The organism is Variovorax boronicumulans, from assembly GCF_029892485.1.
In the GTDB taxonomy this organism is placed as follows: Bacteria; Pseudomonadota; Gammaproteobacteria; order Burkholderiales; family Burkholderiaceae_C; genus Variovorax; species Variovorax boronicumulans_B.
This window is the reverse complement of the sequence record NZ_JARXVG010000011.1, coordinates 1-57,671: the sequence shown is the minus strand read 5'-3', so window position 1 is coordinate 57,671 and position 57,671 is coordinate 1. Positions and strand designations below refer to the sequence as shown.

The window sequence follows — 57,671 nt, the reverse complement described above, 5'->3', positions numbered from 1 at the left end:
CGAAGGCGGCCACGAACAGCGTCGAGAGACCGTACTGCGGCAGCGCCAGCAGTGCCATGAGGGAGTCGAGCCAGGCTTGCATAAGGTCGGCGGAGTATAGGCAGCGCCGGCATCGCGCCAGCGTCGGAGAAAGCCCCGCCGTGTACTGGTGTTTACGCGTGTGCCGAAGGCGCAAATCGTTTCAGTCGCCGAAATCGCAGGTGGCTACAATCGTGCCTCATTTTTCAGCAGCCGAACGCGCACCGCTCCCCTCCAAATGACCTTGCAGATCGGCAACCACACGCTGGAAAACCGCCTGTTCGTCGCGCCCATGGCCGGCGTGACGGACCGGCCCTTCCGCATGCTGTGCCGCGAACTCGGTGCGGGTTATGCGGTCAGCGAGATGGTCACTTCGCGCAAGGAACTCTGGGGCACGCTCAAGACATCGCGCCGCGCGAATCACGACGGCGAGCCGGGCCCCATTGCGGTGCAGATCGCCGGCACCGATGCGGCCATGATGGCCGAGGCCACGGTCTACAACATCGAGCGCGGCGCGCAGATCATCGACATCAACATGGGCTGCCCGGCCAAGAAGGTCTGCAACAAGTGGGCCGGCTCGGCGCTGATGCGCGACGAGCCGCTGGCACTTGAAATCGTGCAGGCCGTGGTCGATGCGGCGCAACCGCACAACGTGCCGGTCACGCTCAAGATGCGCACCGGCTGGAGCGAAGACAACCGCAACGCAGTGAAGCTCGCGCGCGATTTCGAATCGGCCGGCGTGCAGATGCTCACCGTGCATGGCCGCACGCGCGAGCAAGGCTACAAGGGCCACGCCGAGTACGACACCATTGCCGCCGTCAAGGCCGCGGTGCGCGTGCCGGTGGTGGCCAACGGCGACATAACCTCGCCCGAGAAGGCGCGCGACGTGCTCGCGGCCACCGGTGCCGATGCGGTGATGATCGGCCGCGCCGCGCAGGGCCGGCCCTGGATCTTTCGCGAGATCGCGCATTTCCTGGAGACCGGCACCTACCTCGCACCGCCGCTGGTCGCCGAGGTGCGCCGCCTGCTGCTCGATCATCTGGTGGAGCACTACGCGCTCTACGGCGACTTCAGCGGCGTGCGCACCGCGCGCAAGCACATCGGCTGGTATGTGCGTACGCTGCCCGACGGCGAAGCGTTCCGCGGCCGGATGAACACCATCGAGGACTGCGCGGAACAGCTTCGCGCGGTCTGCGACTATTTCGACGGGCTTGCGGACCGGATGGACCGCATGCCCGCACACCAGGCGGCCGAAGACCTGTCCGGTGAAGAGGAGGCGGCTTGCGCCGTCGATTGAGGAGAAGAGAACAGGCAATGAGCAAGAAACACATCGAGGACTGCGTGCGCACCAGTCTGGACAGCTACTTTCGCGATCTGCGCGGCACCGAACCCGACGGCATGTACGAGATGCTCGTGCGCGTGGTCGAGAAGCCCCTGCTCGACGTCGTGATGACGCGCGCAGAAGGCAACCAGTCCAAGGCCGCGCAATGGCTCGGACTGAACCGAAACACGCTCCGCAAGAAATTGGTCGAGCACAAACTTTTGAAATAACTTCACGGCATACCCATGGCTCAGACCGCACTCATCTCCGTTTCCGACAAGACCGGCATCCTCGAATTCGCACAGGCGCTGCATGCGCTGGGCATCAAGCTGCTGTCCACCGGCGGCACCGCCAAGCTGCTGGCCGACGCCGGCCTTCCGGTGACCGAGGTCGCCGACCACACCGGCTTTCCCGAAATGCTCGACGGTCGCGTGAAGACGCTGCATCCCAAGATCCACGGTGGCCTGCTCGCGCGGCGCGACCTGCCGGCGCACGTGGCGGCGATCAAGGAACACGGCATCGACACCATCGACCTGTTGATCGTCAACCTCTACCCCTTCGAATCGACCGTGGCCAAGGCCGGTTGCACGCTCGAGGACGCGATCGAGAACATCGACATCGGCGGCCCGGCCATGGTGCGCAGCGCGGCCAAGAACTGGAAAGACGTGGGCGTGCTCACCGACGCCGCCCAGTACCCCGTGGCGCTCGCCGAGCTCAAGGCAGCCGGCAAGCTCAGCGACAAGACCAGGTTCGCGTTCTCGGTGGCAGCGTTCAACCGCATTGCCGACTACGACGGCGCGATCAGCGACTACCTCTCGGCCATCGACTTCGACGCCAGCATCGGCCAGCCCGCGCCCACGCGTTCGATGTTCCCCGCGCAAAGCAACGGCCGATTCGTGAAAGTGCAGGACCTGCGCTATGGCGAGAACCCGCACCAGCAGGCCGCGTTCTACCGCGACCTCTATCCGGCGCCCGGCTCGCTCGTGTCCGCGAAACAGCTGCAGGGCAAGGAGCTCAGCTACAACAACATCGCCGATGCAGACGCGGCATGGGAATGCGTCAAGAGCTTCGACGTGCCGGCCTGCGTGATCGTCAAGCACGCCAACCCCTGCGGCGTGGCCGTGGGCAAGGATGCGAACGAGGCCTACGCCAAGGCCTTCAAGACCGATCCGACCTCGGCTTTCGGCGGCATCATCGCGTTCAACCGCCCGGTCGACGGCGCCACCGCGCAAGAGATCGCGAAGCAGTTTGTCGAGGTGCTGATGGCACCGGGCTACACGCCCGAGGCGCTCGAAGTGTTCCAGGCCACGAAGGCCAAGCTCAACGTGCGCGTGCTCGAAATTGCGTTGCCCAAGGGCGGTGCCACCGACTGGGACAACGGCCGCAACGCGATGGACGTCAAGCGCGTCGGCTCGGGCCTGTTGATCCAGACAGCCGACAACCATGAACTCGCCGCCAGCGACCTCAAGGTGGTGAGCAAGAAGCAACCCACGCCGCAGCAACTGCAGGACCTGCTGTTCGCCTGGAAGGTCGCGAAGTACGTCAAGAGCAACGCCATCGTGTTCTGCGCCAACGGCATGACCATGGGCGTCGGCGCGGGCCAGATGAGCCGCCTCGACTCGGCCCGCATCGCGAGCATCAAGGCCGAGCACGCGGGCCTGTCGCTGAAAGACACGGCAGTGGCGAGCGATGCCTTCTTCCCGTTCCGCGACGGCCTCGATGTGGTGGTGGATGCGGGCGCGAGCTGCGTCATCCAGCCGGGCGGTTCGATGCGCGACCAGGAAGTGATCGATGCGGCCGACGAGCGCGGCGTGGTGATGGTGCTCTCGGGCGTGCGCCACTTCCGTCATTGAACGGAAGCGCGGTTCGGGGCCTGCTTATTCGTGGGTACCGAACCGGTATTTGAGCTGGAAGGTGATCGCGCCGTAGAGGCGGTTCTTGATCGTCGGCACGTAGGCGATGTTCAGGCCCCAGTTCTTGCCTTCGATGGCGGCCGTCGGAAGGATCGCCGGGAACCAGTTGCCGTTGCGGTAGTTGGGGTAGCCGTCGAAGCCGCCCACCACCGCGCCGAACTTCACGCCGTAGAACTCGAAGGGCAGCACGTACAGCCCGATGTAGTGCGACTGGCGCCGGTCGCTGTTGTGGAACGCACCCGCAGTGACGCGGTAGGTGTCGCTCAGCGGGTACTCGAAGCCCAGGCCGAAGTTGGAATTTTCCAGGCCTTTGCCGCTGTCGAAGTGCGCCGAATAGAAGCCCGGATTGACCCAGATGTTCTTCGGATCGAACGAGGACTGCGCTTGCGCCAGGCCGGGTAGAAGAAGAGCAAGAGCAACACTCGATACCGGCAGCAGGCGCAGGGCGTTCATGGACTAGGGCGTTCGGAAAATCTCTCGTGCCGCTTCTATGGTGGCTGCGATGTCTTCCTCCCCGTGCGCTGCGCTCACGAAGCCTGCTTCGTAAAGCGCGGGGGCAATATACACGCCGCGATCGAGCAAACCGTGAAACAACGCATTGAACTTGGCGTTGTCGGTTGTCATCACGGTGGCATAGTTTTGCGGCAGGTCCTTCATGAGGAAAAAGCCGAACATGCCGCCTTCGCTGTCGGCATTGAAGGGCCGGCCCTCGGCGGCTGCCGCGGCCTTCAGGCCGTCGACCAACGAGCGCGTCTTCTTGCCGAGCGCTTCGTAGAAACCGGGCTTGGCGATCTCCTTGAGCGTGGCCAAGCCACAAGCCGTGGCCACCGGGTTGCCCGAGAGCGTGCCTGCCTGATAGACCGGCCCCTGCGGCGCGAGTTGTTCCATGATCGCGCGCGGGCCGCCGAAGGCCGCCAGCGGCATGCCGCCACCGATGACCTTGCCCAGCACCGTAAGGTCGGGCTTGATGCCCAGCACGCCCTGCGCGCCGTGCAGTCCCACGCGAAAGCCGGTCATCACCTCGTCGAAGATCAGGAGCGCGCCGTGCTGCGTGCACAGGTCGCGGCAGCGCTGGGCGAATTCGGGCGTGGCGCGCACGAAGTTCATGTTGCCGGCGATGGCCTCGATCATCAGGCAGGCGATGTCGTTGCCATGCAGCGAGAAGGCCTCTACGAGTTGCTGCAGGTTGTTGTACTCGAGCACGATCGTGTGCTGCACCACCTCGGGCGGCACGCCGGCCGAGGTCGGGTTGCCGAAGGTGGCGAGGCCCGAGCCCGCCTTCACGAGCAGCGCGTCGGCATGGCCGTGGTAGCAGCCCTCGAACTTGATGATGCTCTTGCGGCCGGTGGCGCCGCGCGCCAGGCGCAGGGCGCTCATCGCGGCCTCGGTGCCGGAGCTCACGAGCCGCACCATTTCCATGGAGGGCACCAGCGCGAGGATCGCCTCGGCCAGTTCGATCTCGCGCTCGGTCGGCGCGCCGTAGGAGAAGCCTTCGAGCACGGCCTTCTGCACCGCCTCGACGACGGCGGGATGGCCATGGCCCAGGATCATCGGACCCCAGGAGCCGATGTAGTCGATGTAGCGCTTGCCGTTGGCGTCCCAGAAATAGGCGCCTTCGGCACGCTGGATGAAGCGCGGCGTGCCGCCGACGGCCTTGAAGGCGCGCACGGGCGAGTTCACGCCGCCGGGGATCACGGCGCGGGCGCGCTCGAAAAGAATGTCGTTTTTGTCAGTGGTAGGCATTGCAGCGAAGGGAGGGTTTTCAGGGAAGGGCCGCCGCGCACGGCCGCCCGAAGCGGCCGGCCCGCCCCTGGTAGGGGGTTGGCGAACCGACACGAAGTGCGGGCAGCCTGGGGGCGAGCAACATTTCAGTGTCGGGTGTCGTGAGGGGGGAGGGCAAAGTCCTGGGGGGCGTCGGGGTCGTCGTCTTCGTCGTCGTCCTCGGGTTCGGCCCAGAACAGGCGGTCGGGCAGCACATGGCCCATGCCGGGGCGGAAACCCGCGTCCAGGCACCGGTCCATGTAGGCGAGGGCTTCGCTCGTCGCGGCCACCAGGTCGGTGCCGCTCGCGAGCAGGGCGGCCAGCGCGGCCGAGAGCGTGTCGCCCGCGCCGGCGAAGACGGCTTCGAGCCGCTCGTACTTCTCGTTGACGAGGACCGACTGCGGCGAGGCCAGCACGTTGTCGATGAACTGGTCGGGCAGCACCATGCCGGTCACCAGCGTGTAGGGCACGCCGAACTCGCCGGCGGCCTTGGCGATGTCGCGCGCACCGGGCGGACGCTCGCCGCTCCAGTCCGGAAGCAGCCATCGCCACAGCGTACTGTGGTTTCCAACCAACACCGTCGTCTGGGGCAAAACGAGCTCGCGAAACGCGTCCAGATAGGCCTCGATCTGGTTCTCGTCCCACCAGGAAAGGTTGGGCATGTAGGCCACCACGGGCACTTCGGGGTAGTCGGAGGCGGTCTCGGCGATCGTGCTCAGGGCATCGGGCGTGCCCACGAAACCCACCTTGATCAGCTGGACTTCCACGTCCTCCAGGATGGCCCGCGCCTGCTCGGCGATGGCCTCCTCGTCGAAGGCGAAATGGTCGAAGATTTCGGCCGTGTCGCGGGCGTAGGCCCCTGTGACAACCGGCAGAATGTGTGCGCCCACCGACGCCATGGCGAGGGCATCGGCACCCAGGCCGCCCGCGCCGCTCGGATCGCTCGCATTGAACACCAGCACGCAGGGCGGATTGAGGTCGCGCTCGGCGATCGATTCTTCGTCCTGCGAGGGGTCGTTAAGATCGCCCGGTTTGCGTGGGCTGTCTGCGGAATGTAAGTAGATGGTCATACGCCGGGCGGAATCCGCTGGATGGTGGCATGGGCGCGACGTTTAGGCCCCGCCAGTGAGATACGCATAGATACACTCGTTGCATTTAATGAACAAGGACTTTAAGCTCCGATGAATACGAAAACTTGGATGTGCCTGATTTGTGGGTGGATCTATGACGAAGCGGTGGGTGTTCCGGAAGACGGGATCGCGGCAGGCACGGCCTGGGCCGATGTTCCGATGAACTGGACCTGTCCTGAGTGCGGTGCACGCAAGGAAGACTTCGAAATGGTTGAAATCTGAAGATTGGCATAGGGCTACGCGATCTGCGTCGATGTACGGCGCGGCGGGCATCCAAGTCTCATGAGCAGGAGCGTTTGCAATGGGCCCGAATGGATCAGGTTACAAGGTGCTGGTCATCGATGACAGCAACACCATCCGGCGCAGTGCCGAGATTTTTCTGAAGCAGGGTGGGCACGAGGTTCTTCTGGCGGAAGACGGTTTCGATGCGCTCTCCAAGGTTAACGACCACAAGCCCCACCTGATTTTCTGCGACATCCTCATGCCGCGTCTCGACGGCTACCAGACCTGCGCCATCATCAAGCGCAACGCGCATTTCTCCAAGGTTCCGGTCGTCATGCTGTCGTCGAAAGACGGTGTATTCGACAAGGCCCGCGGCCGCATGGTCGGATCGCAAGACTACCTGACCAAGCCATTCACCAAAGACCAGTTGCTGCAGGCCGTGCAGCAGTTTGGCATCGTTCAACAGGAAGTGCAGTAATGCCTATTCGAAAAATCCTCGTCGTCGACGACTCCAAGACTGAATTGGTGTTCCTGACCGACCTCCTCCAGAAGAACGGCTTTGCCGTGAAGACGGCCGAAAACGCCGACGACGCGATGCGCCGCCTGGAAGAAGAGCAGCCCGACCTGATCCTCATGGACGTCGTCATGCCCGGCCAGAACGGCTTCCAGCTCACGCGCGCCATCGCCCGCGACCCGAAGTACGCGGCCATCCCGATCATCCTGTGCACCAGCAAGAACCAGGAAACCGATCGTGTCTGGGGCATGCGCCAGGGCGCACGCGACTACATCGTGAAGCCGGTCAATGCGGCGGATCTGATGTCCAAGATCAGCGCGCTCGCCTGAGCAGGAGCCGGTTGAGTCCATGGCGAATCGCGACGCACTGAGAGCCTTCCAGTCCCGGCTTGCAAGCCGTCTGCAGGCTGCGCGCACGACCGGCGTGGCCGCGACGTGGCTGGCCGTCGAGGCCGGCGAGGGCAAGTACCTCTTTCCGCTGGGACATGCCGGCGAAATCTTTCCCTGGACGCCGCCACAGCCCGTGCCCTACACGGAGCCGTGGTTCCTCGGCGTCGCCAACCTGCGCGGCGGCCTCTACGGCGTCGTCCAGCTGTCGGGCTTCGCCGCGGGCGGGCTTGGCGCACAGCCCGCCACCGAGGCGGCGCGCATGCAATCGCGGCTCGTTGCATTCAACGAGCTGCTCGAAGTCAACTGCGCATTGCTGGTCGACCGACTGGCGGGGTTGCGGGGCGCGGAGGCCTTCACGGCCTCGGAGGCTCCGGGCGCAGAAGCACCTGCGTGGCACGGGCATCTGTACACCGACGCAGCAGGAGAGCGCTGGCAGGAAGTCAACCTGCAAGCGCTTTCGCAGCAACCCCAGTTTTTGAGTATTGGTGCGTAGTGCCTCGGCACGAAGTACTGGCAACCACCTGAAGGACCGACCGTGAGCTCGATCGCCGACAAGTTCAAGAAATTTCTCCCCGTGAATGGGAACGACAAGGCCCGCGTCGACGGCTCCGGTTCGATATCGCTCGACGATGTCGATACGGTTCAGGTTCCGGACGAAAAAACCGTGCGCCTGACCAGGAAGAGCGACAGCGCCTCCCTGTCTTCCCCCATCGCGGCTGCGCCCAGCGGCTTCGCCGATGTCGGCGGCGAGACGCCCGAAGCGCTCGACCAGGCGGCCCTCGACGCCGTCCCGGCCGCCGGCCGCGCCGGCTCCAACCCCGCGAAGCAGCAGCGGATCCTGGCGATCATGCTGGCGGTCGTGGTGCTGCTGCTGCTCCTGGTGGCCGGCTCCGCGATTCTTCGCTCGGAACGCCTGGCGCAACAGGTGGCGGCCACCGGCCAGTCGCTGATGCAGTCGCAGCGCCTGGCCAAGTCGATCTCCCAGGCCCTCGTCGGCAGCGCTTCGGCGTTCGTCGAAGTGAAGGACAGCGCCGACGACCTCTCGCGTCGCGTCGCGGGCCTCACCAACGGCGACGATTCCCTGCGGCTCGAACGCGTGGGCAACCAGTACGACGAGGAGATGACCAAGATCAATCCTCTGGTCACCCGTGCCGACACCAGCGCGAAGGCCGTGCTGGCCCAGCGCCAGATCCTGACCCAGGTGGGTACCGCCTTGCGCGACATCAACCAGCAGTCGTCCACGCTGCTCGAAATGACGGAAACCGTCGCTTCGCTGAAGATGCAGCAGAACGCCACGCTGCCCGAGATTTCCGCCGCCGGCCAGCTCGTGATGCTGACGCAGCGCATCGGCAAGTCGACCAACGAATTCTTCACGGTCGAGGGTGTGAACCCCGACGCCGTGTTCCTGCTGGGCAAAGACCTGAACACCTTCCAGGAAACCACCCGCGGGCTGCTCGACGGCAATGCGCAGCAGCGTTTCCCGGGCTCGAAGGACCCGCAGACGCGCCAGCAGCTCGAAGCCATCCTGAAGACCTACGAGCAGATGCGCACGCAGGCCTCCGCCATTCTGGGCAACCTGCAGGGTCTGGTGGCAGCGCGCGAAGCGCAGGCATCCATCCTGACCGACAGCGAGCCGCTGCGTAAGTCGCTCGGCGACCTGCAGGACAAGCTCTCGGCCCGCACGGGCCTGGGCGCCGGAACGATCGTGCTGCTGTTCGTGCTGTCGCTGGCCGCCCTGGCGCTGGCCGGCGCCATCGGTTTCGTGCAGGTGCGCGAAGGCCGCGAACGTGCCGCCAACGCCGAACGCGAACGTCTGGCTGCCGAGCAGACTTCGGAAGAAGCCGGCCGCATCAACAACGCCAACCAGGCCGCCATTCTTCGGCTGATGAACGAACTGCAGACAGTGGCCGAAGGCGACCTGACGCAGGAAGCGACCGTGACCGAGGACATCACCGGCGCCATCGCCGACTCGGTGAACTACACGGTGGAAGAACTGCGCCTGCTGGTGGGCAACGTGCAGAACACGGCCACCCGCGTGGCGCAGACGACGTCGCAGGTGGAAAACACCTCGACCGAACTGCTTGCCGCCTCGACCGAACAGCTGCGCGAGATTCGCGAAACCGGCCAGTCGGTGCTGACCATGGCCGAGCGAATCAACGGCGTGTCCTCGCAAGCGCAAGAGTCCGCCACGGTGGCGCGCCAGTCGCTGCAAGCCGCATCGTCGGGCCTGCAGGCCGTGCAGAACGCCATCGGCGGCATGAACTCCATCCGCGACCAGATCCAGGAAACCTCCAAGCGGATCAAGCGCCTGGGCGAGTCGTCGCAGGAAATTGGCGAAATCACCGAGCTGATCTCGGACATTACCGAACAGACGAACGTGCTGGCGCTGAACGCCGCCATTCAGGCGGCATCGGCCGGTGAAGCCGGCCGGGGCTTCTCGGTGGTGGCGGAAGAAGTTCAGCGACTGGCCGAACGCTCCGCAGACGCCACGCGCCAGATTTCGGCACTGGTGAAGGCGATTCAGACCGACACGCAGGATGCGGTGGGCGCCATGGAGCGTTCCACGCAGGGTGTGGTCGAAGGGGCCAAGCTGTCTGACAACGCGGGTACCGCGCTGACCGAGATTGACCGCGTGTCGCGCCGCCTTGCCGAGCTGATCGAGCAGATTTCGCAGTCCGCCTCCCGCGAAGCCGATTCGGCCAACGTGGTGGCAGCCAACATCCAGCACATTTTCGCGGTGACCGAGCAGACCGGAGAAGGTACGCGTACCACGGCCCAGCAGGTGCGCGAACTGTCGCAGATGGCGGAAGAACTGCGCCGCTCTGTCGCCCGTTTCAAGATTGCCTGATGAAGCTCTCCCCCAGCCTTCGCGCACTTCATGTCGCTTCGGCAGCCCCCTTCCGGGGGCGACACCAGCGGCCCGGCAAAACCGGTTCCGCGGTGTCCCTCGAAGTGGCTGCGACGGCTGAATGTATTCAGGGCGCGTGGCGCCCATTGAAAAACTGATAGATCAAGAACGGCGAGCAACCAACGTGTCGATTCAAAACCCTGCCACGGCCCCCATCGCCGGCAACATGCCGGCCACCGAAGACCTCGGGCCGCTGGCCTGGGTGCTGGGAGAAATCCAGAAATCCCTCGATGGTGTGGGCAAGTCGTTGCGGCGCTATGTGCGCGACGTGGGCAATGCAACCGAGCCCGAGAGCGGGCCGCTGCAAATGGCTCGCCAGCAACTGCACCAGGCCGTCGGCGCGCTGCAGATGGTGGGGCATTCCTCGCCCGCGCTGGTGCTCGGCGCCATCGAATTCGCGGTGCAGGGCTTCATTGCCGAACCGCAGCGCTGCACCGACAGCGCCGTCCTGAAGATCGAGCGTGCCGGCTTCGCCGTCACCGATTTCCTCAGCGCACTGCTGGCCGGCAAGGCCGTGTCGTCGGTCGCGCTGTTCCCGCAATACCGCGACGTGCTGGAACTGGGCGGCAACGAACGCGTCCATCCGGCCGATCTCTGGAGCACCGCCTGGCGCTGGGTCGAGGTCAAGCCTGCGCTCACGCAGGCTGCTGTCGCCTATGACCCTTCCGTGCGCTCGCGGCTCGACCGCGAGGTGCTGCAACTGGTCAAGGCCGGCGACATGCAGGCCGCACAGCGCCTGCAGGGCCTGTGCCTGGGGCTCGGACGCGGCGCGCTGCTGCCCCGCGTCGCCAGCTTCTGGACCCTGGCCGCGGGCTTCTTCGAGGCCCTGTCGCTCGGCCTGATTCCCGCCGACTCGTACGTCAAGCGCGCCGCCACGCGCGTGCTGCTGCAATACGCCACCCTGGCGCGCGGCGACAGCGTGGTCTCCGATCGCCTGGGCCAGGACCTGCTGTTCTTCTGCGCGCAGGCCGTGCCCACCGCCCGCGACGAAGCCGCCACGCTGCGCACCGTGCGCAGCGCCTGGGGCGTGGCCCACGAGCAGCACATCGACTACACCGTCGAGCAGTTCGGCCGCTTCGATCCGCTGGTGCTCACGCAGGCCCGCAAGCGCATCGAGACCGCCAAGGAAATGTGGTCGGCCCTCTCGGGCGGCGACATCACCCGCACGCGCCAGGTGGCCGACACCTTCGCCCAGCTGGGCGAATCGCTGCAGAAGCTGCATCCGCCGAGCCTGCCGATGGTCCAGGCGCTGACGCATGCCGTCGAGGCCTCCGTCAGGTCGGGCCAGCCGCCCGACACCGAACTGGCGATGGAAGTCGCCACCTCGGTGCTGTACCTGGAAGCCGCGCTCGAAGACCTCGATCCGAGCGATCCGCAGCTCACCTCCCGCACCCTGCAGCTGGCAGGCCGCATCGAACGCGTGCGCGCGGGCGGCCATTCCGAGCCGCTCGAGCCGTGGATGGAAGACCTGTACCGCCGCGTGAGCGATCGCCAGACCATGGGCACCGTGGTCGACGAGCTGCGCAGCCACCTGAGCGAGCTCGAGAAATCGCTCGACCAGTACTTCCGCCGCCCCGCCGAAAAGGGCCTGCTGCGCACCGTGCCGACCCAGCTCATGCAGATGCGCGGCGTGTTCTCCGTGCTCGGCCTCGAACAGGCCGCGCTCACCGTGCAGCGCATGCGCGACGACGTCGAGGCCATGCTGGTCAGCGCCTCGCCGGCCGAGGAAATGGCCGGCTTCGATGCGCTGGGCAACAACCTCGGCGCGCTGGGTTTCCTCATCGACATGCTGGGCTACCAGCCTGCGCTGGCCAAGCGCCTGTTCGTGTTCGACACCGAAGCCGGCGAACTCAAGCCGCTGATGGGCCGCCAGGCCACGGACAGCGCCCCCGAAGGCGAAGTCGCGGCACCCGTGGCCGAGCCTGTGCTCAGCATCGAGGAGGTCGACGCCCAGATCGCCTCGAAGCTCGCCGCACTCGCCACGCCGGCCAGGAAGACCAAGCCGACGCCGCTCGAGGAATTCAGCCGCAAGGCCGAGAGCTGGACTTCCAAGATCACTGGTCCGGGCGCGCTGCCCGACACCGAAGTCACCGAGCTCGAGGAAGACGATCTCCAGAACATCTTCCTGGACGAAGCCCGCGAGGTGGTGCACAACGGCCTGGCCGCCATCACCGAACTGGGCAGCCACCCGGACGACACCGAAGAGCTCACCATCCTGCGCCGCGCGTTCCACACGCTCAAGGGCAGCTCGCGCATGGTCGGCCTCACCGACTTCGGCGATGCCGCCTGGTCGCTCGAGCAGGTGCTCAACACCTGGCTGGCCGACCAGCGTCCCGCCACGCCGGAGATGCTGTCCGCCACCGAACGCACGCTGCGCGACTTCGGCCAGTGGGTCGAAGCCATCGCCTCGGGCGAATCCCACACCTGGCAGGCCGGCCCGTTCAGCCGGGTGGCCGATGCGCTGATGGCCGGCGAGCCCGTGCCGCCGCCGGTGCGCGTGGCCGACGCCGGGCAACTGGCCGTGGCCGCCCGCCACATCGCCGCCGAACCCGAGCTGCCGCCGCTGCCCGACCTGTCGTTCCTGCCGGACACACCGGTCGCGCCGGTGCAGGCCGTACCCGAGCCGCTGCCCGAGCTGCCCGCCTTCGACGAGCCGCAGAAGCCAGGGTCCGCCGATGCGGACGACGATTTCACGTCCACCGACTTCATCGATTTCGAGACGAAGCAGCCCACGTCGCCCGCGCCGCTGGAGGCACTGTCCAGCGTCGACGACTTCGATTTCCTGGCGCCCGCCAAGACGCAGGCCCCCGTGGAGTCCCCAGCGCCTGTCGCCGCGCAGCCCGCGGCCGAGGAGGTCATCGAGGCCACCGTGCCGACAGCCGCTCCCCTGCCGGACTTCGCCTGGGACCTGGACCCGCTGCCCGTTCCCGCGAACGAGCCCAAGGCCAACGACATGGCCCTGCCTCCGCTGGAAGAGCCGGCCGCGCTGCCCGAACTGGAATTGGAACTGGCGTCCGAGCCGGAGCCGGAAGCCGAGGTCGAACCCGTGGCGGCCGTCGCCGTGCCCGTCGAGACGCCTGCCGAACCGGAGGTCGTCGCCGCCGAAGAAGAAACGCCGGAGCCCGTCGCCGCACAGGAAACTGTGGAAGTGGTGGAGTCCGTGGAAATTGTGGAAGCCGTGGAGGTCGTCGAAGAGGACGCCACCGCCTCCAGCGCCGAAGACCAGGTCAAGGTGATCGGCCCGCTGCGCATCGGCATCGCGCTCTACAACGTCTACCTCAACGAAGCCGACGAATGGTCCAGGCAACTGGCCACCGACGTGGGCGAATGGGCGCTGGAATCGCACGAACGCCTGCCCGACTCGACCGTTGCGCTCGCGCATTCGCTGGCCGGCAGCTCCGCCACCGTCGGCTTCCACAGCCTCTCGGGCATGGCGCGCCTGCTCGAATCGGCGCTGCAGCACCTGCAGATGCAGGGCAGCGGCACGCGTGAACAGGGCGTGGTGCTGGTTGCCGCGGCCGACGAGCTGCGCCGCCTGCTGCACCAGTTCGCCGTGGGGTTCCTGCGCGATCCGGCCGAAGGCACGCTGCAGGCACTGCGCGACATCGCGGCGGCACCCATGCCGCTCGAAGCCGCCGTGCGCAGCGAAGTCCGGCCGTTCCAGCAAATCGTGTCCAACGACGGCATGGCCGACGTGGCGCTGGACGATTCCGAAGACGCCATCGACCTGGCCGATGCGGTCGACGTCGACCTGTTCCCGATCTTCGAGGAAGAGGCCGCCGACCTGCTGCCCCAGCTGGGCGAAGCGCTTCGCCAGTGGTCGCACCACCCCGACGACAGCGCGCCGCGCGCCTCCGTGCTGCGCACGCTGCACACGCTCAAGGGCAGTGCGCGCCTGGCCGGCGCCATGCGCCTGGGCGAACGCGCGCACCGCATGGAGTCCGAGATCGAAATCCTGGGTTCCCAGGGCGCAGAGCGGGCCGACATCGAAAAGCTGCTGGTCCGTCTGGACACCCTGCAGGCCACCTTCGACGCGCTGCGCGCGGCCGATGACGCCACCCAGGTCGAAATGGCCCAGCTGGTGGCCGCGGCCACCGCGAACGCGGCTTCCGTGGCCCAGGTGGCGGCAGCCGATGTCGGCGTCCCCGCGAACGACGAGGACGCCGCGCCCGTCGAGCCGGGCGAAGCCGATGCCGCCTCCCAGCCGGCTCTCACGATGCTGCAGCCGCGCCCGGCGCCTGCGCTGCTCGCCCCGCTGCGCGCCGCGTCGAGCCAGGCCGTTCGCATCCGCACCCAGCTGCTCGACCGCCTGGTCGCGCAGACCGGCGAGGTCATCATCACGCGCTCGCGCCTGGAAGCCGAACTCGGCCAGCTGCGCGGCTCGCTGTCCGACCTCACGGGCAACCTGGACCGCCTGCGCCAGCAACTGCGCGACATCGAGGTGCAGGCCGAAAGCCAGATGCAGTCGCGCTTGGCGCAAGCCAAGGACTCGCAGCAGAGCTTCGACCCGCTGGAATTCGACCGCTTCACCCGCGTGCAGGAACTCACCCGCATGATGGCCGAGTCGGTGAACGACGTGGCCACCGTGCAGCGCACGCTGCAAAAGACGGTGCAGGCGACGGAAGACGACCTGAGCGTGCAGGCACGCCAGACCCGTGAACTGCAGCGCGGCCTGCTGCGCACGCGCATGGTGGAGTTCGAAGGCATCTCCGACCGCCTCTACCGCGTGGTGCGCCAGGCGTCGAAAGACACCGGCAAGCAGGTGCGCCTGGACATCGTCGGCGGCTCCATCGAAATGGACCGTGGCGTGCTCGACCGGATGACGCCCGCCTTCGAACACTTGCTGCGCAACTGCGTGGCGCACGGCATCGAAGACGCCGCGGTGCGCGAGGAGGCCGGCAAGGACGCCAGCGGCCTCATCGTCATCGACCTGCACCATGAAGGCAACGACGTCTCGGTGAGCTTCCGCGACGACGGCGCCGGCCTCGACCAGAAGCGCATCGCCGAGCGCGCCCGCGCCCTCGGCCTCCTGGCCGACGACAAGGAACTCACGCCAGAAGAAGCCACCGAGCTGATCTTCAAGCCCGGCTTCTCGACGGCCGGACAGGTCTCCGAGCTGTCCGGACGCGGCATCGGCATGGACGTGGTGCGCGCGCAGATCGCGGCGCTCGGCGGCCGCATCGAAACGCACAGCACCCCGGGCCAGGGCACCACCTTCAAGCTGGTGCTGCCGCTGACCACCGCGGTGACGCACGTGGTGATGCTGCGTGCCGGCGATGTGTCGATCGGCGTGCCGTCGAACCTGGTGGAACTGGTGCAGCGCGTGAGCGGTACCGACCTGGAGGCCGCTTACCTGCACGCCAGCCATCCGTTCGGCGCCGAACAGGTGCCGTTCTACTGGGCCGGCGCGCTGCTGCAGGCCTCTACGCGCAGCGCGCATGCCGGTGCGAAGAACAACACCCTCGTGATCGTGCGAAGCGCGGCACAGCGCGTCGCGCTGCACGTGGACGAAGTGCTGGGCAACCAGGAAGTCGTGGTGAAGAACCTCGGCCCGCAGCTCGTGCGGCTGCCGGGTCTTGCCGGCATCTCGGTGCTGGCTTCGGGTGCGGTGGCGCTGATCTACAACCCGGTCGCGCTGGCCGCGGTGCACGGCGAACAGGCGCGCCAGCGCCAGGCCGCTGCGCTCGTGGTGCCGGCATCGAACGCTGCCGGGACCACGGCCGGCAACGACGCGCCGCAGACGCCGCTGCCGGTGCTGGCCCCCGTGGCGCCGCTGGTGCCGCTGGTGCTGGTGGTGGACGACTCCATCACCGTGCGCCGCGTCACGCAGCGCCTGCTGCAGCGCGAAGGCTATCGCGTGTCGCTCGCGGCCGACGGCCTGCAGGCGCTCGAACGGCTGCAGCAGGAGCGTCCGTCGGTGGTGCTGTCGGACATCGAAATGCCGCGCATGGACGGCTTCGACCTGGCCCGCAACATCCGCGCCGACGCCGCATTGGCCGAGCTGCCGATCATCATGATCACCTCGCGCATCGCCGAGAAGCACCGCGACTACGCACGCACGCTGGGCGTGAACCACTACCTGGGCAAGCCCTACTCGGAAGAGGAACTGCTGCGCCTGGTCCGTGCGTACACCAGCGAGCCAACATTGGCAGCCGCCGCCTGAAGCGCTCCGGCGTGCATCCAGCAAAAAGGCCCCTCGGGGCCTTTTTCATTTCTGCAGCGCCTTGGCCCGCGCCACGCCGTAGCGCTGCAGCGTCTTCTCGCGCGCCTCGGCATGGTCCACCACGGGGTGCGGATAGGTCTCGCCGAGCTTGATGCCTGCGGCCTCCAGCTCCACCGGCGACGCCGTCCAAGGCGCATGGATCGCCGCGTTCGACAGGCCTGCCAGCTGCGGCAGGTAGCGGCGGATGAACTTGCCCTCGGGGTCGAAGCGCTCGCTCTGCGTCACCGGGTTGAAGATGCGGAAGTAGGGCTGCGCATCGCAGCCGCTGGAGCTGGCCCACTGCCAGCCGCCGTTGTTGGAGGCCAGTTCGAAATCGTTCAGGTGCAGCGCGAAGTAGGCCTCGCCGCGGCGCCAGTCCAGGCCCAGGTCCTTGCAGAGAAAGCTCGCCACCACCATGCGCAGCCGGTTGTGCATGTAGCCGCTCTGGTTGATCTGCAGCATGGCCGCATCGACCAGCGGATAGCCGGTGCGGCCTTCGCACCAGGCGTCGAAGAGCTGGTCGGCATGCTTGCCGTGGTGCCACTGGATCTTGTCGTACTCGGGGCGGAAGCTCTTCGATTCGCCGTTCGTGTGCACATGCGGGAAGTGCATGAGGATCTGGAAGTAGAAGTCGCGCCAGATCAGCTCGCTCAGCCACGTCGCCGCGCCCGCATTGCCCTGCAGCGAGAGCTGGTGCGCCACGCTCGCCACCTGCCGGATCGACACCGTGCCGAAGCGCAGGTGCACGCCCATGTAGCTGGGGCCGCGCACGGCGGGGAAGTTGCGCGCCTCGTCGTAGCGGTCGATGCGCTCGAAGAAGTCCTCGAACAGCACGCCGGCGCCGAGCGAGCCGGTCGGGATCTCCAGCGTGGACAGGTTGCTCTTCTCGAAGCCGAGTTCGCCCAGCGACGGCATCGGCTCCCGGTAGGCCTGCGGCGGCGGCGCCAGCGCCTCGGCGTGGCTGCGCACCGGATACGGCTTGAGGAAGAACGAATCCACCTTCGCCAGCCATGCCCGCTTGTACGGCGTGAACACCGTGTAGGGCTGGCCGGTCTTGGTCATGACCTCGTCGCGGTCGAAGACGGTCGAGTCCTTGTAGGTGTGGAAGGCGATGCCCGCATTGGCCAGCGCGCCGAGCACCTTGGCGTCGCGCTCCAGCGCATCGGGCTCGTCGTCGCGGTTGGCGAACACGGCCTGCACGCCCAGGTCGCTGGCCAGCGCGGGGATTTCCTGCACCGCGTGGGAGTGCCGCACGATCAGCCCGCCGCTCAGCGCACCCAGTTCCGTCTGCAGCTCCAGCAGCGATTCGCGGATGAATTCGACCCGCCGGTCGATGGCCGGCAGCGGGTCCAGGATCGCCTTGTCGAACACGAAAACGCAGACCACCTGGCGGCAGGCCCGAAGCGCCCGGTAGAGCGCGGCGTTGTCGTCCACCCGGAGGTCGCGGCGGAACCACATGAGTCCCTTGGGATAGGTCTTGTCGACGGCCAGTAAAATAGGTGGCATATGGCTGCCGATTCTGCCCCGATGAACCTCACGCATCACTTTTTGATAGCGATGCCCGGGATGGAAGACAAAACTTTCAACCGCAGCGTCGTGTACCTCTGCGAACACAGCGAGCGCGGCGCGCTCGGCCTGGTGATCAACAAACCCAGCGACATCAACCTCAAGGTGCTGTTCGAGAAGATCGAGCTCCACCTGAGCCGCCCCGAACTGGGCGAGTCCCCCGTCTTCCAGGGCGGCCCGGTGCAGACCGAGCGCGGCTTCGTGCTGCACGAGCCCGTCTTCACCCATGCCGAGAAGCCCGAGGAGTCGGTCTACGCCTCGACCATGACCATCCCCGGCGGACTCGAAATGACCACCTCGAAAGACGTGCTGGAGGCCCTGGCCACCGGTGCGGGCCCGCGCAAGGTGCTGGTCTCGCTGGGCTACTCGGCCTGGGGCGAAGGCCAGCTCGAGTCCGAACTGGCCGAGAACAGCTGGCTCACCGTGCTGGCCGACCCGGCCGTGATCTTCGACACCCCGATCGAGCAGCGCTACGACAAGGCGCTGCTGCTGCTGGGCCTGGAGGCCTGGAAGCTGTCGCCAGACGCCGGCCACGCGTGAGCGCCGTCATGCCAGACGCTTCCGCTCCCGCCGACTCTTCCGTTCCCGTTCCCGTCCCCTCCCATTTCCAGACCTTCCTGGCCTTCGATTTCGGCCTGAAGCGCACCGGCGTGGCCAGCGGCAACCGGCTGCTTCAAAGCGCCACCCCGCAAGCCACCATCAAGGCCGAGGGCGATGCCCGCTTCGCGCAGGTCGAGGCGCGCATCAAGGAATGGCAGCCCGACGCGCTGGTAATCGGCGTGCCGTATCACCCCGACGGCGCCCCCCACGAGAACACCCGCCGCGCGCAGAAGTTCGCGCGCCAGTTGCGGGGCCGGTTCAACCTTCAGGTGTTCGAGGTGGACGAGCGCTACAGCACCACCGAGGCGCTGTCGTCCGGTGCAAAAGATGCCGATGCCGCCTCCGCCTGCATCATCCTGGAGCAATTTTTGAGGAGTCTCTCGTGAGTTCAATCCCTGATGCCGAAGCGCTCTACACAGGCCTTCTGGCCGGTGTGAAGGCGCTGCTGCGCCCTGAAACCAAACTGGTCGGCATCACCTCCGGCGGCGCCTGGCTGGTCGAGCGGCTGCAGAAAGACCTGGGCCTGGCCGGCGCGCCCGGCATCATTTCGTCGGCCATGCACCGCGACGACTTCGCACGCCGGGGCCTCTCGGCGAGCGCGCAGACCTCGCTGCCTTTCGACGTGAACGGCACCGACGTGCTGCTGCTGGACGACGTGCTCTACACCGGCCGCACCATTCGCGCGGTGCTCAACGAGCTGTTCGACTTCGGCCGCCCCGCCTGCGTGCGCCTGGCCGTGCTGGTCGACCGCGGTGGGCGCGAGCTGCCGGTGGCCGCCGATTTCGCGGCCGCGAAGTTCACGCTGCCCGACACGCAACTGCTGGCCCTGGCTCGCGCCGACGACGGCGCCTTCAGCCTCAAGGTGGAGGAAAACCGCTGATGCTCTACAAGCGAAATCCGCAGCTCAACAAGAACGGCGAGCTCATCCACCTGCTGTCGATCGAGGGCCTGCCAAAGGACATCGTCACGCACATCCTGGACACCGCCGCCAACTTCACCAGCGTGAGCGACCGCGAGGTGAAGAAGGTGCCGCTCTTGCGCGGCAAGAGCGTGTTCAACCTGTTCTTCGAGAACAGCACCCGCACCCGCACCACCTTCGAGATCGCGGCCAAGCGCCTCAGTGCCGACGTCATCAACCTGGACATCGCGCGCTCCTCAGCCACCAAGGGCGAATCGCTGCTGGACACCATCGCCAACCTGAGCGCCATGGCCGCCGACCTGTTCGTGGTGCGCCACAGCGAGTCGGGCGCGCCGTACCTGATCGCGCAGCACGTGGCACCCCACGTGCACGTGGTGAACGCCGGCGACGGCCGCCACGCGCACCCCACCCAGGGGCTGCTCGACATGTACACGATCCGTCACTACAAGAAAGACTTCGCGAACCTCACGGTCGCCATCGTCGGCGACGTGCTGCATTCGCGCGTGGCGCGCTCCGACATCCACGCGCTCACCACGCTGGGCTGCGCCGAAGTGCGCGTGGTCGGCCCCAAGACGCTGGTGCCCACCGACATGGCCGGCATGGGCGTGCGCGTGTGCCACACGCTCGAAGAAGGCATCAAGGACTGCGACGTGATCATCATGCTGCGGCTGCAGAACGAGCGCATGAGCGGCGCGCTGCTGCCCTCGTCGCAGGAGTTCTTCAAGACCTACGGGCTCACGCCCGAGAAGCTGCAATTGGCGAAGTCGGATGCCATCGTGATGCACCCGGGGCCGATCAACCGCGGCGTGGAGATCGACTCCGCAGTGGTCGATGGCAGGCAGAGCGTGATCCTTCCACAGGTCACTTTCGGCATCGCGGTCCGCATGGCCGTCATGAGCATCGTGGCAGGAAACGAAGCATAGACATGTTGCTCGCCCCCAGTCTTCGCGCACTTCGTGTCGCTTCGCCAACCCCCTACCGGGGGCAACACCAGTGGCCCGGCGAAGCCGGTTCCACGGTGTTCCCCGAAAAGGCCCTGACGGCCACCGGAAGTACAGACGCATGAACATCCTCATCACCAACGGCCGCGTCGTCGATCCCGCCTCGGGCACCGACAGGAAGACCGACATCGCCATCGCCGACGGCAAGATCGCCGGCATCGGCAACGTGCCCGCTGGCTTCAAGGCCGATCGCACCATCGACGCCACGGGCTGCATCGTCGCCCCCGGTCTCGTCGACCTCGCCGCGCGCCTGCGCGAACCGGGCTACGAACACGAAGGCATGCTGGAGAGCGAAATGGCCGCGGCCATCGCGGGCGGCGTGACCAGCCTCGTGTGCCCGCCCGACACCGACCCCGTGCTCGACGAGCCCGGCCTGGTCGAGATGCTCAAGTTTCGCGCCGAGAAGCTGCAGCGCGCGCGCCTCTTTCCGCTCGGCGCGCTCACGCGCAGCCTGGCGGGCGGCGTGCTCACCGAGATGGCCGAGCTCACCGAGGCCGGTTGCATCGGCTTCAGCCAGGCCGACGTGCCGCTCGCCGACACGCAGGTGCTGCAGCGCGCGCTGCTCTATGCGAGCACCTTCGGCTACACCGTGTGGCTGCGTCCGCAGGACCGCGACCTTGGCAAGGGCGTGGCCGCCAGCGGCCCGCTCGCCACGCGGCTGGGCCTCTCGGGCGTGCCCGTGTCGGCCGAGACCATCGCCATCTTCACCATCGTCGAATTGATGAAGAGCACCGGCGCCCGCGTGCACCTGTGCCGCATCTCCAGCGCGCGCGGCGTGGCGCTCGTGCGCGAAGCCAAGGCGCTGGGGCTGCCGCTGACCTGCGACGTCAGCATCAACTCGCTGCACCTGGCCGACACCGACATCGGCTACTTCGACAGCCGCGCGCGCCTGAACCCGCCGCTGCGCCAGCAGGGAGACCGCGCCGCGCTCTCGGCCGGCCTGGCCGACGGCACCATCGATGCCTTGGTGTCCGACCACACGCCCGTCGAGGCCGATGCCAAGACGCTGCCCTTTGCCGAAGCCGAACCCGGCGCCACCGGGCTCGAGCTGCTGCTGCCGCTCGCGCTGCAATGGGGCGAGCGCAGCGGCGCGGGGCTTGCGCGTGCCATCGAGGTCATCACCTCCGCGCCGGCCCGCCTGCTGACCGCGGCGGATGCGCAAACGGGCATCGGCCGCCTCACCGAAGGCGGCGTGGCCGACCTCTGCATCTTCGACCCCACGCTCGAATGGCAGGTGGAGCCCGACGCGCTCAAGAGCCAGGGCAAGCACACGCCGTTCGGCGGCTATCCGGTGCAGGGCCGCGCGCGCCACACGCTGGTGGCGGGCCGCGTCGTCCACGGATAAAGAAGAAAGAGAACGCGCGCCCATGGTTCATTCGCTGAAGGCCTGCTGGCGCTTGCTGCACGCGGTGGGGCATGCGCTGGGCGGCTGGTGGACGATCCGCTTCGCCTTTCCGAAGATGTCGCAGGCCGACCGCAACGCGCGCGTGCAGGAATGGTCACGCCGCATGCTAGAGATCATGGGCATCACGCTCAAGGTGCAGGGCACGGCGCCGACCCAAGGGCCGGTGCTGATCATCAGCAACCACCTCTCGTGGCTCGACATCACCGCCATCCATGCGGCGCGCCATGTGCGCTTCGTGTCGAAGTCGGGCGTCAAGCACTGGCCGCTGATCGGCACGCTCTCCACCGGCGCGGGCTCGCTCTACATCGAGCGCGAACGCCGCCGCGATGCGCTGCGCGTGGTGCACCACATGACCGAGGCGCTGCGCGAGGGCGACATGATCGGCGTGTTCCCCGAGGGCACCACGAGCGATGGCCGCGGGCTGCTGCCCTTCCACGCCAACCTGCTGCAGGCCGCCATTTCCTCGGGCGCCCCCGTGCTGCCCGCCGCGCTGCGCTTTGCCGATGCCGCCACCGGCGAGACCAGCCAGGCGCCGCGCTACATCGACGACGACAGCCTGCTCGCCTCGCTGTGGAACACGCTGCGCGCGCCGCCGCTGCTGGCCATCGTGCGCTTCGGTGAGCCGCAGGACTCGCACGGCCGCGAGCGCCGCACCTGGGCGCAGTCGCTGCATGAAGACGTGCAGCAGCTGCGCCGCGAGACGCACTGACGCTTTCAAAAAAAAGCGCCCCGCAAGGGGCGCTTGAACGACGCAAGAATGCGCCGTGAGGAGGAAGCGGGAATCAGGAAGCGGCGTGGGCTCAGAGGATGCCGAAGATCTTCAGACCGATGATCACGATGAGCGGCACACCGCAGAGCCAAAGGATGATGCTTTTCATGATCGAGGTCTCCGTGAGGTAAGAAGGCCTCTACATTGGCCGCGTGTCGGGCCGGTGCATGCGGGAGAAGGCAAATCGTGCGCGTGGGCGTCTGCCTACAAGCCGGCCGCGGCGCCAGGGCGCGGGCGCCTTCGATCAGCCCCGCGCACTGCCGGCACAGCTCATTCTCCAAACCAGAAGACGAGCCACGAACCCAGCGAAGCCAGCACGGCGATCAAGGCAACGATGTTGCTTTGGCGGAGGAAGGCGCGACTGCTCTGAAGGCGAGGACCGGTCGGCATGTCTGCTTCCTTTTTTCGAACGGATGTGCTCCGCGCGAAGGATGCGCCTTCACCTGCCCTCGGTCAATCCGAAGATAGTTCTCCCGATACCGGGGGGAAGATCAGTCGCGGTCTTCGTAATAGCGGCGATGCTGCTCGCGCTCCCACTGCCGGCGGCGCCATTCGCGGCGCTCCGCACGGCGTTCTTCCCAACGCTCTGCACGACGCTCTTCCCAGCGTGAGCCCGGCTCGTAATAGACGGGCGCGGGGGCCGAATACACGGGCGCCGGGGGCTGGTAGTAGGTCGGGGCCGGCCGTGAGTAAACGGGCGCTGGCTCGTAGTAGACCGGTGCGGGCTGGCCGATCACCACGCCGGGCAGGTTGACGCCAACGGACCAGCGGGTCTCTGCATTGGCCGATGCGCCGGCGAACAAGGCACCTGCGGCGACAGCGCCTGCAATGGCCAGCTTGAGAACGGTTCGGGGAATAGACATTTCATCTCCTGAAGCGGGCGAAAAACTGCCCTGATGCGGTGTCCAACGCCCGGCCGCACGAAGCCGCTCACATCGCTTCGGTGAAGTACCGTACCCAAATGTCACTGCGAAACGCCGGCAGTTCCAGGTTCGGAACGCTCTTCCCGCCCCATTGAAGGGGCATGCCCGAATTTGCCCGGCAGCGCGCGTTGCTCAATGATGGAGGCCATGAAGCAGATTCGCCTGGGCTGGTCGCTCGATGTCAGCCACCTCAAGCACCAGATCCAGGCGGCCGCCAGCTGGAGGCCCGAGACGGCCGCGCTGCGCCGTGACCTGGAAATCATGGCCGAGGTGGGCAACGAGGTCTTCGGCGAAGGGACGCACTGGATCGAAGAGCGGACGATGCCTGATCCGCATGAATGAATCGGCGGGCCGCGCCGACGGGCTCATCCTCTCTGCAACCGCGCGCCTCTGCGAACGATGACAGCGTGCGTGGCCTCGGCGAGCACCAGGGCCGCCAGGATCATCGCGGCGCCGATCAGGCTCAGGTAGTGCCTGTCGATGAACAGCAGCACCAGCCCGCCCAGCATGCTCGAGCAGGCGAGGCCGCCGTAGGTGGCCGTGTTGTTCAGCGCCAGCAACAGCGGTGCGACCTGGGGTGCGATCTTCACCAGCCGGTGCTGCTGCGGCACGATCACCGCCCAGCCGCAGAAGCCCCACAGGGCCAGCGAGACCACGGTGCCCGCCATCGACGCCGAAGCCCGCGGCAGCGCACAGAACACGGCGATGGCGACGGCCAGGGACGCGTTCATCACGCTGCGGCTGCCGAAGCGGTCCACCAGCCGGCCGGCGAACAGGTTGCCCACGGTGGCGCACACACCCCACACCAGCAGCACCGTCGCAAGGGCCTGCTCGTTGCCGCCCGTTGCCCGGTCGAGCACGAGGCCCGCGTAGGTGTAGACCATCAGCAAGCCGCCGTTCGCGAACACGTTGGTCAACAGCGCCAGCGCCACGCGCATATCGCCAACCGGTGCAAAGCGTTCGCGCAGCGTGATGCGCTCGGGCGGGCGCACCGCGTTCAGCAGCCACCACACGGCCAGCATCGCAATGAGCCCTAGCAGCGCAACGAACCACAGCGTCATCCGCCAGCCGCCGAGTCCGCCGATGAAGGTGCCCAGCGGCGAGCCGAGCGCCGTGGCCCCGGCAAGGCCCGCGGTCACGATCGACAGCGCATGGCCCCTTCGCTCCGGCGGTGCGATGGCAGACGCGACTCCGAGCGCCGTCGGCGAGAACATCGCCGCGCCCAGCCCCGCCAGCGCGCGGCTGAGCAGCACGGTGTTCAGGTCGGTGGCCATCGCGGTGATGGCATTGCCCACCACGAAGATGCCGAGCGCGACGACGAGCATCGGCTTGCGCGGCCAGCCGCCGCCTACCGCGGCCATCACCGGCGCGAGGATGGCGAACGAGAGCGCATACACGGCCACCATCTGCCCGGCCAGGCTGACCGAAGTGCCGAGCGAAGAAGCCACGCTGGGCAGGATGCCGGCAACGACGAAGTTGTCGGTGCCCATGGCAAACATGCCGAGGGCCAGAACGATCAGACGAGGATCCATGATCTTGTGCAGTGCAAGTGGATGACGTGCCGTTCGAAAGCGGTTCCACATCATCGCCGGGCCAAATTGCAATGCTCGGCGAACCGCGGATCGAAGGGAACTGATGGTTCTGCAAAAGGAAAGTGCACGGCGTGCAATGTCCTTGCGAAGGGCTCGCTGCGCACCGGAAGACGGCCCTTGAACGCCGTGCAATATGGAACTGCAGAACCATCAGTTCCATTCATTCGAAGCCGTGCCCATGATCGCCTCCAGTCCAATTTGCAGGAGACGAGACGATGACAACCGAGGCTCTCGCCCCAGCGCCTGAAGCCACCCAATGGTCGCAAGAGGCGATTGCAGGATGCGTTGCCACCGTCGTGCGCTCGCGCCGCGCAACCCGTGCCTTCAGGGCCGAGCCGCTGCCCCGCGAGCTCGTCGAAGAAATTCTGGAAGACGCAGACACCTGCCCGCAGGTCGCGTTCGCGCAGTTCCATGAGCCGATCGCGGCGCACCTGCACATGTCGCCGGACGAGGTGACCGCCTTCGGCATGTCGATGGGCTACGGCGACCCGGAGGCCGAGGTCAACCAGACAAGGATGCCGCGCGAGCGCGTGCAGGACTTCGCCCGGCTTCTGGGCTTTGCGGCCTGAGCCTTTCGCCCGTTTCACCAAGGAGATCACCCATGAAGAACACCTCATGGCTCGCCGCCGCTGTGGCGGCCGGCGCCATCGGAGTTACCGGCGCCATCGGCGCCCTCGCGCCCATCGCGGCCAGTGCGCATGCATCGGCGGAACGCGTCACGCCCGCACTCGAGCAGGCGATTCCCAACATCCCCGGCAAGTCGCTGGTCGCCGTGGTGGTCGACTATCCGCCGGGCGGCGCATCGCCGGCCCACGAGCACGCGAAGTCGGCGTTCATCTATGGCTACGTGGTCTCGGGTGCCATCGAATCGCAGGTGAACGATGGCCCCCGGCAAGTCCTGCGCGCAGGCCAGAGCTTCTACGAGCCGCCCGGCGCGAAACACTCCGTGAGCCGCAACGCGAGCAAGACACGGCCCGCGAAGCTGCTGGCCGTGTTCGTGGTGGACACCGACGACACGGCGCTCACCACCCCCACCCACTGACTCCACTGACCTATCCGACCTCCAAGAGCACGACCATGAGCAAACGCCTCGACTACAACCAGATCGCCCCGGCCGGCATCAAGGCCTTGGGCACCGTGTACGGCTACATCGCGCAGAGCGGCCTGTCGCCGGTCTTGGTCGACCTCGTGTACTTGCGTGTCTCGCAGATCAACAACTGCGCGTACTGCCTGGACATGCACACGCGCGACCTGCTGAAGAAAGGGCAGGCCATCGACAAGCTCGCACTGCTGCAGGCGTGGAGGGAGGCGGGGGCGCTCTTCGATGCGCGGGAGCGTGCTGCGCTGGCGTGGGCGGAATCGGTGACGCGCGTGGCAGAGACGGCTGTGCCCGATGAGGCGTACGAGGCGGCGCGTGCTGTCTTCGAGGAGCGCGAGCTGGTGGACCTGACCATCGCGATCGGGCTCATGAATGCCTACAACCGGATGGCGATCAGTTTCAGGAATACGCCGAAGGCGGTCGCTGTGGGGTAAGTCCACGCCGTCCCGGCAGAGCAGTCGCTGCTGGTGCCCGCGGGACTTGCGCTGGCGCTCCGAGAAAATCTTCTACACGAGTGGCGACATCGGCTCAGCGGCGAGCTACACCTGCTCGCAGTTGCGGCCACGGTCGGGGCTTGCGCATCCTGAACAGAGCACCGATTGGTGTGCGATACCCCCTGAGCGAATTGCGTCAATCCAAAACGCCTTTGGCAAGCACCTCGTCCAAGGTCGAAAGAAGAATATCCGCGTGAGCTTCGGAGAACGGCAAAGGCGGTCGCACCTTGAGCACATTGCCTGCAATTCCTGCAGCCCCGATCAACACGCCGCGCTCGCGCATGGCGTTGACGATCCTTGCCGTTTCGGTGGAGGCCGGCGTCCTGGAGGCCCTGTCGCGCACGAGTTCGATGCCGACGAACAATCCCTCGCCGCGTACGTCGCCAATGAGTTCGTGCCGTTCGGCGAGCCGGGCGAGACCTTTCTTGAGATGGCGTCCGACGCGTCCGGCATTCTCTTGCAGGCCTTCCCGCTCGATCACATCCAGGACCGCCATGCCGACATTGGCCGAAACGGGGTTGCCGCCGAACGTATTGAAGTACCGGCAGCGCTCGCCGAATTCGCGCAGCAGCTGCGAGCGGCAGACCATGCCGGCCATGGGATGGCCATTCCCCATGGGCTTGCCGAGTGTCACCATGTCGGGGATCACCCCATGGCGCTGGAAGCCCCACATGTGCGACCCCATGCGCCCGAACCCGGCCTGAACCTCGTCGGCGATGAAGACACCGCCCGCAGCGCGCATGGCCGCGACCGCCTCTGCCACAAAGCCGGCTGGATCTGTGTAAACCCCGTCGCTGGAGAAGGCCGTGTCCAGCAGCAGCGCTGCTGGCTGAATGCCAGCCTTGCGCATGTCCTCGATCGCGCTGCTGACGTGCGACGCGAAGTCCCGACCGACTTCTGTTCCTTGCCCTACCGGCATGGGCACGGTGCGTACATGGCTCCCAAGCGGCGCATGAGCCCCCAATGAAGGCGACAGTTCGGCCAGCGCACTGGTGACGCCGTGGTACGCGAACCGGGTGACGACGATGCCGGAGCCGCCAGTGCAGGCCCTCGCCACTCTCAAGGCCAGATCGTTGGCCTCGCTTCCGCTGCAGGTGAACATCACATGCGCGAGCTCCACCGGGAAAGAAGCGAGCAGACGTTCGGCGTAGTCGACAACGCTTTCGTGCAGGTAGCGCGTATGCGTGTTCAGCTGGGCCGCCTGCCGTGCCAGCGCGGCGACGACCTCGGGGTGGCAGTGCCCCACGCAGGCGACGTTGTTGTAGGCGTCGAGGTAGGGCGTGCCGTGCGCGTCGTACAGCCAAACGCCTTCTCCCCGGACCAGATGCACAGGCTTGTCATAGAACAGCCGATACGCGGGCCCAAGCAGGCGCCGCCTGCGTTCGAGCAGGGCCTCTTCGGTACGAGTGTCTTCGGCGGATTCGGAGATTTCTGCAATCGTCATTTCGTCATTCCATGTTGCAAGCGCGGCGCAGCGTTTGACGCGCTTGTTCTCTCGGAAGGGCACCGCAACGCTCCAGGCGAGCCCAGGACTTCGCGTTGTTGCGCAGGATGTAGTCGCGGTTCTCCGGATGCTGCTGTGCACGCCATCCGCCGATGGCCACGACCGATACCAGCCGCGTCGCCATGAGGTCGAAGAGCACGTCGATCTCCATGGGCTCCAGTGGCAGCACCGCGTGGTAGGCCGCGACGAATTCGGCCACCGCGCCGAGCGGATCGGAACTGTCCGTCAATTGGTACGAACTGGCGATCGCCAGGTCGTTGATCAGTGCGGTGTGCACCATGTCGCCGAAGTCGAGGATGCCGGCCACGCGGTCATGTCGTGCCGGATCCACCAGCACGTTGTAGTCATTGAGATCGTTGTGCACGACCTGTGCCCGGAGCCGTGCAAGCTGCGGTCTGGCGTGCTTCTCGAAACCGTCCAGGAACCGTTCGGCCAGGCTGCGCTGCCTCATGTCCGGGATGTGTGCCAACAGATCTCTCAGATCGCCGGCATGCTTGAGGTCCCAGGGCAGGTCATGTCCCGCGGCCGGATGGAAAAATCCACGAAGTGCGATCGCGAGTCGGGCCAGTGTCGCAGCCATATGCTGGCGCAGTGCCGAGCTGCGCGGAACCATCGGCAGCAGATCGCCCTGCAGGTACGACAGCAGCCGCACGATGCGAGGTGCATGCCCGTCGATGGCGAGGAATTTCTCGGATTCGCCGTCGCGGGTCTCGATCACATGAGGAACCGGCAGCGTCGGGTCCGTGCGCATGATGTGCAGCAATGCCTGGGTCTGGAATTCGGTCATGGACCGGTCTTCCGCCGGGTGCGAAATCTTCAACAGGTAATCGTGTCCCTGCGGGGACCTGATGCGGAAGTTCTGGTCGCGTTCGCCGGTCAACCGTTGTACGACACCGCTGATGCCGTAGTGATCGCGAACGAGCCGCTGCGCGGTCTCCACGTCAATTGCCGGGGCCGGCAGCGTGAACGCATCGCCGATGTTCGACAAACTATGCATGCTGATGGAATTCCATGTGAGTTGAGAAGGCCCTCATGCCGTCACTCCGCGCAGTCGTGCGCTGCGCCGCCGCAGCCACTCCAGGGTGAGCAGCAAAAGAACGGCCAGGCCGATCAGCAGCGTTGCGGCTGCCGTGATGGTCAGGCTGATGTTGTCGTTGATGCCGGCGAACATCTGGCGCGGCAGCGTGCGTTGGTCCGGTCCCGTCAGCAGCATCGCCACCACGACTTCGTCGAAGGAGATGGCAAAGGCGAACAGCGCGCCGGAGAAGATGCCCGGCGCCAACATGGGCAAGGCCACGCGAAAGAACGCGCGCAGCGGCGATGCGCCCAGATTCGCGGCAGCCCGCAGCAGGTTGACATCGAATCCGGCCAGCGAAGCACTGACGCTGACCAGCACGAAAGGTACGCCGAGGGCCGCATGTGCGAGCGTCAGGCCGATGAGGCTGTTGGCCAGGCCCACGCGCGCAAAGGCGAAGTACATGCCCACCGCCACGATGATGACCGGCACGACCATCGGAGAGAGCAGGAGCGCGAAGACGAAGGCCCGTCCGCGGAACTGGGTCCGCCAGAAGCCGAAGGCAGCCAAGGTACCCAGAACGGTCGCCAGCACTGTCGCACTGACACCCACGAGCAGGCTGTTCTTCAGCGTGGGCAGCCAATTGCCGGAGGTGAAGAAATCTTCGTACCAGCGCAATGAAAATCCAGGCAGGGGGTAGTAGAAAAAGGAGCCGCTGGAAAACGACAACGGCATGATGACCAGGATGGGTGCCATCAAGAAGGCAAGCACTGCGATCGAGTACACCCACAACAAGACGCGGCAGCTTCGCTGGAGGGGGGAAGCGTTGGGGTTCATGCCGCCTTCATCCTGTCGACGCCCACAAGGCGCGCGTAGGCCGTGTAGAGAACGGTGGTCGCCATGAGCAGCAGCAGAGACAGCGCCGCAGCCATGCCCCAGTTGATCGTCTTGGTCGCGTAGAAGGCAATGAAGTAGCTGATCATCTGGTCCCCGGCACCGCCGACCAGCGCCGGCGTGATGTAGTAGCCCAACGCCTGAATGAACACCATCAGGCCGCCGGCGCCCACGCCCGGCAGTGTCTGCGGCAGGTAGACGCGGCGAAACGCCGTCCAGGGCGTCGCGCCCAGGGATCCGGCAGCCCGCATGTGCGACGGCGGAATGCTCTTCATCACGGCATAGAGCGGCAGCACGACGAACGGCAGGAGCACATGCACCATCGCCGCGTAGACCGCAAAGCGGGTGTAGAGCATCGCGAGCGGCTCGTTGATGAGGTGGAACTGGAGCAGGGCCGTGTTCACGACGCCCTCGTTCTGCAACAGGACGACCCAGGCAGTGGTTCGCACGAGCAGCGATACCCAGAAAGGCAGCAGCACGCAGATCATCAGCAGGTTCGCCTTGCGTTCAGGCAGGCTGGCCAGCAGGTACGCCAGCGGATAGCCGAGCAGCAGGCACGCCAACGTGACGCCACCCGCAATCGACAAGGTTCGCCAAAGGATCGGCACGAAGACCGCCTGGTCCGATGGCATCGCTTCGACGCCGCCGCCCGGCGAGGAACGCAGGTCGAGTGCGCCGAGAACGAACAGCGAAGTCGCAGGACCTTTGGCACGCGCCAGGGCTCCCCAGGTATCGAGCTCGCCCCATTTCGGATCGATGCCGACAAGCACTTCGCGCGCACTGGGCTCCAATGGCCCGTCCGGCAGGCGCCGTGCCGTGGAGAACATCAGCGAACGGAATCCGTTCACGTCGTAGTTCAGGCGCGTGGCGGCCGACGCGAGCCGGCCGGCGCTGCGCGCAGCGCGCACGTCGGTTGCCAAGGCGGCGAACACCGCATCGTCCGGCAACGCGCTCCCGTTCCACGACTGCAGCCGCGCCGACACGGTCGGCAGGATCTCGGCCACTTCGGTGTCCACGACGGATCGGCTCAGCAGGGCGCCGATAGGCACGAGGAACGTGAGCAAGAGAAACAGTGCGAGCGGCGCGATCAGGAGCAGGGCCTTCGTGCGATGACGGCGAGAAGCCCGTCGCAGATCGCTCTTCAGACCCCTGGAGGCCGTCGGACAGGTCGCGCCGTCTGCGGTCACTTGGACACCCAGCTATTGAAGCGCTGCGTCAGGCGGTCGAGGTTCTCGAGCCAGAACTTGTCGCTGATGAGCAGGGCGCTCGCCATGTATTCCGGGTTCGTCGGGAGGTCCGGCAGAACGGACTTGGCGACCAGCTCGGTGCTGCGTTTGTTGGTGACGCCGTAGGGAATGAGGGGAGGGAGGTCCTTCTGCACCGAGGGCGTTCCGGCGAAGACAAGGTACTGCTCGGCCTGCGCCTTGTTCGGCGATCCCTTCATGATGGCCCACGAGTCGATGGTGTAGAGGCTGTTCTTCCAGGTGATCCGGAAGTTCTTCTTGTCGGTCTTGTTGGCCGCGGCAATGCGGCCGTTGTAGGCCGACACCATCGCCACTTCGCCCGAGGCCAGCAGTTGCGGCGGTTGCGCACCCTTCTCCCACCAGACGATGCTGCTCTTGATGGTGTCGAGCTTCTTGAATGCGCGGTCCACGCCTGCCGGCGTCGACAGAACCTGGTAGATGTCCGCCGGCTTCACGCCGTCTGCGATCAGCGCGAACTCGAGGTTGGTCTTTGCGCCCTTGCGCAGGCTGCGCTTGCCCGGAAACTTCTGGAGATCGAAGAAGTCCGCCCACGACTGCGGCCCGGCGCCCTTGAACTTGTCGCCGTCGTAAGCCAGCACGAAGTTGTAGAGGATGGCCCCGACGCCGCAATCGTTCGCGGCCTCCGGCATGTAGGCATCGCGCCCGCCGAGCTTGGCCCAGTCGATCTTCTCGAAGAGGCCTTCCTCGCAACCCAGTTGCAGTTCCTCGGATTCGACCTGCACCAGGTCCCAGTTGTTCGCACCGCCCTGGAGCTTGGCGCGCAGCACGCCGATGCCGCCGTCCCACGATTCATCGACCAGCTTGACGCCGGTCTTGGCAGTGAAGGGCTTGAAGTACACCTCGCGTTGCGCGTCCTGGTACGCGCCTCCCCACGACACGACGGTGAGTGGACGGCCCTGGGACCAGGCATTGGTCGCAACGCCTGCGGCGCTGAGCGTCGCAACGAGCAGCAATGTGGCTGAGCGGAAGATGGACATGAGCGATTCCTCTATCTGTGGAGTTGAACTACGGGCGGGCAAGAAGAGCACCTCAGGGTGCGACGAAGATACGGGCGTGTTCGATGCGCCATGTGACGCAGAGGCTTGAGCCCGGCGTGGGCAGCGTGTCGAACTGATCGGGACTGCGGCAGGCGATCATTTCGTGGCCGTCGCTGGTGCGAAGGCGTGCACGCATCTTGTCGCCAACGAAGATGGCCTCCTCGAGCGTCGCGGCCACGCCCACGCCCTCTGCGGTCCTGGATGCGGACAACTCGGCGCGTTCCGGGCGAAGCGTGAATACGCCGTTGCCACCGACACGCACGCCATCGCCCGCCACAGCCTGCAGGAGCGAGCCACCGTCGGTGCGCAGAACGGCGACGCCGTCCACCAGCGCTTCGACCGTGCCCGACAACCGATTGCTCTCGCCGACAAATGTTGCGACGAAGGCACTGGACGGCTGCTCGTACATCTCGCGCGGTCCGCACAGTTGCTGGATCTTTCCCTGGTGAAATACCGCGATGCGGTCCGACATGGTCAGCGCCTCTGCCTGGTCGTGCGTCACGTACACCATGGTCACGCCGAGGCGCCGGTGCAGTTGCCGAATCTCGAACTGCATTTGTTCGCGCAGATTCTTGTCAAGTGCACCGAGCGGTTCATCCATCAACACCAGCTTGGGCTCGAACACCAGCGCCCGTGCAACGGCGACGCGCTGCTGCTGGCCTCCGGACAGCTGCGCTGGCAATCGTTGCGCCGCATGCGACAGCTGCACCATGTCCAGCGCGAGCTTTACCCGGCGTGCCTGCTCATCGCGTCCGATGCCGCGGACCTGCAATGGAAACGCGACGTTCTCGCCAACGGTCATGTGGGGAAAGAGCGCATAGTTCTGGAACACCATGCCGATGTCCCGCTTGTATGCGGGTACCGCGCGCAGCGATCGACCCGCCAGGCGGATGTCCCCGCTGGTCGGCGTCTCAAAGCCGGCCAGCATCATCAGGGTTGTCGTCTTGCCTGATCCGGAGGGGCCGAGCAGCGACAGGAACTCGCCTTCCTGCACTGCAAGATCGAGACGATCGACGACCTGGGACAAACCGTCGTAGGACTTGCAGACTTGATCGAAGGTGGCAATGACGGACATGAGTATTTCTCTCTCGTGGTTGATCTGATTCTTCTCTCGCGCCACCCCGGCTCCATCGCCCAATCGGACAAGAAGCCTTCGCAGTCGTTTCTATGCCCCGGCGATGCAATCATCCAGCGGAATAACCAGAAAAGGCTACGGAAATTGGCTGTCTGCGGCGAATCCTGTAGGGCGCATGCCGTCTCTGCGGCAGAATCTGCTGGACACTCCACGAAGGCAGATCAAGATGGCAGATGAAGCAGCATCCAGGCAGCTCAAGCTGGATCGCATCGACCTGCAGATCCTCGCAATCATTCAGCAGGACGCTCGACTGACGAACGTGATGCTGGCCGAGCGAATAGGCCTCTCCGCCAGTCCATGCCTTGAAAGGGTTCGCCGGCTCGAGAAGGGAAAGCTTGTGACCGCTTATCGCGCGGTTCTCAATCTCGAGAAGCTCATTCCGCATCTCTACACCTACATGGAGGTCACGCTCAAGAGCCACCATGCGCAGGATTTCATGCGGTTCGAGAAGTACGTCCTCAAGCAACCCGAGATGCTGACTTGCAGCCTGATCAGCGGCGACTTCGACTACTTGATCCGGGTCATCTCCACCGACATTGCGCATCTGCATGCAATTTCGGAGCGCATGTTCAATGCTGAAGTCGGCGTCGAAAAGCACTTCACCTACATCTGCGTGAAGACGGTGAAGGACACGACCGAGGTCCCCATCGATGCCTTGCTGGCCGCCCGACAGCGAACGGCCCTCTGACTGGGGGCACTGACCAGGTCAGCGCGAGGTCGGCGAAGCGGCGGTTGAGGCTGGGTGCCCCCGGTTCGTATCGTTGTGCTGGGGTCTGCCGGCACGAGCAGCCACCAACGCCGGAGCGCTTTGCTCGGCCAGGCTCACCGGAAAGGCGATGCCCCGCGGCCAGCGATGGCGCGTGCCGCCCGAACGACGGTCGGCCTTCTCGGGCACGAGGCCATTCGCGTTCAACTCGCGAGCTCGCAATTCGAGCCGGTGCAGACAAGAGAGAAAGAGTTCGTGATGCGCTTCGTCGAGCCCATCGAGAAGATCGATGTTCAGGCGAGCGATGCGAGGAAACAGCTCGTCGAAAAGCGCTCGGCCCGCCGCGCTCAGCTGCACATGGACCCTGCGGCGATCGTCCGCGTCGTGGCGTCTCTCGATTAGCCGTTTTTCGAAAAGGCTGCGGAGGCCGCGCGACGTGCGCACCCGATCCAGCAGCATGCGCTCGGCGAGTTCCGATGAACCAAGCTCTCCGACCTGCGCGAGCATGCCGATCATTCCCCACTCGCGATGCGTGATGCCGAAGCCTCCTTCGACTACACGTGTGGTCATGGCACTGCATGCGCGCATGCAGCGCCAGACACGATCGAGAAGGAGATCGTCCAATGCGCACGGCGCGCGCAGTGCGGCGATGTCGGCGGAGGCTTGCAAGTGGATCTGCCTTCAGTGGGATGGGGAGGATCTGATTCGCCTCAAGCCAGGCTTGCGAGAAAAGTTTCGAGCGCGCCGGAGAGGGGCCGGGTAGCGGCGCACACCCATTTCAGATGCGTTGACCGCCGTCGATCGGGATTTCCGTCCCAGTGATATAGGACGCCTTCTCGCTGCAGAGGAATTCGATCAGGTCCGCCACTTCTTCCACGGTGCCGAGGCGCCGCATCGGAATGTCGTTCTCGACGATCTCCGTGGTTCCCGGCGACAGAATGTCTGTGTCGATCTCGCCCGGTGCAATGGCATTCACCCGCACATTGAGGGGGGCCATGTCGTTCGCCATCTCTCGGGTCAATGCGGCCAAGGCCGACTTGGACGTTGCGTAAGCCGAGCCGGCGAAGGGGTGCACGCGGCTGCCCGCGATCGAGCACAGGTTGACCACGGCGCCGCCCGCATTGGACAGTTCTTGTGCGAATCCGCGAGTCAACACCAACGGCGCATAGAAGTTGGTGTTGTACATCGACTGCCACACGTCCAGGTCGGTCGTGAGGGAGTTGACGCGGGTGCCCCCTGGGCCCTTTGGCGAGATGCCGGCATTGTTGATCAGCGCGTGCAGCTTGGCGCCTCCCAACAGGGGCCGCAGCGCCTCCACCGTCTTGAGAATCTGCTGCAGATCGGAAAGGTCCAGCGAGATGTGGGTGTTGCCCCCTTGGCTCCACGGACACGCGTCGGGCGGAGGCGTGCGGGACACCGTGATCACTCGCCATCCCAGATCCCGAAAGCGTTGAGCGGTGGCATGCCCAATTCCACGACTGGCACCCGTCACGATTGCGGTCTTGGTTTCTAACATTTGCAGTCCTTCAATAGTTCAGAAGAGGCACGCGCTCATTGGCGATCAGGCGATGTCTTTGCGGGCGCCGCATCGAATCTTTCCTGCGACGTGTCGCGGATCCCGTTCTGGATGATGTCGAGAACTGCTGGACGATTACATTGAACCTGTCCGTATGGACAGGATTTTTTTCCTCGGGAAGACAGATCCGCCGCAGGTTCTTCTGTGACGTCGCGCTGGTGTGGTCAGGACCGTGATAACGCTGGTGCCTGGAACTACCATGTCTGCGCGGCGGGGCTGCCGGTCGCACCGAGGAGCCAGGTAGTGATGAGCTGCGTGGTTCACTCGGCGCACGAGACCCGGGCGGCAACTCGCGTCGCCCCCGGCTACGGCATTGCCTAGCGAAACCTTGGCGAGCTGTACTGCAAGAGCGGGCGGCAGAATCGCGCGATCGATGCGCTCAAGCTGACCGCCAAGGCAGGTCCGGGTGGCCGATGCTCCGTTCGAAGACTTCCGCATCCACGTTGCCGCCCGAGAGAATTGCCAGCACGCCGGAAGAACCCGTTGGAAAGCGACGAAACATCGCGGCCGCCAGAGCGGTCGCACCGCCAGGTTCCAGGACGAGCTTCAGGTGCTCGAAACCAAAGCGCATGGCAGCGCGGGCCTCGCTGTCGGACTCCGTCGAGCCTCTCACACGGCAAGACCGCATGACCTCGAACGCCAGGACGCCCGGCGTCGGCACCAGAAGTGCGTCGCAGATCGTGCCGCTCAGCCAGGGGCGAAAGCCGACGCCGCATATCCGCCGAGCATCTGGACGACCAGCCTACTGCGCCGACGCGCGATCTTGATGACGGGAGCTTGCCGGCGGACAACAACGGGGTGGAGAACCTGAGGCGGCGGGTTCTGGGATGACCCGAGACGACTTGATGTGATCTCGTGGTGTTCGACAGGAATCGCAGGTATGTCAAAAATCCGCATGAGGATTGGATTCTTTGGGCTGGAAGAAAAAAATACCGCCATAAGTACCGATAGATTTCAATGCATGGCTTGGATGCATCGTGTATGAGGACGCTTCGAGCCGATTTGTCGACGCTGCGGTCGACGGGCCTTCCGAGATCAAGCTGAGCGGTACTGATCTTCGGCGTTCACAATGCCGCAGCCGCGAGCAGATCGCGGCTTGGTTTTTTCAAGAGGATGCGCAATACGCTGGTACCTGATTCTCCTTTCGAACCGGCCCGAAGCGGCCAACCAGCGAGGGGGCGGTGGGATCCAGCCCCAAGCCACCATTTTTCTTTCTCGGTAGATCCCAAGACAGATCGGCGACGCTACTGGAGGCGCTCGATGAACATTTCCCAGAGCAGCTCCGCGCCACCCTCCTGCGAGAGCTTCGAGGCGCGGTCCCCACCGGAGAACATGCCCATGGATCGCAGATACATGATCTGGTTATCCGCATCCACCGAAAGCGATTCATTCATGCTGTTACCGCGTGAGGAGGCATCGAACGAGAAGGCGATGCTCGCGCGCGAAAAGCCGTTGCCACCACAGTGCACCGAACATTCGGCCACCTTCTTGCCGTGCTTGTAGAGCATCGCGTTGAACGTCTGGGCGTCGATCTCTCCGAAAACGGCCTTGATGTCCTTGTTCCGCTTCTCCAGTTCCTCCATGGAGGCCTTGAAGAAGCGACGCACGTAGCTGAAGGAGTCTTGCAGGAAAGCGTCCTTGTCTAGGTCGCTGAATTCCTTGCGAAGCGCCAGATTGCTCGAGCGGGGTTCCCAAGGGCTCGCCGCCGACGCAGCCCCGGGGGATGCGGAGCCAGCCTGGCTAGCGGTTCCGGCACCAGCGCTGAGCGCCGGCGCCGTCTTTCCGCCGGCAAGACGTTCGGCGACTGTGCGCACCTGTCGCGCCACGTCCGCGTAGGCTTCGTCGTAGTTCGGCCAAGTCGAGATCGCCTTGCCGTCCCGCGGAGCGGCCAGCAATCCGCCAAAGGGCGCAGGGTGCCAGTCACAGGGCCGAACGATGACGGGGATGACCACGGCTTCACCGAGGTTGTGCCGCTCGATCGCTCGCGCCATTTCCTTGGAGTAGCAATACGTAGACGCCAGGAAGCTCGCACTGATCAGCAGCAGGATGATGTCCGCCCGGTCCAGCTCGGCTTCGATCAAGCCGTCGATTGAAGATCCCGCCTCGATCCGCCGGTCATGCCAAGAGTCGATCAGCTTCTGGTTCTTGAGCATGGACAAATGCTTCTCTAGCTGGTCGCGGTAGCTTTCGTCGTCGTGTGAGTAGGAGAAGAACAGTCGGGCCACGTGAAGTCCTCAGCGGTGAACGTCAGTGATTCTCGCCGAGTGCGCCTTGCCAACGGTTCTCGCTCCTGCGGAAGCCGGGTGCCTCTCGATAGCTCTAGAGGGTCTAGTCCGAAGCTCCGGCCTTCGCTGGTGTTGCCTTGCTGCCGGACGATCTTGAGGCGCAGGCTGCCGAACAGGTCGCGGGCCTCCGGCATAACCATCCACCCGTCGCCGTTTGCCCCCGAGCTGTAAGTCGCCGACCTGGATCTTGAGGATCGGCTGTCGACTCAGCGTCTGCTACCGTGGTCGCAGCATCCCGAAGTTGCGTCAGGACCGTGGCCACTGCACTCTCTCAGGTCTCAGCCGCCCGGCTCAGGGGCGATGCAGCCACTCGATGGCAAGGAGCTCCGACCAGTTGCTTGCGCTTCGAACCCGGGGCCGCATCTCGCCCAGATAGATCATGGCCTTCAACTGGTCTTCGAGAACATAGACGCCCAAGTTCAGATCGGGCACCCCAATCCGTGCGGGCATTGACTCGTCCCAGCCTTCGTTAAGCGGCCAGGCCGCCATGACACGACGGCCATCGTGGTGCGTGAAGAGTATCCACGCGGTGCCGTCGGCCAGGCCGTAGCACATGAATGCGCTCCTTGGCTTTCTCCAGGCGCTCCAGGGCGAGTCGTCCAGTTCCGTCAGCGGCGGAGCCGACGGCGAAGAGGCAGGGACGGAGGAGGGGTATGGCGGTGGGGAAGCGGCGCGCAGCCCTGGCGTCGGCAAGCTGCCACGTCGCCGCAACGCCTCGGCTTCGTCGCGAACTGTCCTAGCTCGGTCTTCAAGCCGTTCACGCACTTCGATGATCTTGGCGTTGGCATCAGGCAGCCGGATCCAGCGCGACTGGATGTTGACGTCGATGTGGCGGACCGCAGCGCCCAAGTCTTTCAGGTCCTCGCTGCTTGACGGCAGTGGGAGCGTCAGAAGGAGAACACCTTCGTCACTCGTCGCGGGCACCAGCGACGCGTTGGACGCGCCGCTGATTTCCACGAAGACGCGCACGCCTGTGCCGGAGTGAAGCCGCAGTAGCGCCACAAAGGCGCTCTGCAGCAAGCGGCTTTCCCAGTGTTCGACTACGCCGTCGCCCGGATGCCATTCGAGCATTTCATGAAGCGGTGGCAGCGGCGGCCGCGCCGTCACCGAGGCCCTGTAGGCCGGCATTGGAGGAAGACCTTGTGCCTTCAACCGCTCGACAGCCAAGCGCCGCAACAAATTCACTGCCCCCGTGAAGCAGTCAGGTCGCTCCTGGCTGGCTTCATGAGCAAAATGCCAAGCCCGCACGTCGCCGCGCCGCGCGACCAGCGGTGCCCCGCATGCCACACAGCAACAGCCGCATTCGGCGCCACGCGCCACATCGCCCACGAAACGAATCTGCCCGTTTGCATCGAGGCCTGCAAAGATCGAAAGGGTGTTCACGAACGCGCGCCACCCGGTTTGCACCCCTCACGCCAGGCGAGGCTGCCTGCGCAGCTATGGGCGGGAATTGAGCGCAGCAGTCTCGAATTCATCTGGAGAGACGAGTTGCCGCAGCCTCTCTCAAGGCGTAGAACTCCAGCCGGGCTGATTTGCAGATTTCCTGCCGATCAAGCTCGACCGCGTTTTCGTCGAAGTAGTTATTCCAGTGACTTTTGAGCCAGGGGGCTCGCGCGCTGAAACACTCGACGGCATAGTGGAGCCAGCTGTTGTAGCCGTCGGGCGGGGGCACTGTTTTTTGGATAGTGAAGAGGAGCACTCCTTGATGAGCCGGGACATCCAGCGCACGTACGTTATTCCACAAACTGCGCCAGATCAATCCCTGCCGCAGGCGCCGCATTCGGGCGACGTCGATCCCTAAATACTTGGACTATCAGGAGGCAGTTCATGTATTCGTACGAAGACAGGATTCGAGCGGTCGAGCTGTACATCAAGCTCGGCCAATGCGTCAGGGCGGCCACCCGGCAACTGGGTACCCAACCAAGAATGCCCTAAAAGGCTTGCACCGCGAATACGAGCAGCGCCTCGATTTACCTTTGGGCGGGCCCCTTTTACGTGTCCAGCGGGCGCGGGCCCCCCGGGTCCGGCATCAGGCTGGCCAGCTTGCGTTCGGCCCTTTGCATCGCGATCGCAGGCGTTCGCGCTGTTGGGTCCGCAGGTCGGCCGGAAGGGTCATTCGCTTTCGCGGCGTTTCTGATTCAGGTATTTGTCGAGGGCGGCTGCTTGTTATGGCGAATGCCCTTCTAGGAACGACGACTAGACCGAAGCTGAGGGGTCGTCGTGCTGACGAGCCTGACGAACTTGACGAGACGGCGTACCATAGACGGTATGGTTTTTTCAAGAACTCCACCCGCCGCACACCCGATTCCTCCCGAAGCCTTGGAGCACCTGCCGCACCCTTATCGGCCTGGCACTCTAGAGATTCGCGCCGGGGGAAGGCATTTCCTCGTCCTACCAGACGAGTTGAAAAATGTTGGAGAGTGGGCCAACGTCGCCCCCGAAGCGCTGTCTGTGAAACACGGTTTGGGTGATCCTAGCAAGTACTACACACGTATCCTTCATCTTGCGGGTCACGACCCTTGGGGAGTGGGAGGCGGCTTTGAGCACTTAACTGAGCCCTTCCGGGACCTCGTGATTGCGATCACCCAATCGACTGTTGATCCTTCGCCTTCTTGGATGGGCAAGAAGCACCCGGGCAAAAAAACTTCAAGTCCTTTTGTCGCCAGGAAGCGCGTTGAAAAGACGAACATTGCATTGCACGAGGTCATTGAAGGTCTTCAGGCTCACATATCGGCAGAAGTGGCAAAAGCCACTCAACACATCGAACTTCAGGCTCGACTTTCTGCTGAAGTGGTGGCCAGCGCATCCAACAACATTGAAGCGGCAGCCGACGACATCGCGAGCGACGTGCTCGGCGTGCTGGCCAGCAAGGACCTGGATTCGGTTCCCCACATCAAGGCGCTGCGCCAGCGCATCGACGCCAAGCTTGCCATTGCGCGCGAGCTTGCCGCGGAGAAGATCATGCTGGCCGCAGCCACGCAACAGCTTGCACTTGGCGCTGAGGCCCGGGGAACTCCTTCCCCTTCTCACAATGCCGAACCAGGCTATGACGCTGCAGTCACTCGTGGCGCGGAGGCGAGGACAAGGCTATTCAACCATATGCTGTCCTCCGAACGCGTTGGGAAGATGCTTGGCGTCACCCGTGAAACGGTGAACACTCGCCGCAAGGATGGCCTTTTGCTCGGCCTAACCAATGGTGGGCGTTCATTTCGCTACCCTGAGTGGCAGTGGGAAGAACGTGTTGCTCAGTCAATGCCTGAGCTTCTCCGTATCCTGAAGGATCTGGACTCCTGGGCCCAGTACCTGTTCTTCACCCAGGCCAACCCGCTTTTGGATGGGCGCAGTCCGTTGGATTGCCTCAGAGCTGGCGACGCCAGCGTCATGTCCGCTGCGATCAGCTACGCTGCGGAAATGGCCTGAGCCCGTGCCGGTCCAGCTACCGAATTCTCTGTCTTGGGCGACCCCGACAGATTCAATCCTTCTGCGCATTTGCTCCACCGCCTTTGCGGCCTCTGAACCAAGCTTTCGAGCGACGGGAGCGGGCAGGTTTGATGATTCCCAGAAGATTTTTACGACGCTCTACTGCGCAGCCGATTTCGAAACCTGCTATTCGGAGACCTTGCTACGTGAGGGCACTTTTCATGCGGCCAATGGACGCTACGAAGTCTCACAGGCAATTCACGACTCGAGGAGCCTTACGGTCATTGCGGTTGACCTTCTCAAGCTGAGGCTCGTTGATCTCCACGGCGTGGGTATTCGGAAAATGGGCCTTGATGCAGGGGTGGGTTTGGGCCAGTACGACGGGACTCAGCCGTTAGCCAGGGCTCTCTATGAGCACGCGGATAAGCCGGACGGCATCGTGTACGCGTCACGCCTGTCCCCGGGGCGCCCGGCTATCGTCTTCTTCGATCGAGCGCAGCCACATGTCCGTTTGTTCCCCGGCCTGGCCCCCACGCCATTGCCCCAGCTACGCGAGGCGTTTGACGCCCTGACGCAGTCGCACAGCATCGCGCTTATTTAGACGCGGTCGTCAGCGGTCTTTAGATCGGGTGAGCCAACTCATCCTTCAGTCTCGGTCGCGATCGGCGGCATGGCGCCCAAAGCAGTAGTAGCAACGGTACTCAACACCAGTGTCATTGCCGTGCCAGGCTTCAAGATCCCCGGCTGTCAGACGCAGACCGCAGCACGAGCAACTAGCGGGCAAGTCATCCCCGTCCTCGTTCTCGCAGAGGCATCGGTAGCCCGTTCCGGACTCCTTGTTGACCACCATGGTGTTCGTTGCCGCATGCCTCGCATTCCGTGCGGGTGTGGATAAAAAATTGGACTGGCTTTACGCCGTAAGTCCAAGACTCTCTCGGTATTCGATGGGCTGAAAGAGCCCAGTGAGATCTTGATCCGCAGACAGCAGTCAGCCCACCTGATGAACAACGACGGAAAGACGTTTCGATCAGCACTTGATGGAAATTGAATCAACTAACCCCGAAAATCCACACGCACTAACTTACGCAATTAAGCGCCGTTTCATACGTATTAGGCGCTGATTTTTTTTGATCCTAAAAAACACCAAAGCCCCACGATATTGAGTCCCGACACAAAGGGTCCCCAGATCGCCAAGAAGGGGATGACCAGCGAAATCCCAAGTGCACCAAAAATATCAACCCCTTTTGGATAAGTTTCGCGACTTTGGAGCCAGACCACTGTCAAAACCACATAGCTCAGCGTCGCTGCGATGTAAGGAATGAAGGCAGCCCATGCAATGAGCAAACGACGACCCCACAGAAACAGCGTAGGCACCAGGAGAAGAAGGGATATCAATGTATATCCTAGGAAAAAATCTCCCCGATGGCTGCCTAGTCGCCTTCCAATTGTTTCCCACATCAAGGTAAATACCAGCGCGGAAGATATGGTGTGAACCACGCCAGTCAAAAGAGGAGGTTTGCAGTTCAGCGCCATAGCTGACCCGGGCCCGGGACAAAGGGGGTGGGGGATCTCGGTCTTAGCGCCCGACCCAGCGAGCCTGGGGTTGGCGTCCAACCTAAATCCTTGAAGGGGCCGATTCCTTGCAAAACGCTACCGGTGCAAAGTGCACAAGAGAAAGGTATGCAGCCTCCTTGATCCTCGATGCGATTTTTAATTGCTTCCTCTTCTTCAGGAGTTGTATCGTAGGTGATGACGTCGACGTTTCGGCCATCTTCCTTTTGGTATTTAATGAACTTATCCAAATTTGCATCGCGGCCATAGAGCGCATCTCCCGATCCTTTGATATCGTCGCGAAAACTCCCGCCCGGGTCATAAAGAACAGCATTGCTTCCAGAGCCCACCTGCACACCGGCGTGACCAATACCGTTGGTGTTAATGACAACAGTAGTCGTCAAGCCCAGCGGATCAGTAAAACGTAGTGGATTTGACGACACATAGCCAAATCGATTCCACCCACCGTCGAGCCGAATCGGATCCGGCTGGCTATACCTTCCCGTCTTCGCGTCATAGCTCCTGAAATAGTTGTAGAACAACCCCGACTCCCCATCCGCATACTGCCCCGGATACCTCAGGTTGAACTTCACCTCCGAGATGCCCGTCGTCCCCGGATTCGGCATCGTCTCCAGATTCGCAAACCGGTTCTTCGCCACCGTCGGCTTGTCCTCTCCGAACGCGCTGTAGCTCCACTGCCAGACCGCTTGCCCGTCCGCGTTCGTGAGCTTGCGCGGCGTGTTCAGGTGATCGCTGTGCGCCGCATACGTGGCGCCATCGATCACCGCCGCAACCGGCATCGGCCCGTTGGCCGTGGGCAGGTAGATGTACTGCGCCTGGCCCGCACTGTTCGTGCCCCCGCTGCCCACCTCCGCGATCAGCGTGCCCTGCTCGTCGTAGACATACGCATAGCCCAATTGCTCGGCCTGCGTCGTCGCCGGACTCCAGAGCTTGGTGAAGAACGCGATCAGGCTCGCCATGAAGCCCGGATCGGCCTCGTCGCCCTGGCTGGGCGGGTACAGCGGCTCGGTCTTGAAGACCCGCTGGCCCAGCGCGTTGTGTGCGTAGCGCGTGGTCGGGCTGACGTCGGTGGCGCCGGTCGTCGCTGCCGCCAGACGCCCTTCGGCGTCGTAGGTGTAGCTGCGCAGGCCATCGCTCAGCAGGTCGCCGTTGGCGTTGTAGCCGTAGGTGACGCTGGTGTTACTCGCGCTGTTGATGCTCTGGGTGAAGCCCGCCAGGCGGTTGCTCGTGGCGCCCACCGTGTAGGTGCGGCTGGTGCTCAGGCCGCTTAAAACGCGTGTGCTGCTCGAGCGGTTGCCGTTGGCGTCGTAGCCGAAGCCAGCGGTGTTGCCGGTGGCGTTGAAGCCGGTGATTCGGCCCAAGCTGTTGTAGGCGACGGCCCAGCTGACGTTGCCGCTGCCGATGGTGCTGTGCGTGGGGTCGGCATCGCCGGGCTGGTAGAGGTTCTGCGTCAGGCTGGTGATGCGGCCGGCGGCGTCATAGCCGTAGCTGCTGAACTCGGTGGTAGTCAGGCGTCCTGCGGTGTCGTAGGCACGAGAGGCCGCAAGGCTCGGGCTCGTGAAGGCCCAGGTCCAGGCAGTGGGCTGGCCCAGCGGGTTCCATGCGACGTTGGTGACGAGTGGCGTGCCGTTCAGGCTCAGGCCCGTGAGGCGGCCGGTGCCGTCGTAGCTGTGGGTGAGCAGTCCGCCGCCGTTGGGGTAGCCGATGCTGGCCAATGTGCCGTTCGCGTTGTAGCTGTAGCTGACCTGCTGCACGCTGCCGTTGGCCAGGGTCTGCTTCTTCAAGGTCACGCGGCCGAAGGCATCGCGGGTGTACTCGGTGGTTCCGCTGCGGTCGATGATCTCCGAGAGATACCCCTTGCTGTTGGTCGTGAGGTCGTAGCGCAGCGTGGTGGTCTTGCCGTCGGCGAAGACCAGGCTGGTGGGACGGCCCAAGGCATCGCGCGTGATCGTCGTTGCCTGGCCGAGGGCATCGGTGATCTGGCTGGGCAGCCCCAGGTTGTCGTACTGGGTACTTGCGCTACCCGTATCAGCACTGCTCTCGGCCGTCGCATTGCCTTGGGCGTCGCGGGTATAGCCGGTGATCACGCCCTTGAAGTCCTTAACTTCGGTGACGGCGTCGAGGGCGTTGTACTTGAGCGTGGCGGTCGCGTAGGCCGCATCGGTCACAGCCTTGACGCGGCGCAGGCGGTCGAGGCTGTACTGGGTGCTTTGGTTTAGGCCATTGGTCGCGGTGATCAGTTCGCCATTGGCGTCATAGCCGAAGGAACTGGTCTGGTTCGGGCCTTCGGTCTTGGCACTGAGCCGGTTGATGTTGTTGATGATGCGCGCCGTGTTCCACGCCACGTTGCCAGCGCTGTCCTTGATCTGTTCGGCGGTGCGGTTGCCCATGCCATCGAGGGTGTAGGTGCCGGATTCGCCGCGGTTGTTGCTCCAACCTGTGAGGCGGTGGGCCGCGTCGTAGCTGTAGGTCAGCACGAGGCCGGTGGGCAGCGTGATGGTCTCCACGGTGCCGTAGGGCTTGTAGGTGAGCGTGGTGGTCTGGCCGCCGATGGTTTGGGTCAGCGGGCGGTCACGCAGATCGTAGGTGTAGGTGGTGGCGAGGCCGTTGGGGCCAGTCGAACTGACGACGCGGTTGGCGATGTCGTAGCCGTAACTGGTGACGTGGCCCAGCGCGTTGGTCGATGTGAGGACGTTGCCTCGGGTGTCGTAGGTGTAGCTCGTCACAGCACCGTTGGGCTCGGTGGCCGTGGCAACAAGCTGCTGGGCGTTGTAGGTCCATTGCCAGAGCCGGGCCTTACTGGTCACGGTATCGGTGACTGTCTTGGTCAGCACATTGCCAACAGCGTCATAGGTGTAGGCGGTGGTGCGGCCGGCTTCCGTGACAAGCACCGGCAATGCGAAGGTCGAATGCCATTGGATGGTCACTGTCCGGGCTTCAGGCGTGCCTGAAGCGTAGACCACAGTGGTCGGCAGGCGGCGAACAACATCCCAAGATGTCGCAGTGATCGAGCCTTGAAAGTCGGTCTCGGAGATGGCGAGTCCATTTGCATCTAGCACACGGGATTTAGCATCCGCCGCATACGTTCCCGATACTTTGGAACTATTGATGACTTCTAGAGTGCCTTTTTTAATATCGTACCCATAGTTGCGCGTCGTACCAAGAGGATCGGTGACTTCGGCATATGCCTCCCACGTATAAGACACGCTAAATATATTGCTAGATCCCGCATGCTCAGTGCGTGTTGCACGACCCTGGGAATCATAGGTAAAGGTCGCGAAACGCCCTCCCGACTCATCAATTACCCCGGTTAGAAATTGCGGAAAAGAAGCCGCTTCGTATACGTAATTTTTGTTAACCCCGAGCGAATATACAGCCGCGGTTAATCGCCCGCTTCCATCATATTCATAATCCACAAACTTTCCATCAGAGGAAGTGGATTTTATTAATTGTTTTGTCAAATTATAAAATAGATTTATCGTATTGCCCAGGGAGCTTCCAATCTGCACAGGCAATCCGTCAGAATTATATTGATATGACGTCACCCAGCCGTTTCTTTTTACAACAGTTTGCAAGTTCCCTGAGGCATCAAAATTCAAGATTGAACCGCTTGACCCTTTAAGGTAAGTCCACCCCCCTCCATTACCAGAATTCAATATATCCAATCCATTTTCCGGTATCCAAATGCTATCCACCCGGTAAAATTTGGCATCGTACCCGCCGCCCATTATTCGAATAGTCCGCGGACTTGTCTCCGAGGTTCCCTCAGGACTCATTGTTGGAGGAATATCGAGCAATTTGACTGAAAGATTATGAGTCCATCGCTCACCCATACCATCTTGATACTTCGTACCGCCACTGCGAAAAGTTCTAACGAAATTTATTGGATTTGCGCCGCTGCCAGCAATGTCAAATTCATTTTGAATTTTTTCTCGTGTTGCAGGCAGAATGGGATTGCCTGCTTCCTTGCCACCGCTCGGCGCCATACACATTTCATCAGGCTTTTCAGCCGGATCAGAGCTGGGTAGAACACATTTGCCATTTAATTCAACATAGCCAATATTGCACTTGCAGGTATAAGGATTCGTTAACTCCGCCCCATCCCCACAAACGCGATCCGCGTAATTGAAGGCATAAAAAACTCCATTGAATCCATCTGCCTGATAGGCCGAGATGTAGCACAAAGCAGGCCCACCAAAGACAGCCTCCCAACTCACCCACAATCCATCTGGGTTCGTAAAAAGAGGACGTATGGCTTTGCAAGCAGCCTCCTCCGTGCTATAGGCCCCTGTCATTCTGCTTCCAAGCTCGTATCTAAAATTCGTCAGCTTGGAGGGATACACCGCGCGGGCCGGCGCGACGTACATCGCAATGCTTATAAATAAGCATAGAAAATAAACTGCTGGCAGCCCGATGTTGCGCCAAAAACCGGAATGCTCGCTCCCCGCCCTATATTTCATATCACGCCCTCATTTATTAAGGCAAAATGTATCCGCGAGAAGAAAAATAAGCAATCAATACATCGTTTAAGACTTTATTATTAGCGCCCAATTGGCTGGGAAATATGAGTACTTTTAATCTCAAAACTTAATAAGCTACTGAGTGGCAAGGTTTTACTGGCGCTGTGAGCGCTCCAAAACGCCAGCGAGCCGAGCAAAGGAGACTTGACGAAAGACTAGATTGCCCAGACCGCGCCCTGAGCGAAGAGCCTACGACACGGCCAAGACTGCAGGCTTTCGAGATGTCGACAACGCTCAAGAGCGCATACCTGATGTGCGGCCGATCTGAACGCACCGGCCCGTGGCACTCGCCCGACCAGCCGACCAGAGTTTTTCAACGGCCAAATACGATCCTCCAGACGACATCCCGGCTCAGCCGCAACGTACGCGCCAATAGCCTCTCAAAGATGATTCAGGCTGGCTGTAAAACTGATGCTAGATCGTAGGTTCAATGGGGGTGCGGACGAAAACTTGGACTACCAGAAGGTAGTTCATGTATTCATACGAAGATCGGATTCGAGCCGTTGAGCTCTACATCAAGCTGGGCAAACGCGTCAGACCCACTATCCGTCAGCTCGGTTTTCCAACAAAGAATTCATTGAAGGGCTGGTACAACGAATACCAGCTGAAGCTCGACTTGCCGGCGGGCTATGCGGGCCGACGACCCAAGTTCTCGCAGGAGCAAAAGGCGGCAGCTATCGAGCATTACGTCGCTCACGATCGCTGCATCGCTGCCACCATGAGAGCACTGGGCTACCCCTGCAGGGGGACGCTAACCGCCTGGATTCGCGAGGCCCTTCCTGAGGCCAGAAGGGCCGTCGTTGGCAGTGTGGGTCGACGAAGGCATTCCGGGAAGCTGATGCAAGCGGGAGTCATGGAGCTTTGCACGCGCGAGGAAAGTGCCCAGGCTGTAGCCGACAAGTTCGGCGTGTGCCGGCCAACGCTGTACAACTGGAAGAACCAACTTCTGGGACGTGAGGCCCCCGCATCCATGAAACGCACCAATCAAACACCGTCGTCGCAAGAGCGCGACGAGCTCGAGCGCCAGGTTGAGTCGCTGCGCCGCGAAGTCAGGCAACTGCGCCTCGAGCAGGACCTCTTGAACAAGGCCAACGAACTGTTAAAAAAAGGCCTGGGCGTCGACCTGCAGCTCCTGTCCAACCGGGAGAAGACACTGCTGATTGACGCCCTCAGGGAGCACTATGGCCTGCTAGAGCTCCTTGCACAGTTGGATCTCGCGCGTAGTTCGTACTTCTACCATCGGGCCCGTGCAGCGGTGGGCGACAAGTACCTGGAGGTGCGGCAATCCATCACCGACATCTTTGAGTCGAACCACCGTTGCTATGGCTACCGCAGACTGCAAGCTTCGCTCACCAGGCAGGACGTCGCGATCTCCGAGAAGGTCGTGCAGCGGTTGATGAAACAGGAAAGCCTGATTGTTCCAAGACCCAGGAAGCGCAGGTATGCGTCATACCTCGGCGAGATCAGTCCAGCGCCCGAGAACCTCATCAACCGCGACTTCCGGGCCGCGGTCCCCAATGAGAAATGGCTCACGGACATCACGGAGTTCCAAATTCCGGCTGGCAAGGTGTACCTCTCGCCCATCATCGACTGCTTCGATGGAATGGTCGTCAGCTGGACCATTGGGACCAGTCCGGACGCTGAGTTGGTCAACACGATGCTGGATGCAGCCATCGAGACAGTGGCCAAAACTACTGACCGGCCTGTGGTTCACTCCGATCGGGGCGGCCACTACCGCTGGCCAGGTTGGCTATCAAGAATGAGCGACGCGAAGTTCACCCGCTCGATGTCTCGCAAGGCATGCTCACCTGACAACGCAGCTTGCGAAGGCTTCTTCGGTCGGCTGAAGAACGAGCTTTTTTATCCTCGGGACTGGAAGAACGCCACCATTGAGCAATTCATCGAAGCGGTCGACTCGTACATCCGCTGGTACAACGACAAGCGGATCAAGATCTCTCTTGGCTCTCTCAGCCCTATCGAATACCGGGTGAGCCTTGGACTTGCAGCATAAAACCAGTCCAAGTTTTTATCCGCACCCCCAATGACTTTGATCAAAAATGACTCTGAGAGCATCAACTTTGATCCGCGTAATCTGTGTACGGATCAAAGTTATTGCATAAATTATTGATTCACCTAGGGAACATCTGATCAAGTCCACGGATGGCCGCTCAGAACGTTGATCACGCATGCTGAAGGAGCGTAGACGATGAGCCAGATCAGTTTTTCGGATGCCGAGCATGCAGGCAAGAGGAAGAGGACACGTCGGGAAGTCTTCCTTGCCGAGATGGAGCTGGTAGTGCCTTGGAAGGCACTGCTCAAAGTCATCGAACCGCACTACCCGGTGGCAGGCCGCGGACGTCGGCCCTATCCGCTGGAAGCAATGCTTCGCGTGCACTTGATGCAGAACTGGTTCGCGTTGAGCGACCCGGCGATGGAGGAAGCTCTATACGAGATCACCTCGCTGCGCACGTTTGCGGGCCTGGGAATGGAGTCGATTCCCGACGAGACGACGATCCTGAACTTCCGCCATCTGCTGGAAGCCAGCGATCTGGCCGAGGACATCTTCAAGCAGGTCAACGCCCACCTGGCCAGGAAAGGCCTGCTTCTGAAGAGAGGCTCCATCGTGGACGCCACCATCATCGCGGCACCCAGTTCCACGAAGAACGCGAGCGGCGAGCGAGACCCTGAGATGCACCAGACGAAGAAGGGCAACCAGTGGCACTTCGGGATGAAGGCGCACATCGGCGTGGATGCGGACTCAGGGCTGGTGCACACGGTGACGACTACCGCAGCCAACGAGGCAGATGTGGAACAGGTGGGCGACCTGCTGCACGGCAAAGAGGATGCGGTGTGGGCGGACTCGGGCTATCGCGGGGCACAGAGCCGGGTGAAGCGAGATGTGCAGTGGCACATCGCCGGCAGGCCCAGCGACATGGCGAAGATGCCGGAGGGCCGAGCCAAGGCCAGAGCACGCAAGCAGGAATACCAGAAGGCCAGCATCCGGGCAAAGGTGGAGCATCCGTTCCGGGTGATCAAGCGGCAGTTCGGCCTGGCGAAAGTGAGGTTCAAAGGCTTGACCAAGAACACCGCGCATGTGATCACGTTGTTCGCGCTGTCGAACCTGTGGATGGTCAGAAGGAAGCTGATTGCGATGATGGGACAGGTGCGTCCGCAGGCCGCGTGAAGGGGCCACAGAGGCTCTCAAACGCGTGGGATGCCCGGTGCGACGAGCCTGCGAGCGCAGCGGGACATCACGTACTCGTCATCGGGCCAATTTACGACTTGATCAGACATTTCCTAGTGCTGAGGTCAACATCCAGCAGCTCTTCGCTTCGGCTGTCGGGTACGGGGAGAGGCGTCCATTCCATTAACGCTGGCGTCAGTCCATCGGCGATTCAAGTCTCACGTGAGCCAGCGCTTGCGACGCCGGTAATGCTTGATGGTGTGGTAGTCCTTCTGCTGCCCGCTCGCGCCGCCCAGATAGAACTCCTGCACGTCCGAGTTGCTGGAGAGTGATTCGGCACTGCCTGCCATGACCACGCGTCCGTTCTCCAGCACATAGGCCCGTTGCGCGATGCTCAACGCAGCGACGGCGTTCTGCTCAACTAGCAGCACCGACAGGCCTGCGTCCGCATTGATGCGCCGCACGATGGTCGAAGTACGGGAGGCCGCGCGACAAGCCCTTGTGCCACACTTGCTATCCACCAAGCGATGAAGCCCGTGAACCGTCGAATCGATTCCTACAGCATCAAGTTGTTCGTGGCGGCGGCTCGCGCTGGCTCCATCGTGCGCGCCGCGGTCGCGGAGAACATCGCACCTTCTGCATTAAGTCGCAGGATCGCGGATCTGGAGCATGCATTCGGAACGCCGCTGCTCGTGCGTTCGCCGCGCGGCATCGCACTGACCGAGGCGGGCCGACTGGTGCTGGCGCGAGGCGAACGTCTCGACGACGAACTGCAAGCCTTGTTGCGCGAAGTGCAGAGCGAAGGCGGCGAAGTGCGAGGTAGGGTGCGCCTTCATGCCAACATGTCCTCCGTCATCGGGTTTCTGCCCGAGCGCCTGCACTGCTTCATGCAGGCATACCCTGGCGTGGAGGTCGCCTTGCATGAGCAGGACACGCGCGACGTGCTGCGCGCTTGTCTGGACGACCGGGCCGATGTCGGCGTAGGCGCCGACGTCGCGGTGCCGACGGGCATGGATGCCTGGCACTTCGCCTCCGACCCCTTGCTCGTGGTTCTGCCCTCGGGCCACGAGCTGGCGGACTTGCAGAGCGTCAGGTTCGCGCGTGCGCTCGAATTTCCTTTGGTGGGCATTCATCAGGGCGGCGCGATGGACCGGTCCCTGAACGAACGCGCTGCGGCATTGGGCAGGCGTTTCAATCCGAAGGTGACGGTCAGCAGTTTCGATGCCGTCTGCCGCATGGTGGAGGCGGGCCTGGGCATCGCGGTGGTGCCTCGAAGTGCCGTGACGGCTTATGCGGGAGCCGACCGCTTTGCCAGACGCCCGCTGGCGGAAGCGTGGGCCGACCGCGTCCTGAACATCTACGCCCTGCGCAAGACGCCGCAGCCTCGCGCAGTTGCGGCGCTCATCGAGAGCCTGCAAGGGTAATCACCGATCTCGCGGCTAGCGAGACCCCCTGTGCCGAGCGAGCGCTTTATGGTGCCGCCTTGCCCCGCCAAGATCCGGGCATGCCAGCCCCCACGCCAGCCGCTCCCGGCGCCGAAAGCATCCGGTTCGACCCGCGCATCCTCTTCCTGAGCTGCTCCGCACGCAGGGTCGAACTGAGCTTGAAGGGAGAGTGCCTCGAACTCACCGACGCGTTGCCGTTGCGTGATGATATTTCGACGGACGAGATCACGCCGCTTCCGATCCTCACGCACTACGACGAAAAGTTGGGGCGCTACCCCTACACCGGCGTTAAGGCGGGCGAGGCATTCCCCATCGGCACCGATGCCATCCGCGATTCGGGCATCGAGGTCGTGGTCGCGGGCAGGCGCTATGGCAAGGGCTCGTCGCGCGAGCACAGCCCGACCGCCGAGAAGGCGGCCGGCGTGCGGCTGGTCATCGCCGAAAGCTTTGAGCGCCTGTACCGGCAGAACGCCGACAACATCGGCTTGTTCACCTCGACCGACTTTGGCCTGATCGCACGCATCCAGGCGGGCGAGGCGATTCCGGTCGAGGACCTGGTGGCCGGTCGCGACGCGCTGGCCGCGGCGATCCTCAAGAGTGGCGGGCTGCTGCGCTTCGGCCAGCGATTCATGCGCGACATCACCGTGCCGCCCGACGCGCAGGACGTGCGTCCGCGCACGCTGTTCGAGAAGATCGTGGAGCGCCACGCGCTCGCCACCGAACTGACGCAGGCGCGTCCCGCACCGGGCGATGGTGCCTTCGTACGCGCCGACCTTCGTTTCATTCACGAGTACTACACAGGCATGGCCGCACACATGCTGCATACGGCCTTCGGCCGCCCGCTCGTGCTGCACGACGCCGATTCCATCGTCGTCTTCGAAGACCACACGTCCTATGTCGAGGAGAGCCCCGCACACGTGCGCGGCGGCCTGGTGCCGAATGTGCATCGCATGGTCGAAGCGCAGCGCGAATTCGCTGCCGCCTATGAACTGCGCTCGCACCGCACGCTGACGGAGGAACAGGCCGCCAAGGACGACGGCACCCACGCGGCCGGCATCTCGCACGCCATGGTGGCGGAACACTATGCGCTGCCGGGCCAACTGGTGGTGGGCACAGATTCACACACGCCCCACAGCGGCGCGCTCGGTTGCGTGGCCTTCGGCGTCGGAACCACGGACATGGCGAATGCCTTCATGACGGGGGCGGTCCGGCTGACGGTGCCGCAGTCCCTGAAGATTGTGCTCGATGGCTCGCTTGCCGCTGGCGTGACCGCCAAAGACGTCGTGCTGAATCTGCTGGCGCTGCCCTTCGTGCGCGAGGGCGGCGGGGTCGGCAAGGTGTTCGAGTTCACGGGCGAAGTGGTGCGGTGCATGACCACCGACGAGCGCGCCACGCTCACCAACATGACGGCGGAACTCGGCGGCTTCACCGGCTTGGTCGCTCCCGATGCGGAGACCGCGCGCTTCCTGCGCGAGCGCCGCGGCATCGATTTCGAAGTCGAGCCGTGGATGCACAGCGACGACGGCGCGCCTTACGCCAGAACGCTCCATGTCGACTGCACGCAGCTTTCCCCCATGGTCGCCGCACCGGGCGATCCCGGCAACGGCCTACCGCTGGCGGTGGTCGGCGAGCGGGTGCGCATCGACATCGCCTACGGTGGCTCGTGCACGGCCGGCAAGCGCGAAGACTTCGACCACTACCACGCGGTGCTCAGTTGGGCGGCGGACCGTGGGCTCAAGGTCGCTCCCGGGGTAGCGCTGTATCTCCAGTTCGGGACCACCGCGGTGCGCGACCACTGCATTGCAGTCGGGTACATGGATGCGTTCGAACGCGTGGGCGCGCGCATGCTCCAGCCCTCCTGCGGCGCTTGCGGCAACTGCGGACCGGGCGGCTCGGTGCGGGCCGACCAGGTCACCGTGAGTGCCATCAACCGCAACTTCCCCGGCCGGGGCGGACCCGGAAAGGTCTGGCTCGCCAGCCCGCCCACGGTGGCGGCCAGCGCGATCGCGGGCGAACTCGTTTCGTTCGCCGAGCTCCAGGCGCGCCATCCATGAATTCCAGCAAAGCTAGAGAGACAAACCCATGCGTGCACATTCTCGACGGAAAGCCATTTCCCTTTCATTTGCGGCAGTGTTGCTCGCGACGTCATGGCTCGCCGCGGCGCAATCCTCAAACGCCGACCGGCCGATACGGATCGTCGTGCCCCTGGCCGCCGGCTCGACGGTCGATGCGGTCGCCCGCGCGGTCGCGCCGGCCTTCGGACGCGCTACGGGCCATCCGATCGTGGTGGAGAACGTCGTCGGCGCCGGGGGAATTCCGGGCACCGCACAGATCGTGAAGGCACCCAAGGATGGGCTCACGCTCGGCATGGTGTCGTCCAACCACGTCATCAATCCAGGCATCTACAAGACGATTCCCTACGACAGCATGAAGGACATCACGCCCATCGCGGTACTGGCCACGGTGCCGGTCGTGCTGGTGGTGAACAACGCGCTTCCGGTGAAGAGCGTGAAGGAGCTGCTGGCCTATGCGAAGGCCAATCCCGGCAAGCTCAACTACGGGTCCGCCGGCAACGGGAGCGTGCTCCACCTGGCGGGGGAGCTGATGGTGAGCGAGACCGGCATCGACATGAAGCACGTGCCCTATCGCGGCACCGGACCGCTCGTCACGGACCTGATGGGTGGGCAGGTGCAGCTCGCGTTTGTTTCGATCTCGCAGGTCGCCCCCCAGATCAAGGCCGGGGCGCTGCGCGCATTGGCGGTGTCGACGCCGGCGCGCTCCGCGGCCTTGCCCGACGTGCCGACGATGATGGAGTCGGGCGTGCCCAAGTACAGCTTCGACGCCTGGATCGCCTTGATCGGTCCGGCCGGTTTGCCCAAACCCGTGGTCGACAGCTATGCCGCGGCGGTGCAAGAGGCCCTGGTATCGCCGGAAGTAAGAAACGTCATCGCCGGTCAGGGCCTCACGGTCCTGAACACGGGACCTGAGCTTGCGCCAGCCTTCTTCCAGTCCGAGTTGGCGAAGCATCAGAAGCTGGTGAAGCAGTCCGGCGCCACTTTGGATTGAGGGCATGCCTGCATTCAGGATCGCGGCGCTGCCGGGCGAGGGCATCGGACCGGAAATCATTGCGCAGGCGCGGAAAGTGCTGGAGGCCCTGAAACCTCTCGGGTTTCACGCGGAAGTGGAAGATGGCGCCGTGGGCGGTGTCGCCTTCGAATCGCATGGCAGTCCTTTGCCGGACGAGACGCTTGCATTGGTGCAACGCGCCGACGCGGTCCTTTTCGGGACCGTGGGCGATCCACGGTTCGATCACCTGGAGCGTGCGTTGCGGCCGGAACGTGCATTGCTCGACCTGCGGCGCGAACTCGGGCTCTTTGCCTGCCTCAAGGAGGTCATCGTTCCGCCGGATCTGGCGCGGCTCTCGCCATTGCGCGCCGAACGTGTCGCCGGCACCGACCTGCTGGTGGTGCGAGAGCTGAACGGAGACGTCTACACCGGGCTGCCGCGCGGCCAGCGAAGCGCGCCGGATGGGGATTTCGAGGGTCAGCGGGAAGGCTTCGACACAATGCGGTACGCGGAAGAAGAGGTGCGCCGCATCGCGCGCATCGCTTTCGACATGGCACGCGCAAGGCGAGGAAAACTCGCCAGCGTGGACAAGGCCAATGTGTTGGAAACATCGGGCCTCTGGCGGTCGGTGGTGAGCGAGCTGGCGGCGCAGTACCCCGACGTGGAGCTCACGCACCTGTACGCCGACAGCGCGCTGATGCAGCTCATCGGACGTCCCGCTTCCTTCGACGTCATCCTGGCGGGCAACCTCTTTGGCGATCTCCTGAGCGACGCGGCGTCGGTCCTGACAGGGTCGATCGCGTTGTCGGCGTCGGCGATGCTGGGGGAGGGCGCCAAGGGCATGTTCGAGGCAGGCCATGGAACCGCGCTCGACATTGCCGGGCAGGATGTCGCGAATCCGATTGCCTGCATCCGGGCCATGGGGCTTCTGCTGCGCCACTCCGCGCGCCGGCCCGACCTGTCCGCCGCTATCGAGGCTGCGATACGCTCGGTGCTCGGCCAGGGCTACCGTACCGCGGACATCCAATGCAGCAGCACCCGGCTGGTTGGAACGACGCGCATGGGCGACCTCATCGCCGACGTTGTAAGAAGCGGGTCGACGTCCGCTATCACCGAGCACTGAAGCCATGATTACTTTGCACCATTGCGTGAGCGCACGTTCGTTTCGTCCCTTGTGGATGCTCGAGGAGATCGGGATTCCGTACGACCTGAAGATGATGCCGTTCCCGCCTCGCGCGCTTGCCCGGTCATACTTGGAGATCAATCCCCTGGGAACCGTGCCGGCCATGTTCGACGGGGCTGTCCGCATGACGGAGTCGTCTGCCATCTGCCAGTACCTGGCGGCGCGCTTCTCACCGGGAAAACTCGATGTCGGCGTCGATGAGCCGGCCTTCGGCGCCTACCTGAATTACCTGCATTTCGGCGAAGCGACCTTGACGTTCCCGCAGACGCTGGTGCTGCGCTATCTGCACTTCGAAACGGGCGAACGGCGCCAGCCCCAGGTGGCCCATGACTACGGCAAGTGGTTCCTCGCGAGGTTGCGCACGCTGGAACCTCTCTTGGCGGAGCAGGAGTTCCCTTGTGCGGACCGTTTCACCGCCGCCGATGTTTCGGTCGGCTACGCGCTGCTGCTGGCTCAGCATCTCGGCCTCGACCAGCAGTTCACGCCTTCGGTTCGCGCCTACTGGGAGCGCCTGCAGGCGCGGTCTGCTTACCGGCGCGCGATGGTGGCCCAGAACAGTGCCGCCGTCTCGCAGGGGGTGCCCACGATTCCGTCGCCCGACATCAGGGCCGAATAGCTGGGTTGAACGTCGATGTTTCGGCGGGCGCGAACAGCGCCAAGATGCTGAACCCGGCAAGCGCGACTTACGTCGCCACAGGTCTCGGGCAGCACGCCAAGGAGCGTCCTTGCGCGCTCTGCGCAGGACCGCGAGCTCGTGCAGCTGCTGCGCTCATCGAGAACCCACAGAATAAATGCCGATCACGCGGGCGGCGAGATCCCCCCTTTCCGAATGAGCGCTTTATGCGATGTCATGGGGGTCCCGAGGATTAGCGGCCTGCCCGCCGACGTCAGCGTGAGATTTCAAAGGCTTGGACAACAGGCTCATCGTTGGCACGGAAGTAGTTTGCATCCACGACGCTTCAATGGGGCAGGGGTGGGCCACGGCTGATACACGGAAATTCGTGCGTGCTGGACGGCGGCTTGGGTTAAGGGTTGTCCGACACCTGCCCGTGCAACAACACGAGCCCGCGCACGACAACGGCCTGAGGGCAGGTGTTGGACAAGCCTCTAAGGAGGAA

49 protein-coding genes and 1 pseudogene (1 of these 50 running past the window's edge) are annotated in these 57,671 nt (G+C 64.0%); 29 read left to right on the top strand and 21 right to left on the bottom strand.

The window, feature by feature from the left end; translation table 11 throughout:
• Window positions 1-82: the 5' end (the start) of a YqaA family protein gene (locus tag M2282_RS23150; RefSeq protein ID WP_042581927.1), read on the bottom strand. Its footprint begins 389 nt before the window's first position; only the first 82 of its 471 coding nucleotides appear in the window; it begins with the start codon at window positions 80-82; its stop codon lies off the left edge, out of view.
• 174 nt (window positions 83-256) lie between these two features.
• On the opposite strand from M2282_RS23150, the gene dusB reads away from it, so the two are divergent.
• From dusB to purH, 3 genes are read left to right on the top strand one after another with little or no spacing between them, the layout of a single operon-like run.
• The gene (gene dusB, locus M2282_RS23145) at window positions 257-1,315 is read left to right on the top strand and encodes a tRNA dihydrouridine synthase DusB (RefSeq protein ID WP_280811114.1); all 1,059 of its coding nucleotides are present in this window, start codon (window positions 257-259) and stop codon (window positions 1,313-1,315) included.
• A 17-nt stretch (window positions 1,316-1,332) separates the two neighbouring features.
• Complete coding sequence (locus M2282_RS23140) at window positions 1,333-1,569, top strand: Fis family transcriptional regulator (RefSeq protein WP_007838304.1); 237 nt, start codon at window positions 1,333-1,335, stop codon at window positions 1,567-1,569.
• Between the two features lie 15 nt (window positions 1,570-1,584).
• A complete protein-coding gene (purH, locus tag M2282_RS23135) occupies window positions 1,585-3,192 on the top strand; it encodes a bifunctional phosphoribosylaminoimidazolecarboxamide formyltransferase/IMP cyclohydrolase (RefSeq protein ID WP_280811113.1) in 1,608 nt (535 codons plus the stop codon).
• A 24-nt stretch (window positions 3,193-3,216) separates the two neighbouring features.
• On the opposite strand, the gene M2282_RS23130 is transcribed toward purH, so the two are convergent.
• From M2282_RS23130 to thiD, 3 genes are all read right to left on the bottom strand, one after another.
• On the bottom strand, window positions 3,217-3,705 hold the full coding sequence (locus M2282_RS23130; RefSeq protein ID WP_280811112.1) for a hypothetical protein: 489 nt from the start codon (window positions 3,703-3,705) through the stop codon (window positions 3,217-3,219).
• 3 nt (window positions 3,706-3,708) lie between these two features.
• The gene (gene hemL, locus M2282_RS23125; RefSeq protein ID WP_280811111.1) at window positions 3,709-4,995 is read right to left on the bottom strand and encodes a glutamate-1-semialdehyde 2,1-aminomutase; all 1,287 of its coding nucleotides are present in this window, start codon (window positions 4,993-4,995) and stop codon (window positions 3,709-3,711) included.
• A 125-nt stretch (window positions 4,996-5,120) separates the two neighbouring features.
• Complete coding sequence (thiD, locus tag M2282_RS23120) at window positions 5,121-6,083, bottom strand: bifunctional hydroxymethylpyrimidine kinase/phosphomethylpyrimidine kinase (RefSeq protein ID WP_280811110.1); 963 nt, start codon at window positions 6,081-6,083, stop codon at window positions 5,121-5,123.
• Window positions 6,084-6,194: 111 nt separating this feature from the next.
• Between thiD and M2282_RS23115 the strand changes: the two genes are divergently transcribed.
• The 6 genes from M2282_RS23115 to M2282_RS23090 all read left to right on the top strand — a co-directional run bounded on the left by M2282_RS23115 (window position 6,195) and on the right by M2282_RS23090 (window position 16,339).
• Entirely contained in the window at window positions 6,195-6,365 is a 171-nt protein-coding gene (locus tag M2282_RS23115; RefSeq protein ID WP_007838397.1) for a rubredoxin, read from the top strand.
• A gap of 79 nt (window positions 6,366-6,444) precedes the next feature.
• Complete coding sequence (locus M2282_RS23110) at window positions 6,445-6,843, top strand: response regulator (RefSeq protein WP_013543588.1); 399 nt, start codon at window positions 6,445-6,447, stop codon at window positions 6,841-6,843.
• Window positions 6,843-7,208: a response regulator gene (locus M2282_RS23105; protein ID WP_042581921.1), complete on the top strand. Its 366-nt coding sequence runs from the start codon at window positions 6,843-6,845 to the stop codon at window positions 7,206-7,208. The genes M2282_RS23110 and M2282_RS23105 overlap by 1 nt, the downstream gene beginning before the upstream one ends.
• Before the next feature lie 19 nt (window positions 7,209-7,227).
• Window positions 7,228-7,761, top strand: coding sequence for a chemotaxis protein CheW (locus M2282_RS23100; protein ID WP_280811109.1), 534 nt, complete (start codon window positions 7,228-7,230; stop codon window positions 7,759-7,761).
• 42 nt (window positions 7,762-7,803) lie between these two features.
• Window positions 7,804-10,116 (top strand): methyl-accepting chemotaxis protein, encoded by a 2,313-nt coding sequence (locus M2282_RS23095; protein WP_280811108.1) that lies wholly within the window; start codon window positions 7,804-7,806, stop codon window positions 10,114-10,116.
• A gap of 184 nt (window positions 10,117-10,300) precedes the next feature.
• Window positions 10,301-16,339, top strand: a complete 6,039-nt coding sequence (locus tag M2282_RS23090) for an Hpt domain-containing protein (protein WP_280811107.1) — start codon at window positions 10,301-10,303, stop codon at window positions 16,337-16,339.
• A 45-nt stretch (window positions 16,340-16,384) separates the two neighbouring features.
• Here M2282_RS23090 and M2282_RS23085 read toward each other — a convergent pair whose 3' ends face one another.
• Complete coding sequence (locus M2282_RS23085; protein ID WP_280811106.1) at window positions 16,385-17,884, bottom strand: cryptochrome/photolyase family protein; 1,500 nt, start codon at window positions 17,882-17,884, stop codon at window positions 16,385-16,387.
• On the opposite strand from M2282_RS23085, the gene M2282_RS23080 reads away from it, so the two are divergent.
• The 6 genes from M2282_RS23080 to M2282_RS23055 all read left to right on the top strand — a co-directional run bounded on the left by M2282_RS23080 (window position 17,885) and on the right by M2282_RS23055 (window position 22,578).
• Window positions 17,885-18,484 (top strand): YqgE/AlgH family protein, encoded by a 600-nt coding sequence (locus tag M2282_RS23080; RefSeq protein ID WP_280811105.1) that lies wholly within the window; start codon window positions 17,885-17,887, stop codon window positions 18,482-18,484.
• Between the two features lie 8 nt (window positions 18,485-18,492).
• The gene (gene ruvX, locus M2282_RS23075; protein ID WP_280811104.1) at window positions 18,493-18,930 is read left to right on the top strand and encodes a Holliday junction resolvase RuvX; all 438 of its coding nucleotides are present in this window, start codon (window positions 18,493-18,495) and stop codon (window positions 18,928-18,930) included.
• A complete protein-coding gene (pyrR, locus tag M2282_RS23070) occupies window positions 18,927-19,424 on the top strand; it encodes a bifunctional pyr operon transcriptional regulator/uracil phosphoribosyltransferase PyrR (RefSeq protein WP_280811103.1) in 498 nt (165 codons plus the stop codon). Before ruvX ends, pyrR begins: the two co-directional genes overlap by 4 nt.
• The gene (locus M2282_RS23065) at window positions 19,424-20,386 is read left to right on the top strand and encodes an aspartate carbamoyltransferase catalytic subunit (protein ID WP_280811102.1); all 963 of its coding nucleotides are present in this window, start codon (window positions 19,424-19,426) and stop codon (window positions 20,384-20,386) included. The genes pyrR and M2282_RS23065 overlap by 1 nt, the downstream gene beginning before the upstream one ends.
• Before the next feature lie 139 nt (window positions 20,387-20,525).
• Window positions 20,526-21,809, top strand: a complete 1,284-nt coding sequence (locus M2282_RS23060) for a dihydroorotase (protein WP_280811101.1) — start codon at window positions 20,526-20,528, stop codon at window positions 21,807-21,809.
• 22 nt (window positions 21,810-21,831) lie between these two features.
• A complete protein-coding gene (locus tag M2282_RS23055; protein WP_280811100.1) occupies window positions 21,832-22,578 on the top strand; it encodes a lysophospholipid acyltransferase family protein in 747 nt (248 codons plus the stop codon).
• Window positions 22,579-23,129: 551 nt separating this feature from the next.
• On the opposite strand, the gene M2282_RS23050 is transcribed toward M2282_RS23055, so the two are convergent.
• The gene (locus M2282_RS23050) at window positions 23,130-23,501 is read right to left on the bottom strand and encodes a hypothetical protein (protein WP_280811099.1); all 372 of its coding nucleotides are present in this window, start codon (window positions 23,499-23,501) and stop codon (window positions 23,130-23,132) included.
• Window positions 23,502-23,708: 207 nt separating this feature from the next.
• On the opposite strand from M2282_RS23050, the gene M2282_RS23045 reads away from it, so the two are divergent.
• A complete protein-coding gene (locus M2282_RS23045; RefSeq protein WP_280811098.1) occupies window positions 23,709-23,903 on the top strand; it encodes a hypothetical protein in 195 nt (64 codons plus the stop codon).
• Between the two features lie 23 nt (window positions 23,904-23,926).
• Here the strand turns inward: M2282_RS23045 and M2282_RS23040 are convergent, their stop codons facing one another.
• Window positions 23,927-25,093, bottom strand: coding sequence for an MFS transporter (locus M2282_RS23040; protein WP_280811097.1), 1,167 nt, complete (start codon window positions 25,091-25,093; stop codon window positions 23,927-23,929).
• 275 nt (window positions 25,094-25,368) lie between these two features.
• On the opposite strand from M2282_RS23040, the gene M2282_RS23035 reads away from it, so the two are divergent.
• From M2282_RS23035 to M2282_RS23025, 3 genes are read left to right on the top strand one after another with little or no spacing between them, the layout of a single operon-like run.
• Window positions 25,369-25,722 (top strand): nitroreductase family protein, encoded by a 354-nt coding sequence (locus M2282_RS23035; RefSeq protein ID WP_280811096.1) that lies wholly within the window; start codon window positions 25,369-25,371, stop codon window positions 25,720-25,722.
• 32 nt (window positions 25,723-25,754) lie between these two features.
• Window positions 25,755-26,195: a cupin domain-containing protein gene (locus M2282_RS23030; RefSeq protein WP_280811095.1), complete on the top strand. Its 441-nt coding sequence runs from the start codon at window positions 25,755-25,757 to the stop codon at window positions 26,193-26,195.
• A 35-nt stretch (window positions 26,196-26,230) separates the two neighbouring features.
• Window positions 26,231-26,686: a carboxymuconolactone decarboxylase family protein gene (locus M2282_RS23025; RefSeq protein WP_280811094.1), complete on the top strand. Its 456-nt coding sequence runs from the start codon at window positions 26,231-26,233 to the stop codon at window positions 26,684-26,686.
• A gap of 196 nt (window positions 26,687-26,882) precedes the next feature.
• On the opposite strand, the gene M2282_RS23020 is transcribed toward M2282_RS23025, so the two are convergent.
• From M2282_RS23020 to M2282_RS22995, 6 genes are read right to left on the bottom strand one after another with little or no spacing between them, the layout of a single operon-like run.
• The gene (locus tag M2282_RS23020) at window positions 26,883-28,190 is read right to left on the bottom strand and encodes an aspartate aminotransferase family protein (protein ID WP_280811093.1); all 1,308 of its coding nucleotides are present in this window, start codon (window positions 28,188-28,190) and stop codon (window positions 26,883-26,885) included.
• Between the two features lie 4 nt (window positions 28,191-28,194).
• Window positions 28,195-29,247: a phosphotransferase gene (locus M2282_RS23015; protein WP_280811092.1), complete on the bottom strand. Its 1,053-nt coding sequence runs from the start codon at window positions 29,245-29,247 to the stop codon at window positions 28,195-28,197.
• 33 nt (window positions 29,248-29,280) lie between these two features.
• Window positions 29,281-30,102 carry an ABC transporter permease gene (locus M2282_RS23010; protein ID WP_280811091.1) on the bottom strand — a complete coding sequence of 274 codons (822 nt, stop codon included), beginning with the start codon at window positions 30,100-30,102 and terminating at the stop codon, window positions 29,281-29,283.
• Window positions 30,099-31,346 (bottom strand): ABC transporter permease, encoded by a 1,248-nt coding sequence (locus M2282_RS23005; protein WP_280811090.1) that lies wholly within the window; start codon window positions 31,344-31,346, stop codon window positions 30,099-30,101. The genes M2282_RS23010 and M2282_RS23005 overlap by 4 nt, the downstream gene beginning before the upstream one ends.
• On the bottom strand, window positions 31,343-32,401 hold the full coding sequence (locus tag M2282_RS23000; protein WP_280811089.1) for an ABC transporter substrate-binding protein: 1,059 nt from the start codon (window positions 32,399-32,401) through the stop codon (window positions 31,343-31,345). The genes M2282_RS23005 and M2282_RS23000 overlap by 4 nt, the downstream gene beginning before the upstream one ends.
• A 52-nt stretch (window positions 32,402-32,453) precedes the next feature.
• Complete coding sequence (locus tag M2282_RS22995; RefSeq protein ID WP_280811088.1) at window positions 32,454-33,536, bottom strand: ABC transporter ATP-binding protein; 1,083 nt, start codon at window positions 33,534-33,536, stop codon at window positions 32,454-32,456.
• Window positions 33,537-33,762: 226 nt separating this feature from the next.
• Between M2282_RS22995 and M2282_RS22990 the strand changes: the two genes are divergently transcribed.
• The gene (locus M2282_RS22990) at window positions 33,763-34,284 is read left to right on the top strand and encodes an Lrp/AsnC family transcriptional regulator (protein ID WP_280811087.1); all 522 of its coding nucleotides are present in this window, start codon (window positions 33,763-33,765) and stop codon (window positions 34,282-34,284) included.
• A 153-nt stretch (window positions 34,285-34,437) separates the two neighbouring features.
• Here the strand turns inward: M2282_RS22990 and M2282_RS22985 are convergent.
• The 5 genes and pseudogenes from M2282_RS22985 to M2282_RS22965 all read right to left on the bottom strand — a co-directional run.
• A pseudogene (locus M2282_RS22985) lies at window positions 34,438-34,971 on the bottom strand (MarR family winged helix-turn-helix transcriptional regulator); the annotation flags it as partial.
• A gap of 109 nt (window positions 34,972-35,080) precedes the next feature.
• Window positions 35,081-35,818, bottom strand: coding sequence for an SDR family NAD(P)-dependent oxidoreductase (locus M2282_RS22980; RefSeq protein WP_280811086.1), 738 nt, complete (start codon window positions 35,816-35,818; stop codon window positions 35,081-35,083).
• A 439-nt stretch (window positions 35,819-36,257) separates the two neighbouring features.
• On the bottom strand, window positions 36,258-36,449 hold the full coding sequence (locus M2282_RS22975) for a hypothetical protein (protein WP_280811085.1): 192 nt from the start codon (window positions 36,447-36,449) through the stop codon (window positions 36,258-36,260).
• Between the two features lie 673 nt (window positions 36,450-37,122).
• The gene (locus M2282_RS22970; protein WP_280811084.1) at window positions 37,123-38,103 is read right to left on the bottom strand and encodes a toll/interleukin-1 receptor domain-containing protein; all 981 of its coding nucleotides are present in this window, start codon (window positions 38,101-38,103) and stop codon (window positions 37,123-37,125) included.
• 351 nt (window positions 38,104-38,454) lie between these two features.
• On the bottom strand, window positions 38,455-39,546 hold the full coding sequence (locus M2282_RS22965; protein ID WP_280811083.1) for a hypothetical protein: 1,092 nt from the start codon (window positions 39,544-39,546) through the stop codon (window positions 38,455-38,457).
• An 885-nt stretch (window positions 39,547-40,431) separates the two neighbouring features.
• On the opposite strand from M2282_RS22965, the gene M2282_RS22960 reads away from it, so the two are divergent.
• Both M2282_RS22960 and M2282_RS31100 read left to right on the top strand, forming a co-directional pair.
• The gene (locus M2282_RS22960; protein WP_280811293.1) at window positions 40,432-41,583 is read left to right on the top strand and encodes a DUF883 domain-containing protein; all 1,152 of its coding nucleotides are present in this window, start codon (window positions 40,432-40,434) and stop codon (window positions 41,581-41,583) included.
• Entirely contained in the window at window positions 41,498-42,184 is a 687-nt protein-coding gene (locus tag M2282_RS31100) for an RES family NAD+ phosphorylase (RefSeq protein WP_432422933.1), read from the top strand. The genes M2282_RS22960 and M2282_RS31100 overlap by 86 nt, the downstream gene beginning before the upstream one ends.
• Before the next feature lie 509 nt (window positions 42,185-42,693).
• Here M2282_RS31100 and M2282_RS22955 read toward each other — a convergent pair.
• Both M2282_RS22955 and M2282_RS22950 read right to left on the bottom strand, forming a co-directional pair.
• Window positions 42,694-43,116, bottom strand: coding sequence for a hypothetical protein (locus M2282_RS22955; protein ID WP_280811082.1), 423 nt, complete (start codon window positions 43,114-43,116; stop codon window positions 42,694-42,696).
• Complete coding sequence (locus tag M2282_RS22950) at window positions 43,107-47,522, bottom strand: RHS repeat-associated core domain-containing protein (RefSeq protein ID WP_280811081.1); 4,416 nt, start codon at window positions 47,520-47,522, stop codon at window positions 43,107-43,109. Before M2282_RS22950 ends, M2282_RS22955 begins: the two co-directional genes overlap by 10 nt.
• 625 nt (window positions 47,523-48,147) lie before the next feature.
• Between M2282_RS22950 and M2282_RS22945 the strand changes: the two genes are divergently transcribed.
• On the top strand, window positions 48,148-49,686 hold the full coding sequence (locus tag M2282_RS22945) for an IS3 family transposase (protein WP_280811080.1): 1,539 nt from the start codon (window positions 48,148-48,150) through the stop codon (window positions 49,684-49,686).
• Window positions 49,687-49,881: 195 nt separating this feature from the next.
• A complete protein-coding gene (locus tag M2282_RS22940; protein WP_280811079.1) occupies window positions 49,882-50,859 on the top strand; it encodes an IS5 family transposase in 978 nt (325 codons plus the stop codon).
• A 218-nt stretch (window positions 50,860-51,077) separates the two neighbouring features.
• On the opposite strand, the gene M2282_RS22935 is transcribed toward M2282_RS22940, so the two are convergent.
• On the bottom strand, window positions 51,078-51,323 hold the full coding sequence (locus M2282_RS22935) for a hypothetical protein (RefSeq protein WP_280811078.1): 246 nt from the start codon (window positions 51,321-51,323) through the stop codon (window positions 51,078-51,080).
• Between the two features lie 63 nt (window positions 51,324-51,386).
• Between M2282_RS22935 and M2282_RS22930 the strand changes: the two genes are divergently transcribed.
• The 5 genes from M2282_RS22930 to M2282_RS22910 all read left to right on the top strand — a co-directional run bounded on the left by M2282_RS22930 (window position 51,387) and on the right by M2282_RS22910 (window position 57,169).
• Window positions 51,387-52,283, top strand: a complete 897-nt coding sequence (locus M2282_RS22930; protein WP_280811077.1) for a LysR substrate-binding domain-containing protein — start codon at window positions 51,387-51,389, stop codon at window positions 52,281-52,283.
• 80 nt (window positions 52,284-52,363) lie between these two features.
• Window positions 52,364-54,358 (top strand): aconitase family protein, encoded by a 1,995-nt coding sequence (locus M2282_RS22925; protein WP_280811076.1) that lies wholly within the window; start codon window positions 52,364-52,366, stop codon window positions 54,356-54,358.
• Window positions 54,359-54,386: 28 nt separating this feature from the next.
• Entirely contained in the window at window positions 54,387-55,370 is a 984-nt protein-coding gene (locus M2282_RS22920; RefSeq protein WP_280811075.1) for a Bug family tripartite tricarboxylate transporter substrate binding protein, read from the top strand.
• A 4-nt stretch (window positions 55,371-55,374) separates the two neighbouring features.
• Complete coding sequence (gene leuB, locus M2282_RS22915) at window positions 55,375-56,493, top strand: 3-isopropylmalate dehydrogenase (RefSeq protein ID WP_280811074.1); 1,119 nt, start codon at window positions 55,375-55,377, stop codon at window positions 56,491-56,493.
• 4 nt (window positions 56,494-56,497) lie between these two features.
• Complete coding sequence (locus tag M2282_RS22910; RefSeq protein ID WP_280811073.1) at window positions 56,498-57,169, top strand: glutathione S-transferase family protein; 672 nt, start codon at window positions 56,498-56,500, stop codon at window positions 57,167-57,169.
• The last annotated feature ends 502 nt before the right edge of the window (window positions 57,170-57,671 follow it).

Coding starts and splice junctions, on each gene's coding strand:
- dusB (WP_280811114.1), top strand. CDS start 257: ATGACCTTGCAGATCGGCAACCACACGCTGGAAAACCGCCTGTTCGTC.
- M2282_RS23140 (WP_007838304.1), top strand. CDS start 1,333: ATGAGCAAGAAACACATCGAGGACTGCGTGCGCACCAGTCTGGACAGC.
- purH (WP_280811113.1), top strand. CDS start 1,585: ATGGCTCAGACCGCACTCATCTCCGTTTCCGACAAGACCGGCATCCTC.
- M2282_RS23130 (WP_280811112.1), bottom strand. CDS start 3,705: ATGAACGCCCTGCGCCTGCTGCCGGTATCGAGTGTTGCTCTTGCTCTT.
- hemL (WP_280811111.1), bottom strand. CDS start 4,995: ATGCCTACCACTGACAAAAACGACATTCTTTTCGAGCGCGCCCGCGCC.
- thiD (WP_280811110.1), bottom strand. CDS start 6,083: ATGACCATCTACTTACATTCCGCAGACAGCCCACGCAAACCGGGCGAT.
- M2282_RS23115 (WP_007838397.1), top strand. CDS start 6,195: ATGAATACGAAAACTTGGATGTGCCTGATTTGTGGGTGGATCTATGAC.
- M2282_RS23110 (WP_013543588.1), top strand. CDS start 6,445: ATGGGCCCGAATGGATCAGGTTACAAGGTGCTGGTCATCGATGACAGC.
- M2282_RS23105 (WP_042581921.1), top strand. CDS start 6,843: ATGCCTATTCGAAAAATCCTCGTCGTCGACGACTCCAAGACTGAATTG.
- M2282_RS23100 (WP_280811109.1), top strand. CDS start 7,228: ATGGCGAATCGCGACGCACTGAGAGCCTTCCAGTCCCGGCTTGCAAGC.
- M2282_RS23085 (WP_280811106.1), bottom strand. CDS start 17,884: ATGCCACCTATTTTACTGGCCGTCGACAAGACCTATCCCAAGGGACTC.
- M2282_RS23080 (WP_280811105.1), top strand. CDS start 17,885: ATGGCTGCCGATTCTGCCCCGATGAACCTCACGCATCACTTTTTGATA.
- ruvX (WP_280811104.1), top strand. CDS start 18,493: ATGCCAGACGCTTCCGCTCCCGCCGACTCTTCCGTTCCCGTTCCCGTC.
- M2282_RS23065 (WP_280811102.1), top strand. CDS start 19,424: ATGCTCTACAAGCGAAATCCGCAGCTCAACAAGAACGGCGAGCTCATC.
- M2282_RS23060 (WP_280811101.1), top strand. CDS start 20,526: ATGAACATCCTCATCACCAACGGCCGCGTCGTCGATCCCGCCTCGGGC.
- M2282_RS23055 (WP_280811100.1), top strand. CDS start 21,832: ATGGTTCATTCGCTGAAGGCCTGCTGGCGCTTGCTGCACGCGGTGGGG.
- M2282_RS23050 (WP_280811099.1), bottom strand. CDS start 23,501: ATGTCTATTCCCCGAACCGTTCTCAAGCTGGCCATTGCAGGCGCTGTC.
- M2282_RS23045 (WP_280811098.1), top strand. CDS start 23,709: ATGAAGCAGATTCGCCTGGGCTGGTCGCTCGATGTCAGCCACCTCAAG.
- M2282_RS23040 (WP_280811097.1), bottom strand. CDS start 25,093: ATGGATCCTCGTCTGATCGTTCTGGCCCTCGGCATGTTTGCCATGGGC.
- M2282_RS23035 (WP_280811096.1), top strand. CDS start 25,369: ATGACAACCGAGGCTCTCGCCCCAGCGCCTGAAGCCACCCAATGGTCG.
- M2282_RS23030 (WP_280811095.1), top strand. CDS start 25,755: ATGAAGAACACCTCATGGCTCGCCGCCGCTGTGGCGGCCGGCGCCATC.
- M2282_RS23025 (WP_280811094.1), top strand. CDS start 26,231: ATGAGCAAACGCCTCGACTACAACCAGATCGCCCCGGCCGGCATCAAG.
- M2282_RS23020 (WP_280811093.1), bottom strand. CDS start 28,190: ATGACGATTGCAGAAATCTCCGAATCCGCCGAAGACACTCGTACCGAA.
- M2282_RS23015 (WP_280811092.1), bottom strand. CDS start 29,247: ATGCATAGTTTGTCGAACATCGGCGATGCGTTCACGCTGCCGGCCCCG.
- M2282_RS23010 (WP_280811091.1), bottom strand. CDS start 30,102: ATGAACCCCAACGCTTCCCCCCTCCAGCGAAGCTGCCGCGTCTTGTTG.
- M2282_RS23000 (WP_280811089.1), bottom strand. CDS start 32,401: ATGTCCATCTTCCGCTCAGCCACATTGCTGCTCGTTGCGACGCTCAGC.
- M2282_RS22995 (WP_280811088.1), bottom strand. CDS start 33,536: ATGTCCGTCATTGCCACCTTCGATCAAGTCTGCAAGTCCTACGACGGT.
- M2282_RS22990 (WP_280811087.1), top strand. CDS start 33,763: ATGGCAGATGAAGCAGCATCCAGGCAGCTCAAGCTGGATCGCATCGAC.
- M2282_RS22980 (WP_280811086.1), bottom strand. CDS start 35,818: ATGTTAGAAACCAAGACCGCAATCGTGACGGGTGCCAGTCGTGGAATT.
- M2282_RS22975 (WP_280811085.1), bottom strand. CDS start 36,449: ATGCGCTTTGGTTTCGAGCACCTGAAGCTCGTCCTGGAACCTGGCGGT.
- M2282_RS22960 (WP_280811293.1), top strand. CDS start 40,432: ATGGTTTTTTCAAGAACTCCACCCGCCGCACACCCGATTCCTCCCGAA.
- M2282_RS31100 (WP_432422933.1), top strand. CDS start 41,498: ATGGGCGCAGTCCGTTGGATTGCCTCAGAGCTGGCGACGCCAGCGTCA.
- M2282_RS22955 (WP_280811082.1), bottom strand. CDS start 43,116: ATGGCGCTGAACTGCAAACCTCCTCTTTTGACTGGCGTGGTTCACACC.
- M2282_RS22950 (WP_280811081.1), bottom strand. CDS start 47,522: ATGTACGTCGCGCCGGCCCGCGCGGTGTATCCCTCCAAGCTGACGAAT.
- M2282_RS22945 (WP_280811080.1), top strand. CDS start 48,148: ATGTATTCATACGAAGATCGGATTCGAGCCGTTGAGCTCTACATCAAG.
- M2282_RS22940 (WP_280811079.1), top strand. CDS start 49,882: ATGAGCCAGATCAGTTTTTCGGATGCCGAGCATGCAGGCAAGAGGAAG.
- M2282_RS22930 (WP_280811077.1), top strand. CDS start 51,387: ATGAAGCCCGTGAACCGTCGAATCGATTCCTACAGCATCAAGTTGTTC.
- M2282_RS22925 (WP_280811076.1), top strand. CDS start 52,364: ATGCCAGCCCCCACGCCAGCCGCTCCCGGCGCCGAAAGCATCCGGTTC.
- M2282_RS22920 (WP_280811075.1), top strand. CDS start 54,387: ATGCGTGCACATTCTCGACGGAAAGCCATTTCCCTTTCATTTGCGGCA.
- leuB (WP_280811074.1), top strand. CDS start 55,375: ATGCCTGCATTCAGGATCGCGGCGCTGCCGGGCGAGGGCATCGGACCG.
- M2282_RS22910 (WP_280811073.1), top strand. CDS start 56,498: ATGATTACTTTGCACCATTGCGTGAGCGCACGTTCGTTTCGTCCCTTG.